The sequence below is a fragment of the Bordetella genomosp. 4 genome (assembly GCF_002261185.1).
Classification (GTDB): domain Bacteria; phylum Pseudomonadota; class Gammaproteobacteria; order Burkholderiales; family Burkholderiaceae_B; genus Bordetella_A.
Genome location: NZ_NEVQ01000020.1, coordinates 113,421 through 164,657, shown reverse-complemented (window position 1 = coordinate 164,657; position 51,237 = coordinate 113,421). Strand labels below are relative to the sequence as shown.

Sequence of the window (51,237 nt, the reverse complement as noted above, 5' to 3'; positions counted from 1 at the left end):
ACCAGCGGATAGGCAAAGCCTCCGTCATCTTCGCCAGCTTGAGCGAACGGCCATCCCATCTAAAGGCACTGGCGGTGTACTCCGCCGATTGCGGGCCATCCTTGCGTTTGAAGCGAGGATATCCCGTGCGTTTGGCAAAGAACCCGGCAAACGCCGTTTGCAGATGGCGCAGTGTCTGCTGCAACGGAACACTGCTGACCTCGTTCAACCACGCGTAGTCCGGCAGCTTTTTCAACGCCGTCAGGGCTACAGAGGTGGCGTGATACCCCAGGCGCTCTTGCCGCTCAGCCCAGGCTGTCGAACGAAGACTAAGCATGTGGTTGTAGACCACACGAACACAACCAAACGTGCGAGCAAGCGTGATCGCTTGCTCGGGCGCTGGATAGAACCGGAATCGGTAGGCACGTTTGGTTTGCATGCCCCAGATACTATCCACGCCAGACCGAAAAACTGGGTATTTATCCAGTCATTAACTCAAATCAGACCAATCTTGCAGCTTTACGGCTGCGCCCCTTACCTCCTCGGCGTGAATGCCGAGGGTTCTCGGAGCAACGGATGAACGAGGCTGTCATTGTTTCTACGGCTCGCACCGCCCTGGCCAAATCATGGCGCGGCGCGTTCAACATGACGTATGGCGCGACGCTGGGCGCCCACGCGGTTCATCATGCCGTTGCCCGAGCCGGTGTTGATCCCGCCGAAGTCGAGGACTGCATCATGGGCGGCACTTATCTGGAAGGCACAACCGGAGGAAACATCGCTCGTGCCATCGCCTTGCGCGCAGGTCTGCCGGTAACGACGGCTGGTATGAGTATCAATCGGTTTTGCTCCACAGGTCTGCAAAGCATCGCATTGGCCGCGCAACGTGTGATGGTCGAGGGTGCGCCGATGATTGTTGCCGGGGGGGTGGAAAGCATTTCGTGCACGCAGAACGAAGCCAACATGCACATGCGTCGCGACCCTTGGCTGCTCGAGCACAAGCCGGCCCTCTATCTGAGCATGCTGCAGACCGCAGAAAACGTTGCCCGCCGATATAACATCAGCAAAGAGGCGCAGGATGCTTATGGCGTGCGCAGCCAGCAACGCGCCGCCGCTGCGCGTGACGCCGGCCTGTTCGACGCCGAGATCGTGCCCATGACGACCATCATGGCGGTGCAGGACAAAGCCACCGGTAGAGTTTCGCGCCGCGAGGTGACCATCTCATCGGATGAGGGGATACGTGCAGATACTACGCTTGAGAGCATCGCGGGCGTCCGTTCTGCACTGCCCGGCGGCGTGATAACGGCGGCCAACGCGAGCCAGTTCTCTGACGGCGCATCGGCTTGCCTGGTCATGGATGCAAAGCTGGCCGAGCGCCGAGGTATTCAACCACTGGGCATATTCCGCGGTTTCGCCGTCGCGGGCTGCGAACCCGACGAGATGGGCATTGGCCCTATCTTTGCCGTACCCCGTCTGCTCAAACGGGCCGGGCTCAAGGTATCTGACATTGACCTATGGGAACTGAACGAGGCCTTTGCCTGCCAGGTGATCTACTGCCGCGACCAGCTCGGCATACCCGACGATCGCCTCAATGTGAATGGCGGCGCCATTGCCGTAGGACATCCGTATGGTGTGTCGGGATCCCGGCTGACTGCCCACGCCTTGATCGAGGGCAAGCGCCGTGGCGCGCGGTACGTCGTCGTGACGATGTGCGTGGGCGGTGGGCAGGGCGCCGCTGGTCTTTTCGAAGTGGCTTGATCGGCGCGGCCCGGAAGGAGAAATCGATGAGCGTAAAGTCGCTGTTTCAGTTGGAAGGAAAAGTCGCTCTCATTACGGGCGGCTCTCGCGGCCTGGGACTGCAAATAGCAGAGGCCTTGGGCGAGATGGGCTGCAAGTTGGCCATCACCGCCCGCAAGGAAGCGGAGCTGGAGGCTGCCGCGCAGCACCTGCAATCTCAAGGGATTGAAGTGCTCACTGTGCCGGGTAACCTCTCGCAGTTCGACACCATACCTGGTCTGGTGGACCGGGTGCTGGATCGCTTTGGCGTGATCGATGTGCTGGTCAACAACGCGGGCGCGACCTGGGGGGCTCCTGCCGAAGACTACCCCGATGAAGCGTGGCATAAGGTCATGGATCTGAACATCAACGCCGTGTTTTATCTTTCCAGGGAAGTCGGGCGCCGAACGATGATTCCACGCCGCGCCGGCAAGATCATCACCGTTGCCTCCGCCGCGGGAATGCGTGGTACGGCAAAGGGTGTATCGACGATCGCGTACAACACGTCGAAGGCAGCGGCCGTCAACTTCACACGCACGCTGGCCTGCGAGTGGGGGCGCTACAACATCAACGTCAATGCCATATGCCCCGGTTATTTCTCGTCGCGTATGGCGGACGTGCAGATTCAGCGCATGGGACAGTCGCTGTTGGACCGCATACCACTGGAGCGCGTCGGCGGTGAAGAAGACCTGAAAGGCATTGCAGTCTTGCTGGCCAGTGAGGCCTCTCGTCATATCACCGGGCAGGCGATTCTGGTGGACGGCGGCGCCAGTGTCAGCGCCTGATACAGGCGAGCGCGACGAAACTTACTAATGCGGAACTGAGATGATCGACAAGTTCAAGGACAACGTACACGAGGCAGTAGCCGATATCCCCGACGGGGCGACCGTTCTGGTCGGCGGGTTTGGCGGCGCAGGGCATCCGACGGAACTCCTGCACGCATTGTTAGAGCAGGGCGCACGCGACCTGACGATGGTCAGCAACAATGCAGGCAATCACGAAGTCGGTTTGGCGGCGCTGATAAAGGCCGAGCGAGTTCGCAAGATGATCTGTTCTTTTCCGAGGGCCAGTCATTCTTACGTGTTCAACCGGTTCTACGCCGAAGGGCGCATCGAATTGGAATGTGTTCCACAGGGCACGATTGCCGAACGCTTGCATGCGGCGGGCGCTGGACTCGGCGGCTTTTATACGCGTACGGGCTACGGCACCGAGCTGGCAGCGGGCAAGGAGGTCCGGGAGATCGACGGTCATGGCTACGTGTTTGAACGCCCATTGCACGCGGACTACGCATTGGTGCTTGCCGAAAAAGGCGACAGGTGGGGCAATCTCACCTACAACAAGACGGCGCGCAATTTCGGTCCGGTGATGTGCCAAGCCGCCAAAACAACCATCGTACAGGTCAAACAGAAGGTGGCGCTGGGCGAACTCGATCCCGAGGTTATCGTGACTCCCGGCATATTCGTGCAGCGAGTGGTGGTCGTCAGCAATCCCCAATTCTCAAGTTGAAAACGCGATGCAAAAACTCACCCGCATTCAGATGGCCGCCCGGCTCGCAAAGGATATTCCTGCCGGCAGCTACGTCAATATCGGCATCGGTCTGCCCGAGCTGGTGGCCAACCACCTCGATCCCGCCGATGAAATCCTGCTGCATAGCGAGAATGGCATGCTGGGCATGGGACCGGCAGCCGAGCCCGGCGAAGAGAACCACGAGCTCATCAACGCCGGCAAGCGCCCCGTGACGTTGCTCACCGGAGGCGCCTTTTTTGGACATGTGGATTCGTTTGCCATGATGCGCGGCGGCCACCTGGACTTGTGCATCATGGGCGGCATGCAGGTGTCGCAGAGAGGTGACCTGGCCAACTGGTCCCTGGGCCGCAAAGGCGAGCCGCCTGCCGTAGGCGGTGCGATGGATCTGTCCGTCGGCGCGCGCAAAGTATTCATCCTGATGGAACACAACGCCAAGGACGGCACGCCCAAGCTGGTCGAGAGCTGCGCTCTGCCGTTGACAGGCCTCGGTGTGGTGCATCGCGTTTACACCGACCTGGCGATTGTCGATATCACGCCGAAAGGGTTTCTTCTGAGAGAGAAGCTTGTCGATATCAGTGATGAGGAACTGCGAGCGTGTACCGGAGCGCCATTGCACTTTGCGGATGACCGTTGAGACTCTGGGTGGGGATTTCGTTACAGCACACTCGCGCTGAATCCGGACGGCTAGGCCTTCATGTCAACCGAGGTTGACGGGATTCCCAATCGGCTTCCTTCTCTGCGAGCCACGTCACGCCTGCATTTTTGAATTTCCGCACGTATGGCCGCAGCAAGGCGATCAATTCACTGTGTAGCGCCTTTACCGTATGTGGATTACGCGTGAGCATGGGGCTGCAGGAAACGATCGTTCTGCCTAACGACGGACTGACTATTGGCGCGCCTACGAGTCGCCGGGCCTCCAGCATCGGCGTAATGGGCATGACCGGCAGAATGGTGTAGCCCACACCCCGTTCAACCAAGTCCAGGATGACGGCAGTACTGTCCGATTCTGCGACTGGATTCAGGTTGACGCCAATGATGGTGCACGCACGGTCGATGGCGTTGCGCAGACTCTTTGCCTCAGGCACCACCATAGGCAGTTTTACGACCTCGGCGAGGTTGACTGGCTGTGATCGCGAGAGCCCGGAACCCGGCAGGCCGACCACGTAAATCGGCTCGCGATATACGGGTGAGGTCTGCAGCATCTCCGATTGCAGGTAGTCACCCATGAGACAGATATCCAGCTTGCCGTCCTCGAGACCATCCTGCAAAAAATCAGAGAATCCCGCGGCGATCCGTACTTTCAGGTCCGGGTATTGGCGACGCAGCGACGTCACCAATGGCCCCGCCACTACGGCGGCCAGGCCGGGCAACATCCCGATGGCCACTGAACCCATCAGGTTTTTGGTCGCTGCGCCAATGTCTGCCTTGGCCTGATTCAGTCCTTTCAGAGACACACGTACCTGATCGACAAAGCGGCGGCCCGGCACAGTCAGCACCATCCCCAGGTGGTTTCGGTGGAACAAGGGCGCGCCCAGCTCGTCTTCCAACTGTTTCAGCTGCCGGGATAGCGCGGGTTGAACGATATGCAGCAATTCCGACGCTCTGGTGAGACTGCCCGTCTCCGCAATGGCCAGAATGGTTCGCAGTTGTCTTAAGTCCATCGTTGGCTCACTCCACTGATTGATCTATGCCGAACCGCTATAGCCGCCAGAGAAAGATGTGAATTGTCTCGTAGTTGCCCGGCAAATACCATGGGTTGGATTGCCTTGCCGGCAATAGAACCATGAGACAAGAGATCGAGAACCATGAAAAGAATTCTGGTTGCCAACCGTGGCGAAATTGCCGTTCGGGTTTTTCGCGCCATCCGTGACCTCGGTATGCAAAGCGTGGCTGTGTATTCCCGAGATGATTCGAACTCACGGCATCGAATTTTGGCGGATACGGCGGTTGCGCTGAATGGATCTGGTCCGGCAGCCTATATCGATATCGACGCCATTATTGCCGCAGCAAAAAGTGGGGACTGCGATGCCATTCATCCAGGTTATGGGTTTCTGAGCGAGCGATCAGATTTCGGACAAGCTTGTGCCGATGCGGGGATCACGTTCATTGGCCCAGAGATCGAGCAGTTAGCTTTGTTTGGCGACAAGGGGAGTGCGCTGAAACTCGCCCGAGAATGCGATGTTCCGGTAATGCCGGCGACGCCCGGTGGCGCTACGCTCGAAGAGATCATGCAGTTCTTCGACCAACAGGGCGGCGTCGGCATCGTCATCAAAGCGGTAGGCGGTGGTGGGGGGCGCGGCATGCGTGTCGTACAGGATAAATCCGACATTCCCGAACGCTATGCACGCTGTCGATCCGAGGCGATGTCTGCGTTTGGTGTGGATGCGCTCTATGCCGAACGCCTGGTCAATCGTGCGCGCCACATCGAAGTGCAAATCGTCGGCGATGGCGCCAACGTCATTGCTCTGGGTGAGCGCGATTGCACGCTGCAGCGGCGTTTTCAGAAGGTCGTCGAAATAGCGCCCAGTCCGGTTCTCGACGCCTCGTTGCGCACAGGTATTCTCGCGGCAGCAAAAAAGCTCGCCTCGAAAGTGAATTATCGCGGCCTGGGCACATTTGAATTCCTCGTCGAAGAAGACGATCGTGGCATGCAGAAGAACTTCGTTTTTATCGAAGCCAATCCTCGACTGCAAGTCGAACACACCATCACAGAGCAGGTCACCGGTGTAGATCTGGTGGCAGTGCAAATTGGCATCGCGCAGGGGAAAAGCCTCGAAATCCTGGGTTTGGACCCCGAGCGTCCTCCGCAGCCGAGAGGGTATGCCATTCAGGCACGGATCACGACGGAAACGACCGATGTTACCGGCATGGCTCGCCCTGCACACGGGCGGCTTGAGCGGTTTGATCCGCCCACCGGTCCTGACGTGCGAGTCGATACGCACGCCTATAGCGGCTACTCGCCTGCGCCGGCTTTTGATACGCTGTTGGCCAAGTTGATCGTATCGAGTGCCAGCGAGGATTTCTCCAGCGTCGTCAGGCGTCTGCGCCGCAGCCTGGCCGAATTCCGTGTCGTTGGGGTGGCAACGAATATTGAGCTGCTCAGGGCGCTAGTCGAGCGTGATGATTTTCTGCGGCAGCAGAACCATACGCGCCATATAGAGGCGATTCTGCCGGAACTGCTGACTATCGCTACCAAGCTAGAACGGGAGCAGCACGCGAAGGATCAGCTTATCGACGACGCCGCGCATACGCCTGCTGCGTCATCTGTCTCGAAAGCAATTGACATTGAGCAGCTCGACGACCATTTGGCCGCCTGTCGCGCGCCGTTGAGCGGTCGTATTGTCGAACTGTCGGTCCGCGTCGATGACGTGGTACAGAAAGGCCAACTCATCGCGGTCATCGAAGCGATGAAAATGGAGTATTCCGTCGTCGCCGAAGGCAATGGCCGAGTCGTGGACGTTCGTGCCATTCAGGGAAATCAAGCAGCCGAAGACGAAATCCTGGTGGTGATCGAGCAGGAGCAGGGCGGTGTCGACTTTGATGCCGACGTACAGACCGTCGACTTGAACTCGGTTCGCCCGGATCTGCAGGCCGTATTCGATCGTCATGCGATTCTGTATGATGACGCCCGTCCTGACGCGGTAGCAAAGCGGCACTCTCGAGGCCAGCGGACCGCCCGTGAAAATATCGCCGATCTGTGCGACGAAGGCTCCTTTGTCGAGTATGGCGCATTAGTCATTGCCGCGCAGGCCAGCCGACGCACAAAGGAAGACCTGATCGCCAATACGCCCGCCGATGGCATCGTCACGGGTGTTGCCAACATCAATGGCGCTGAATTCGGCTATGAGGCCTCGCTCAGCGCCGTGCTGGCATACGACGCAACGGTCCTGGCGGGCACTCAGGGCAAACGCAATCACATCAAAACAGACAGGCTGGTCGAACGCGCACATCGGGATGAGATGCCATTAGTGTTGTTCGCAGAAGGCGGCGGCGGTCGTCCGGGAGACGTGGACTTTCCATTCGTGTCCGGGCTGTATCAACCGACCTTTGCTTCCTTGGCGGAACTGAGCGGCGAGGTGCCACTGCTGGGCATTGTGTCGGGTCGGTGCTTTGCTGGAAACGCTGCTTTTCTAGGTGTATGTGACGTCATCATTGCGGACAAGCGTTCGAATATCGGCATGGCGGGGCCGGCCATGATCGAGGGTGGGGGACTGGGCATTTTCAAGCCCGAGGAGGTTGGACCTGCGCCTGTGCAGTTTGCCAACGGCGTGATCGACATCCTCGTGGAAAATGAAGCCGAAGCTGTCGCGGCGGCAAAGCACTATCTCTCGATGTTTCAGGGGCGTACGAAAACCTGGTCGGCGCCCAATCCGCTCGAACTGCGGCATATGGTTCCAGAGAATCGCCTGCGCGTCTACGATAGCCGCAAGGTCATCGAAGGCATCGCCGACGTCGGCAGCGTATTGATGTTGCGGTCGGGATTCGGGCATGGGCTGCACACCGCGCTGGCGCGGGTCGAGGGTCAACCCGTGGGCATCATCGCCAATAACCCCCACCATTTGGGCGGCGCGATCGATGCGGATGCGGCGGACAAAGCGGCCCGCTTCATGACACTGTGTGACGTCCATGGGTTGCCGATCATTTCCCTCATCGATACCCCGGGATTCATGGTCGGCCCCGATGAGGAGGCCAAGGCGCAGGTTCGCCACGTGTCCCGGATGTTTGTGGTGGCTGCCAAATTGCGCGTCGCGCTGTTGGCGATTGCGCTGCGCAAAGGCTATGGCCTGGGCGCCATGGCAATGGCGGGCGGGAGCTTTCGCTCTGCAAGTTGTGCGGTGTCGTGGCCCACAGGAGAGTTCGGCCCGATGGGGCTGGAGGGCTCGATCAGGTTGGGCTTCAAAAAGGAACTCGAGAACGTTCCGCCAGGGCCGGAGCGCCAAGCGCTTTACGACCAATTGGTAGCGCGCGCATACGAGCGTGGCCATGCCATCAACGTGGCTTCTACGACCGAAATCGACGCAGTCATCGATCCGGCCGAAACCCGCACCTGGATTCGTCAGGGAATCGCATCCGCAGCGTTGCGTGCTGGCCGAGCACGTCGCTCCTTTGTCGATACGTGGTGAGTAGAAAATTACTGAGGAACCGACCGTGATGAAGCACGACTCTACGGAGCAGCTTGCCCTTGCTGGACTTCGCGTCCTCGAAATAGGTACCGGAGCGGCTCTGGCTTATGCGGGCAAGCTCTTCGCAGACTTTGGCGCTGAAGTCATCAAACTTGAGGAACCCGCTGCGGAAGAGCTGCGACTTGTTCCGCCTTTGTTGAGTACTCCTGACTCAGCGCCGCAAAGCGCGCTGAACGCCTGGCTCAACACAAATAAACGCAGCGTTACCTTGAACAATAGCCGCTTTGAAGAACACGCATGGCTATCGCGTCTGGCGAGAACCTGTGACGTGATTCTGGATGCCAGAGCGTTGAGCGCAGGCGTGGACGTGCTGAGCCGGCCGGTCTGCGGCACCGGGGAGGCTGCCGATGAGTCGAACGCTCCCATTGAGGTGTGTTTGACCTGGTTTGGGGAAAACGGGCCCTATCGCAATTTCGTGGGAACGACGGCTGTCTGCCGTGCCTTGAGCGGCGCCGTCTACACCAGCGGGGCGGTGGAAGGTCCGCCGCATCTGCCACACGACATTCAAACCGGCATTGTCGCCGGCCTGGCCGCGTTTTCGAGTGCGATATCAGCACTGATCGGAGCGTCCGACGGGACTCGCCGGTATGTGCTCAGTATTCATGAGCTGGCGTTCTCGGTGGTGGAAATGGAGGCGGGCATGGTGCAAGACGGCCGCCACCCCAAAGCCCGTCTGGGCGTGAACCGATTCTGCACGACGCACCCGGGGGGAATCTACCAGACCAAGCAGGGCTGGATCGGCATTTTCGCGCATACGGCTCCTCAATGGGCGGCACTATGCTCGGCGATCGGCCATCCGGAACACGCCAATGACGCGCGTTTCGTCAATGGCCCGACGCGTATTCAACATGCCGACGAGATCGACGCGTTTCTGATTCCGGCGCTGCTGACCAAGACCGCACAGGAATGGTTTGAACAATTGGCACGCGATAAATTTCCGGCTGTACTGGTGCCTACCATGGACGAATTACTTGAGCAGCGGGTCCATCGAGAACGTGGCGCGTTTGTCCCAGTTGAATTCGGATCGAACCAATTCGAGGGTGTGGTCGTTCCGCTGCCGCTTGGTGATGCGGGGCCATTACCAGGCGGAACTGCGCCGGCATTGGGAGCAGATAATGCCTTTTACCGCACTGAGCAGGCATTGCGCCCCAGATCACGCCGCCCACGCTCGGCGGTGGCCGTGCCACCGCTGCGGCAGATTCGCGTGATTGACCTGACGATGGGTTGGGCAGGTCCGTTGGCAGCGCGCACGCTTGCCGACTTTGGTGCCGAAGTCATCAAGGTCGAGGCAACGCAGTATCCAGATTGGTGGAGAGGAACCCACTATACCGAGGAGTTTTATCGCGATCGGCTGTACGAAAAGAACTCAAACTTCGCGTTGATGAACCGCAACAAGATCGGTATTACGCTTGATTTGACGCGGCCAGAGGGGCGCTCGGTGTTACTCGAGCTGGTGAAAACCGCTGACATGGTCATCGAGAACTATTCGACCGAAGTGCTTCCTAAATTGGGCTTGGACTACGCAGCCTTGTCCCGGGTGAACAACCGGCTGGTGATGATTTCCATGCCGGCATTCGGCGGCGGCAATGAGTGGAGCACCACCAGAGCTTATGGCGGCACGCTCGAGCAGGCCAGCGGCTTGCCTCATCACACCGGATTCCCTCAAAATCCGCCGTCACTGACATCCTATGCGTATGGCGACCCCGTCGGGGGATGGAATGGCGGCGCCGCTGCGCTGTTATCGCTGCTTGTACAGGCGCGCACGGGGAGAGGGCGGCACGTCAATCTTTCGCAAGTCGAATGCATGCTCTCGATGGTCGCACCGTTCCTCATAGAGCAGTCTGTATGCGGCCGTACCTCCGCTCGCAGCGGGAACGCGCATCCTGTTTTCGCGCCGCATGGCATTTATCAATGCGCCGGCGAGGACGATTGGTTGGTTGTGAGTGTGGCCAACGATACGCAATGGCGGACCCTGACCGGCGTCTTGGAGGCGCCGCAATTGGCGCAGGAACCCTCTTTGAATCATGTGTCCGGCCGTCGCACCCAGCGGCAAATGATAGACGATCAGATCGGCAAATGGACTAAACAACGATCCGCAGAAAAGGCCATGTACATACTGCAAGCGGCCGGTATCAGTGCCGGCATCGTAAAGCCTGTCTGGAAAATTCTGGATGATCCTCATCTCAGTGAGCGGGGGTTCTTCACAAAGATTCCGCGCGCGTATCTGGGGCAATACCTGACCACCACTCCCTGGTTCAGAGAAACAGTAGCGCCAACGGCAGTCGTCCGTGCGGCACCCACCCTGGGGGAGCACAGCCGAGAGGTTTTCGCGCGAGTGCTCGGACTGACTCAAGCGCAGCAGCAGGCACTTGAGGCGTGCGGCATAACAGGAACCGCCGCAACGAAGAAAGCAGCTTAGAAAGCAAGACCGGTATTTTCGGCTTGGAAGTTGTCAAACTATTCGGAGACAAAAAAATGACTATATTCAAATCGCGTAGAGACTTTCTCATAGCATGCGGCAGTATCGCAGGTGCTGCCGGGCTTGGGCTGGGCCCGAGCGCGGTGTTTGCGCAGGACTCCAAGTGGCCTGCCAAGCCTATTCGAATCGTCGTACCGTTTCCGGCGGGATCCATTACCGATGCGATGGCTCGCCTGTTGGCGGACGACCTTTCGAAGACATTGGGACAGCCCGTGATAGTAGAGAACAAAGGTGGTGCCAATGGTTCAATCGGAGCCGCCGAGGTCGCGCGTTCAGCACCGGATGGATACACCTTGTTGGCTACCAACAGCAGCAGTATTACCGTCAATCCATTGGTCTACAAAAATTCGCCCTATAAGTCCACGGATTTTTCCCCCATCGCGCTGGTACTGGACGCTCCATTCATCGTGAACGTCAATGCCGATTGGGCAAAGAAGCACTCGATCAACTCACTCAAAGATTTGACAGCCTTTGCCAAGAGTCATCCTTCTGAGCTAACTTACGGCTCGGGAGGAATGGGCAATCTGGCGCATTTGGCGTATGCGATGTTGAGTAATGAAGTGGGGTTCAAGGCTACGCACGTCCCCTACAAGGCCGGATCACAGGCCAGCACAGCAGCGATGTCCGGCGAAGTCAACACCTTATTTGACACGCTGACGAGTATCCCGCAGGTTAAAGCAGGAAAGCTCAAGGCGCTGGCAGTGACGTCACCGCAACCGCTCGCTCAGTTGCCTGACGTTCCTACCATCGCCGAAGCGGGATTTCCGAATATCGCTGTGACGTTCTGGTTGGGATTGTTGGCACCCGCAAAAACCTCTCCGGAAATTATTGAAAAATTGTACGAGCAGGCCAAGCACGCGATGTCGGTGCCGGCAGCGAACAAGGCGTTGAGCGCACAGGGAACCATTGCCATGGTCGGCCCGAGCGATTTTGCCAAACGTATTGCGAACGAGACCAAGCAACTGGCTGAAGTCGTCAAACGAGAGAACATTACTCTCGACTGACTTACTGAGTTCGTGATCTCGCGCTAGATGGCTTATTGCATGGAGGATTTAGCAATCAAGCCATCGTACACTGCAGGGGCGTCCGTAAACCCCTGCTGTTGGAGCTTTTTGATATAGGTGTCGGACACGGGCTGCAGGCCCGACTTCCAACGCTGCAACGTCGCAGCATCCGGCCGCACTATCTCCTGTCCAGGTCCGTGCGCGCCGTCGTAGTAGGGTTTATCCCATTTATCCCATAGCGGGCCGAACTGGGCGACGAGTGTATCGCCAGATAAGCGATCTATGGCTGTGCGAACATCCGCAGGCAAAGATTCGTACCTTGCTTTGTTCATCACGATAAAAAATGCCGATGCATAAAATGGCACAGCGGTGTGTTGCTTCATTTCATCATTGAAGCCGGGAATGGGCGTGCCCCAATTGGTGATAATGCCGTCGAGCTGGTTCGCTCTCAATGCAGGGATGATCTCGTCGGGCTGCAGTAGTTTCGGCTGTGCACCGACATACTCGAGCGTGGTCGCAACTGTGGCGTTTGGCACCCGCAAACGCAAGTCCTTTAAGTCGCTTAGTTCGACGACTCGCGTCTGTTTTGTGTGTACCAGGCCGGGGTTTTGCACGAACAACGCCAACACCTTGAACTCTTTGTATTCATCAGCGATTACGTTGTTTTTATAAAGCGCCCATAACGCCTCAGAGCCGCGCTTTGCGTCAGAAACCACGAACGGCAACTCGATAATCGAGCTTCGCATAAAACGCTCGCCTTCAGCGCCGCGCAGCCCAAGCGCGATATCGACTGTGCCCGCTTTGACCTGGCTCGCCTGATTTCGCACATTTCCTAATGGCGAACTTGAATTGAGCACTTCGACTACTACTTTGCCACCCGTCTGCCGTTCGAGTTCGCGCGCCCAAGGTTCGACTAAATCGACTTGAAAAAAGCTTTTCGGGCCTAGAAAGTGCGACATCTTTAGATGTATGACCGCTGGCTCTTGGGTTTCCGTCTTCTGAGCGTGTGCTAGCAAAGGTTGGCAGGCCAATATTGCAATAGCGACGAGCTTTACGAGCAGATGTCTACGACGCATAGCGTCCTCCCGGATATGCCGATGTGGCCTGGGCGATGAGATGTTTGCGAATCTTAGTTTAAGTCTGAACTAATATTTATCATCGCTTACCCGTACTTGAGAAAAATCTGCAAGATGCCGCCCGGGGCCGGGGCCATCAACCCTGGGCTGGTGGAGGCCGCGACGGCGAGGCAGGAGGTGGCTGTCCCCAAGCTAATAGCGGGCCGGTGCCTATCACTCACTCGACCATCTGGCCCAACTGGCCGTCCAGCAGCTGTTGATAATGCACCGACGGCAGTTCAATCAACGGTTTGCGATACTGACTCCATAACCGTCGGTCTTCGGCGGTGTGGAAAATCTGTTTTTCCGGCATGGCGGGCCACGAGGGGACCTCGAACCACAGCCGCAGCAAGTGCCGACGATCGGCCAGGTCTTTGGCGTCCTGGTAGTCGGTGCGGCCGTGAACCATCATGCGATTGTTCAGGAATTGGATGTCGCCTTCTTTAAATCCCATGTCCAGATACAGCTCGGGTGACGCCGATACTTTGCGTACGCGGTACAAGGCCTCGGATTCCTCGGGCGTATAGTTGCATTGTCCGCTCTTTTCGGCCAGACGGGCATATCCTGTGGGCAGGTAGCAGGTGACTTCGCCATTTTCTTCGTAGAAAAATGGCACGCGATCCGGACTGTACGTGCGGGTGGCACGGCGGCCGTCTTCATCGGTGCGTTTCAGGTACAAGCCGCGCGCCAGGATTTCCAGCAGTTGTGGATATTCCCGAGCCATGGTGTTGTGCACCGCCAGGGCGCTGCTGATGCGGCTTTCGCCGCCCGATATGGCTGACTTCAGGCACATCAGGCCGATAATGTCGCAAGAGTCAGTGTGCATGAGTTGGCCACCACCTTTGCGGTACCCACGCGATTTGGGCTCATAGTCACTGACGTCCATGACGTGGCCCAGTATGTCACCCAGATACGATTGCGTCATCGGTTTGCCCAGATACGACCCAAGGCCAAAATAGATGCGCGTCATGTCGTCATCGGAATAGGTTTGACGATTCAGCCCGCGCAGCATCAGGAACCCACGGCCATGGCGCAGACGTTCGGGCAAAGCACGCATCAGGTCGCCCACCTTGTCCAACGGGAACGTTTCTGGCGTGATGTCCGGAAAATCGAGGTTTCCCTGAGCCAGCAGGTGTTTAAGCGCCAGGTCGATCTCGCGTTGTTCGTTATCGCTCAGGATATGCAGGCCTTCTTTCATCCAGTCAATATCCGGGCCTTTCCAGGCGCCCAGCGTGTCGATCTGTGTTCCGATTTTGCTCATGATTGGGTCTCCTTCGATGTCAGTATGCGGTGCAGGTAGGTGCGGTCAGGCTGTCTGGGGCAGGGCCGATACGGATGGTACGGATGCTTCGGTTTTATTGGCGGTTGATGTTTCACCAAAGATCACGCCCTGGTCGAACAGCGGCTGCAAGTCTGTGTCGTCCAGCAACTCTGTCAAACATTCTGCGGTGTGCTGGCCCTTGCGAGGTGCGGGTCTGCGCAACGTGCCTGGGGTGGTGGACAGCCGCGGCACGACGTTGTGCATGGGCATGTAATCCAGGTCGGCGTCTTCTACATCGATCAGGCTTTCACGTGCGATCACGTAGTCGTCGTGTAGCAAATGCGACGCGTCATAGATGGGGCCGACGGTGACTTCGGCGGCTTCGAAGATCTGCAGGTTCTCTGCCAGTGTGCGTTGGCCTACGAACTCGGACACGACAGCATCTACCTCCTGCACGTGTTCCAGCCGTGCCACGTTCGTGCTGTAGCGCGGATCTGCATTCATGTCGGCACGCCCAATGGCGCAGAACAGGCGGGCCGCCATGGTCTGCGTCGACGTGGATACGCATACCCATTGGCCGTCTGCCGTCTTGTAGGTGTTGCGCGGCGCCGTGGTGCTGGACCGGCTGCCGGTGCGAGCCTTTACCTTGCCGGTAATGCGGTAGCTTGCGGCCTGCGGCCCCAGTATGGAAATCATGGGTTCGAACAACGACAAATCGATGTCCTGTCCCTGTCCGCCGTTGATACGGACCTCCCATAATGCGGTCATGGTGGCGCTGGCGCCATACAGTCCCGCAGTCATGTCACCCAAAAACATGGGCGGCAGTACGGGCTCGCGATCCTGGAATCCGTTCATCGCGGCAAAACCCGAATACCCCTCCACCAACGTACCAAAACCCGGACGGCGATTGTATGGACCCGATTGGCCCCAGCCAGAAATGCGCACGACCACCAGTTTCGGATTGGTTCGGCGCAGCATATCCGGCGCCAAACCCATTTGCTCCAACACGCCGGGGCGAAAGCTTTCTACCAGTACATCGGCGCGGTCGATCATTTTTCGCAGCAGTCCGATGGCACGCTCGTGCCGGAAATCCAGGCACACACTGCGCTTGTTGCGGCAGTAGACCTTCCAGAACGTTTCGACGTCACGCGTCTTGAATGCGCGCAAGGTATCGCCATTGCGTGGTTCCACCTTGATGACATCGGCGCCGAAATCGGCCAGTTGCAATGTCAACATATTGCCCGCCACTAGCCGCGACAGGTCGATGACGCGTAGACCGCGCAATGGACCGTGAGAATTCGCGGAGTACGACGTGCGTTTCAAGCGATTGGCAGCAGATGTTTTCTTGTCCATGATTTTCAGTTTATCAACAAAATAGACATTATGTCTATTTTCGAAAATATATAATTTGAGGCGTTTTTGCTGATCAGCGAACCTTAGAAATTCAGGAGTCCTTTATGCCGAAAGCCGCCGACTCGGGCGTGGCGTCAGTCAATCGAGCCTTGTCCATCCTGATGGCCTTTCAGGAGAGCGTCGAAGGCATGACTCTGACTGATTTGATGAATGCCACGGGCATGTACCACAGCACCATCCTGCGGCTGTGCGAATCGCTGGAGCAATTCGGCTTTATCAAACGCCTGGAGGACGGCCGCTACATGCTCGGACCCACACCGTTCTATCTGGGCATGCTGTATCAGGAGTCCTTCCGTTTGTGGGATTACGCCGCGCCGGTATTGCGCGAACTGATCCGCCAAACCAAGGAAACCGCAGCCATCTATATCCGCGAAGGCGACGAGCGCATCTGCTTGCATCGCATGGTTCAGCCGCGCTCAGTGCGCATGCACGTCCGCGAGGGCGATCGTGTCGACCTGGATAAAGGCGCCGCGGGTAAAGTGCTATTGGCATTTGACGGTAAAAAAGGCGCTGTCTATGACAGCATCCGTAAAGCCGGGTATGCGATTTCGCTGGCAGAACGCGAAACGGAAAGCGCGGCGATTTCATGTCCCATTTTTGGGCCGGGGCAACGGTTGGTTTGTGCTCTGTCCTTGGGTATGCCTCTGTACCGCTTCAACAAATCCGTGTTCGAGAACTATCTGCCTATCGTCATGGAAGCCGGCGCGAAACTGACGCGTGATTTAGGAGGCAATACGGCGTTATACGCGCCGCCCTATGCCAAGCTGGAAGGCGTAAAACTACCGACGTAAGAGCAGGTCCGGTCAGTCGGCATACGTTGGTCGGCCTCGGCACAACGGCGGCCTACACCATTCCACTATTTGCTCGCAACGATGTGCCGTTCAGATGCCAGCGTTTGCCATTTCGACAATTCAGCCTGCACATATTTTGCCGCGTCGGCGCTGTTCATGTCTGACGGTTCGGTGGCCTCGCGAGCAAACAGCTCACGCATATCCGGTTCGGCGCTGACTTTGCGTATGGCAGCATTCACACGGTTCACATAATCAGCCGGTGTGCCGACGGGCGCATATACCCCCCACCATACATCGACGGAATAGCCCGGCACGGTTTCCGCGATAGTCGGTACGTCAGGAAAGAATTTCGAACGTGTGGTCGACGTTGTTGCCAACACGCGTATGTCTTTGGCCTGCAAGGGACCGCTGACCGACGCCGGCGTGGTGATCATGGATTCCAGCCGGCCACCTATCATGTCCGTGACGGCGTTCGATATGCCTTTATAGGGTACGTGGACCATGTCTGTGCCTGTTTGTTGGCTCAGCAATTCCGAGCTCATTTGCCCGATGGATCCGATGCCGGCCGAGCCATAGTTCAGTTTGCCTTGATGGGATTTGGCATCATCGATCAATTGCGCCACGCTGGTATACGACGTGGACTTGCTCACCACGAGCACCATGGCGCCGCGTGCCACTACGGCTATAGGCGTGAATGACTTTATCGCGTCGTACGGCAGCTTTTCCTGCGTGGCCGCATTTGTCACGAATGACACTGAACTGAACAACAGGGTGCTGCCGTCCGGTTTTGCCCGCGCGACTTCGGACGCGCCAATCACGCCGCCGGCCCCAGGTTTGTTCTCGACGATAACGTTCGTGCCTAGCTCCTTCGATAGCTTGGCGCCCAGGGCGCGGCCGAACACATCGTTGCTGGCGCCGGGCGAAAACGGCACGATCAGCTTGATCAGATCGGGTAGGGGGGCTTCGGCGCGTGACGGCGCCGAGAGCAGACAGAGTGCGCTGGTCACCAGCGCACCGGCCAGGCGGGGAAGGGCATTCATCGTTGTCTCCATTTTTAGACATAATGTCTATTATTGAAAAAGTATAGGCATATGTCGCGGGCATGTCGAGCACTGGGATGCGGCGTTGAGTGACGCACAGCCGTGTTCGGACCCGCGTTTTCTCTATGAAGACGCGATGTTTTCTAGGGGTTTTCCTGTGGTGGGTGGGTGTAGGTATCGCGAATGTCTACCCAACCGACTTGCGCCATTGTCCGGGTGATTGCCCCGTGTGTGCTTTAAAGGCGCGTGATAAGGCGACCTCGCTGCCGTAGCCGACGTCGGCGGCGATGAGCTTGAGCGGCTGGCCTTGGCGTAATGCGCGTTGAGCCAGGCCGATGCGCCAGCTCTGTAGATACTGACCCGCCGTGATGCCCACCACCTCACGAAACGCCGTGGCGAACGCACTGCGTGACATGCCGGCGGTGCTGGCCAGATCCTCTAGCGACCATTCCCTGGACGGATGCTCATGCATGGCTACGATCGGGATGCGCAGGCGGGCATGTGCCAGTCCAGCCAACATGCCGCTTTGCATCTGATGGCTCTCCATCAGTTGCCGCAGGATTTGGATAATCACTACCTCGAATAGCCGGTTCACCACGGCATGCCTGCCGCATCGTTGTTCGAATGCTTCGTCGAACAATACTCGCAGCACGTCGGTCGCGCCGGCAATCGAATCCAGTGGCAGACAGATGAAAGGCGGAAGGGCCGCACTGATGGGATTGTGCAAACCCCCCTCGAAGCGCAGGTTGGCGCACACCATGTCCGCGCCATCTACAGCGTCCGTTATGAATCGATGCGCCATCGGCCGTGGATACAGTAGAAGGCTGGGTGTTTCGACGGTCAGCGAGATATCGTCGTGGATCACCTCGACCGGGCCACGCCGTATGAGGTGCAATTGGCCCAAGCCATCTTGTGCTTCCAACAGGTTGTGGCCGCATAGGGTACCGGCGTGAAACACCTGCGCGTTAATGGCGAAGCGCTGCAACAGTTCCGCGAGTCGATCTGTCATTTTGTACTTTAAGTTAATTTTCTTGGATTTTATATCATCAATCGTCTTGATTGGTCGCGCAGAATGTCGTTAAGCCACTCCGGCTCCTAACCGAATGACTACGACGAGGTTAATCATGAACACTCTATCCAAATCTGTTGCAACGACTATACTGGCCGCTGCTGTGCAGGCCGGCGCCCCGGCTCAAGCTGCTCCGACGGAAGAGGCGGCACGCGTGACCAATGTCACCAAGAACGGCAACTACATCACGACGCGCGATGGCGTACAGATTTACTTCAAGGACTGGGGCCCCAAAGACGGCCCTGTAGTGACCTTCAGCCACGGTTGGCCACTGAGTTCGGACAGCTGGGAATCGCAAATGATTTTCCTGGCATCTCAAGGTTATCGCGTGGTGGCGCATGATCGCCGCGGTCATGGCCGCTCCAGCCAACCCTGGGACGGCAACGATATGGATCACTATGCCGACGATCTGGCTGCGGTGATTCAAGCCCTGGATCTGAAAGACGTCACGTTAGTGGGCTTTTCCACAGGGGGCGGTGAAGTGGCCCGCTATATCGGCCGCCACGGAACCAATCGCGTCAAGAAAGCTGTCCTCGTCAGCGCGGTGCCCCCGCTGATGCTCAAGACTGCCGACAATCCCGGCGGTCTGCCTATCGAGGTTTTCGACGGCCTGCGCAAGGCATCGCTGGAGAACCGCTCGCAGCTATATCTGGATATCGCTTCGGGCCCGTTCTTCGGCTTCAATCGTCCGGGCGTCAAGCCTAACCAAGGCCTGATTCAAGCCTTCTGGGTGCAAGGTATGCAGGGCGGCCACAAGAACACGTATGACTCTATCGCTGCGTTCTCGGCGACTGACTTCCGTTCGGATCTGCAGAAGTTTGACGTACCTACGCTGGTGATCCATGGCGACGACGACCAGATCGTCCCGATTGATGCCGCGGGCAAGGCCTCCGCCGCGCAGGTCAAGGGTGCCAAGTTGATCGTCTATCCTGGCGCGCCTCACGGCCTGACAGATACGCACAAGGATCGTTTGAACCAGGATTTGCTCAACTTCTTGCGTGACTGACGAGGGTGCCGTCGAGTGCGCGGATTTGGCTGGACCGTGTGCCGACCATCTCCACCGATCCGCGCTCGTTTCCAAAACATCACGTTCGCAATGGCCATAATAAAAAGGCATCGCGCCGAAGCGCGATGCCCAAGAACTGCATTAAGAAGCTGACGCCAAGCTTAGAAGTCCATGGCCTCGGCAGGAGCTGCTTGCGGTTTGGTGTCTTCAGGCGCCTGTGCAACGGTAGCGTCGGTCGTGAGGATGAGCCCTGCAATTGACGCCGCGTTTTGCAATGCGGTCCGCGTCACCTTCGTCGGATCAACGACACCGATCTCGACCAAGTCACCGTACTCGCCGGTGGCTGCGTTGTAGCCATAGTTACCTTTGCCGTCAATGACCTTCGCGACGACTACCGACGGTTCTTCGCCAGCATTGGCCACGATGGCACGCAGCGGCGCTTCCAGGGCCCGCAGGACGATGCGGATGCCGGCATCCTGATCGGCGTTGTTGCCTTTCAGATCCTGAATCGCCGCTCGGGCGCGCAGCAATGCGACACCGCCTCCGGGTACGATGCCTTCCTCGACGGCCGCGCGCGTGGCGTGCAGCGCGTCGTCGACGCGGTCCTTCTTCTCCTTCATTTCGACTTCGGTTGCGGCGCCCACCTTGATCACTGCCACCCCGCCAGCCAGTTTGGCTACGCGCTCCTGCAGTTTTTCGCGGTCATAGTCGCTGGTCGCATCCTCGATCTGTTTGCGAATCGATTTGACGCGCGCGTCGATCGCCTCTTGTTTGCCCGCACCGTCGATGATGATGGTGTCTTCCTTGCGCACTTCGACCCGCTTGGCGCTTCCGAGATCTTGCAGCGTGGCTTTATCAAGCTGCTTGCCCGTTTCTTCGGAAATCACGGTGGCGCCGGTCAGGATGGCAATGTCTTCCAACATGGCCTTGCGGCGATCGCCGAAGCCCGGTGCTTTCACCGCAGTGACTTTGAGTACGCCGCGCATGGAGTTGACGACCAAGGTGGCCAATGCTTCTCCGTCTACATCTTCAGCGACGATCAGCAGAGGCTTGCCTGCCTTGGCGGCACTTTCCAGTACGGGCAACAGCTCGCGCACGTTGGAGATTTTCTTGTCGTACAGCAGAATCAGGGGATCGTCGAGCTGAGCGACTTGTTTCTCCGGGTCAGTGATGAAGTAGGGGCTGAGGTAGCCGCGATCGAACTGCATACCCTCTACGATATCCAGTTCATTGTCCAGCGACTTGCCGTCCTCTACTGTAATCACGCCCTCGCGTCCGACCTTGTCCATGGCATCGGCAATGATCTTGCCGATGGCTTCGTCGGCATTTGCCGACAGGGCAGCCACCTGTGCCGTCTCCTTGCTGGTAGAGATCGGTTTTGACATGTTGCGCAGGGCGTCTACGACGCCGGATACGGCCAGGTCGATACCACGCTTGAGATCCATGGGGTTCATGCCGGAGGCGACGTACTTCATGCCTTCCTGGACAATGGACTGTGCCAGCACGGTGGCCGTAGTCGTACCGTCGCCAGCCACGTCGGCGGTTTTCGATGCGACCTGCTTTACGATCTGGGCGCCCATATTTTCGAACTTGTCTTTAAGTTCGATTTCCTTGGCTACTGAGACGCCGTCCTTGGTAATGACCGGGGCGCCGAAGCTGCGTTCAAGCAGAACATTACGGCCCTTGGGCCCGAGCGTGACTTTTACGGCATCGGCCAGGATGTTGACGCCCTTGACGACACGGCTGCGGGCGCTATCGTGAAATTTAACGTCTTTCGCACTCATTTTTTGCTCCTCAATTTTTACGGTCGTCGCATCAGGCCGCTTTTTTCAATTGAGTATCCTGGGGGGTGAGCACGGCGAAGACATCTTCTTCGCGCATGACGAGCAGCTCTTCACCATCGACTTTCACGGTTTGGCCGGCATACTTCCCAAAAAGTACGTGATCGCCAGCTTTGAGTTCGAGCGCCCGTATCGAGCCATCGGCGTTACGCTTGCCTTGCCCCACAGCGACGACTTCGCCTTGCTCTGGCTTCTCAGCTGCCGAGTCTGGGATGACTATGCCGGAAGCCGTTTTGCGTTCCTGTTCGATTCGCTTAACGATAATCCGGTCGTAAAGGGGACGGATCTTCATGACTCTATCTCCTGAAGTCTTGATCATCAAAAAGTGAAAGCCGGCGCTGCGGATGGACCCGCGTGGCCGTACATCCAGGCGGATGCGCAAAAAATTTATGGGCGCCAGAAAGGCGCTTCAAGAGGAAATTTCGATTCAAAATGAAACTTAATGAATCAAAAAATCACTGCCTTTTCCGAGTCGATAAATCACCTTCCGGCGCAGTTCGCGGCCCTCTTTTTGCAATGAGACCGGGCATGGGGCCGAGCGGCCCCCATCGCCGTCCAGGGTGCAGTCATCCCCATCCAGTTGACTCCACAAGCCTCCTTTGCGAGGTCTGAACAGCCAACGGACGTAGCCTCGGCGCGAGGCGAGCTCGAGCAGTGCTTGCTGATCCGGTGCCTCGACGATTACCGCATCGTCCGAGCCCGGCAGATCCGAATAATCCGCGAAGGCCCTGCGGCATGCCAGCGCTTCTGACACTGGCGCATTCAGGCGATACCAGGCGGGTCTGACCACGCGTTCGACATCCCAGGCCCCGAGTTCCCAGCCCGCATTCAACACGGCGCGATCAATCACGGCATAGTCGTGCCAGCGCTGGTTGATTTGGACTGCGGAACCCGCAACAGACTGCAGCGAGCCAATTGATGCACGGTCGCGGTGGAACCCGTGCCAATGCAAGGTAAGAATGATTGGGGTATCCGCCTTTTGTATGGCGGTCGCCGTTACGGCGTAAAGCGGCAATTGCAGCGCAGCGGTGTGCGAAGTGATGGTTTCGATGATATCCATTCGCGTGCTCCAACGATTTTGCAGCCTTCCTGCGCAGACTGCGTCAATGACGTCGTTACACCGAATTTATCGCTATGGACGCAGATCCTCAAGCGCTCTCGGCCGGTGTTGCACCGCGGCATGAGGAATGCTGTCAGCAGTTGAAAAAAATCGGCCAATCACAAGGGATTGGCCGATTCGTTCGAACTCACCTCTACGTTTCACTTCAGCTTGATCGCACTCACATCCCCAGTCAGATACCCCACATAGGCACCGTTCTTGTCCTTGAAGTTCTTGTCGATAGCTTCATCGATCTGGGCCATGAGCGCGGCCGGCAAGCCACCGGTGGTGATCGATGATCCTGCCTCGTCGGCCTTGTTCATATAGCGCGCCCACTCGTCGCCCGCGTGCTGGAAGTTGCTGGCGATGTAGGTCCAACCGTTGATCTCATCTACGGCGTGCAGGCCGGTGGATTCGGCGCCAGCGGGGCATGACAATAGACGTTCGAGCGACTTGGTATCGACGTTGTACGCCCACAGGAAGTTGTTCAAGTGGTTGCCGCTGTCTTCGCCAATGAACAAAGTACGCAGTTGTTCCGAGAACTTCAGGTTGTCGGGGCTGGCGATCAGATCCGGATTGCTTGTGTTGCCCAAACCGTCGGCTGTGCCGGAGGGCAGGTCTTCGCCGGTGATAAGCACGGCAGTGCTTTGCGGAGCCCATTCGCTGTTGATTGCATTGCCGTCCGAGTCCACCATGCCGCCGCCCAGGAAATGCTGCAGTACGCAACCGGCGTTGACTTTCTTGGGAAAGTGCACATTGTGCTCGGCCACGTAACCGGACAGGCCGACGACCATGGAGTCGGTGATGTTGGCGATGGCCGAATAGGCGATCTTGTCTTTCGCGTTCACCGTTGTGCCTTCCATTTTGGTGAAGGCCATGCTGCCGCCTCTGAGCGCAGCATAGCGGTGGGTTTCCAGGAACGCAGCGGCTTTGTGCGTCCTGTCGCTGTCGTCGGCCAGCTTGACCCAACGCTGCGTTTTGTTGAGCGTTACGGAAGTATAGGTGTTGTCCGGCGCGGTGGTCGCGTTGACCACATCCATGATGTCTGTGGGCTGGATATTGTCGGTATTAACCAGTGCCGAGATTTCGTCACTCGTTGCATGGCCGAGCTTGATCCATTGGATTCTGCCGGCGGTTGCCTGGTCGACCGACCGGTCGCTCAGGACCGAGGTGTATTTCGCCACGTACAAGGTGCCGGCGGACAGATCGGCTTCCTTGTCGGCCACAAACATGAACAGGCCGCCGTTGGTGTAGTCGTCACCCATCAGCACGGTGCGCTGGTCGGGCATGACTTGGACCAGCTCGTGCGAGATACGGCCGAGGCAATAATGTTTCTTGGCCGTACCGGTGCCGTCGGGGTTGACGACGATCTCGGGCAAATGGCAATAGTTGTACGGGTTGGCGCTGGTCTCGTTGCCGTAGGTGAATTTGCTGTAGGCCTTGAGCGTGGACAGCGACTGGCCCCCCTGGTTCATATCGAACGCGTCCGGTTCGTATTCCTCGCTGGACAGGTGCGTACCCCAGGGCGACAGGCTCGCGCCGCAGGTGATCCACAGTCCGTGGACTTTCGACGTGTCGACGTTGTGATACTTGACCAGTGTGAGCTTGCCGGTTGCGGGGTCCTGATCCAGTGTCAGCACCGCAATTGGGGACGGCAGTGCACCGTAGGTGCTGGAGCCGTCTTTGGCTTTGCTCTTGTATTCGAACTGCACTACCGCAAATACGGTATTGCCCTTGACGCCGTCGACTTTTGCGCCCTCGACCGTCAGGAACGAGGTGCCATCGGGACAGTCCGAGTAGAACTGGCTGATATCTCCGGGCACCGAGGTGTCCATCAATGGCTGGTTATTGATGTCGTAGTAACCGCCAGCAAGGATCTCGCCGCCATTGCCGTCCGGCACCATGTCGCCGGTCATGAAGAACGGCTGATAGGCCAGCTTGTAATTGACGGTGCTGCCGTCAGTCAGCTCTAACACCAGTTCCGATTTCACGGAGGTGGTGGCTAATTCGGCTGGGCTGCTGGCAGCAGGGGCCGGCATGCCGACGAACCTCGCGGATTTGACTTGCGGAGTTGGGACCGGGGTCGACTCATCGTCGTCATCATCGTCACTGCCACTGCCGCAGGCCGCGAGCATCGCGGTCGTGGCTGCGCCCAGCGGCAGAAATGCCGGGGTACCGGCAATGAATTTCAGCAATTGACGGCGGTGGAGGTTTTTCAGTGAGTCAGGCATGTTGGTTAATTCCGGTTTGGGATATGCGGGCATTGAGGACACAGAGCTGGTGACATAGCCGTCGTTACATCCGTCGTCCCTGGCGCTCGCGTGAGAGGGGCATGCTAGGGAAAAGGGGTGACACCTTCATGAAGCTGTCCTAACTGTCAGCTGAACGACTGCAAAATGACCGTCTTTTTTGTGTACTTTCAGAGGACGAGGTGATTCAGCGACCCATAGCCCGTATCGACGGGGAGGATGACCGAATGGACACGACACATCGAGCATCGGCACAATTGCTGCAACCGTTAGTGGGCAATGGACAGATCCTCGCGAGCCAGCCTGACGGACAGGCGTTGCAAAAGCATTCGTTGTACGGCGGCCAGATCACTATCGACCGCCGCCGCTGGACTTGCCGTGAGGCGGAGTTTCGTTGGACGGCGCCACAGCACGTCATCATCCTGACCGAGCGTGGCGCTACTGCGCGCACTCATATTCGTGACGGCGCCAAACATATCTATGATGGCCGCGACCGTTCAGGAGTGATCAGTTTCGTGCCTGCCGGAGTAGAGCGTAATGGCTATTTCCGCGATGCTGATCTTGTCTACACCGCGTTGTGGGTCGATCCGCATCTGGATCTGCCGGGCTGTTCAAAATTGTCCACTGTTCCGCTGCGCGTCAATACCAGCGACTCCGTTATCCGCGCGCTCATGGCGTCGCTCGCTGCCGAAATGGCTGCAGGCCAACTGCCAGAGGCGGCGTACCTGGAACACGTGCTGGCGGTGATATCGCTGCGGCTAGGTGGCAACGTTGGCAGGCAATCTGCCGACGCAGCCGCTAAATTGCCTCGCCTGGGCCGTGGCGTACTCAAGCGCCTGGACGACTACATCGAGTCGCACATCGAAGCCGGGATATCGCTAAGCGAACTGGCGCGGCTGGCTGGAATGCCCATCGATACGTTTGCGCGGCGCTTCAAGGCCGAGACTGGCATGGCGCCCTATGCGTATGTAATCGAGCGCAGAGTGAGGCGAGCCAAAACGCTGCTGCGTACCCTCAATCTTCCGATCAGCGAGATTGCTTTCGGACTGGGTTTTTCCAGCCAAAGCCATTTCACGTCGACTTTCCGGCGCGTGATCGGCATCACGCCCTATGCCTACCGGCAGCGCGCGGGTTTCCAGGATTCTGATATCGCGTCCTGATTCCTGAAAGAGCGGCTCGGCGATCTTATCCATACTGAGTGCCTGCCCCTTCTTTCAGGAGAAACTCATGGATGACAATGCGCCGACGCGTCCTTCTCGACGCGCCATTCTGCAGGCTGGCGCCGCTACTGGCTTGTTGTTCGCAAGTGTGGCGCCGGCCGCGGTGCGCGAGTCGCGCGCGGCACAGGCTGTGCCAGGCGCTGCCACGCCGCTGGCGACTCGTCCCGTGACCTTGCGCGTCAATGCCGAGGTCTACACGCTGTCGCTGGACCCGCGCACCACGGTGCTGGATGCCTTGCGCCACGAGATAGGCCTGACGGGCTCCAAGAAAGGGTGTGATCACGGCCAGTGCGGCGCGTGCACCGTACTGATCAACGGCCGCCGCATCAATTCGTGCCTGGCCTTGGCGGTCATGCATGAGGACGATGACATCACCACCATCGAGGGCCTTGCCAATGATGAAAAACTGCATCCCATGCAGGCTGCTTTTGTCGCGCGTGACGGCTTTCAATGCGGCTATTGCACGCCCGGTCAGATCTGTTCGGCAGTGGGCATGCTGCAAGAGGTACGCGCCGGTTGGCCCAGCCATGCCAGCCAGGATGTGGCTGCGCCCATGACGACTCTGACCGATGCCGAGATACGCGAACGCATGAGCGGCAATATTTGCCGCTGCGCCGCGTATCCCAACATCGTTGCCGCTATTCACTACGCGGCCAAGGAGGCCTGATTTCATGATGCCTTTTACGTATGAGCGAGCTGCGAGCCCCCTTCAGGCCTCGGAAGCGGTCGCGGCAAATCCACGGGCGCGCTTTATCGGCGGCGGTACAAACCTGCTGGACCTGATGAAACTGGAAATTGAAAAACCCGATCATCTCGTCGATATCAGCCGCCTGCCCATGGCCATCATAGAAGACACTGCCGAGGGAGGTCTGCGCATCGGCGCTCAGGTAATCAATAGCGACCTGGCCGCCGATAGCCGCGTGCGCAGCCGGTATCCCGTGCTGTCGCAGGCGCTGCTGGCGGGGGCGTCGGGCCAAATTCGCAACAAGGCGACGACCGGCGGCAACCTGCTGCAGCGCACACGCTGCCCCTATTTCTACGACCCCAATACGCCCTGCAACAAGCGCGAACCGGGTACAGGGTGTTCAGCCATGCGTGGTCATAACCGCATGAATGCGGTAATCGGCGCCAGCGACCAATGCATTTCGGTACACCCCTCGGATATGGCCGTGGCGCTGACGGCGTTGGACGCTACAGTGCAGACCATCATGCCGGACGGCCAAACGCGTAGTCTGCCCGTCACCGAGCTGTACCGCTTGCCCGGCACGACGCCGCATATTGAAACCCAGCTGGCGCACGGCGAACTGATTGTTGCCGTCACGCTGCCTCCCGCGCCGCGCGGCCATCAGCTCTATCGCAAAGTGCGCGATCGTGCATCGTATGCGTTCGCTCTGGTCTCGGTAGCGGTGGTGCTCGATGCCTCAGGCGGCCAGGTGCGCACTGCCCGCATCGCATTAGGAGGTATTGCGCCCAAACCGTGGCGTGCCGTGGCTGCAGAACAGAGCGTGACGGGACAGCAGGCCGCCGTCGGGACCTATGTGGCGGCCGCCGAGGCTGCCCTGGCCACGGCACAGGGACATGGCGGTAACGATTTCAAGATTCCGCTGGCCAAGCGGACCCTGCAACAGGCGTTGGCGACAGCCGCCCACATCTCGCGAGCCTGACCATGACCACATCCACGCAAACTGAGAGCCTCATCGGCCAGCCTGTCGACCGCATTGATGGCCGATTGAAAGTAACGGGCCGGGCTACCTATGCTTACGAACACACCGAAGCCGGGCAAGCTGCCCATGGATACATCCTGGGCGCGTCCATCGCCAAGGGGCGCATCAGGGACATCGATGACAGCGCCGCGCGCCGCGCGCCAGGCGTCTTGTATGTGATGACCCATCGCAACGCGCCCGCGCAGCCGGAATTCGGCCCCGCTGTGCCGCCCAAGGTGCCGGATGTCTTCACGCGTGCCCGCCCCGCTCTGGTCAACGACCGCGTGCGCTATTACGACGAACCGGTGGCGCTCGTTGTGGCCGAAACTTTCGAGGCTGCGCGCGCGGCAGCCCGTCTGATACGTGTGCGCTACGACGAGGAAAAGGCCGATTTCGAACTGACGTCGCGCTTGGGGCAGGCCTATACGCCGCCGCGTGTCAATGCGGGTATGGCCCCCGACAGCGCGGTAGGTGACTTCGAGGGCGCGTTCAAGCAGGCAGCGGTCGCCTTGGATCTGACCTACGCGACACCGTATCAAAGCCATAATCCCATGGAGCCGCAGGCTACCATCGCGGTATGGCGGGGCGATGATCTGACGGTATACGCGTCAGCGCAGACTCTGAATAATTTTCGCGCCACGCTGGCCAACACGCTGCGCATTGCGCCTGAGCGTATCCGCATCATCAGCCCCTACGTGGGTGGAGGCTTTGGCGCCAAGCTGATTCCTCATGCCGATGCCATCCTGGCGGCGCTGGCCGCCAGAGTATTGCAGCGTCCCGTCAAGATCGCCTTGACGCGTCAACAGATGTATGCCAACGCTGGCTATCGTGCAGCTATGGTGCATCAGTTGCGCCTGGGCGCGCAGCCGGATGGCAAGTTGACGGCGATGGGCTACGACGTTTATTCGGCTACCTCTCGCTTCGAGGAGTTTTGCGAACAGACCGCAGTATTCGCCCGCCACTTGTATGCAGCCCCCAATCGTCTGACCCGTCATCGCCTGGTGCCCGTGGATCTGAATCGTGGCGAATGGATGCGTTCACCGGGGGAGGCACCTGGAATGTTGGCCTATGAATGCGGTATGGATGAACTAGCCGAGCGCCTGGCGCTGGATCCGATCGAGCTGCGTGTGCGTAATGAGCCCGCTCAAGACCCCGAGCGTGGCGTGCCGTTTTCCGCCCGCAATCTGGTGGAATGCATGCGCACCGGCGCCGAGCGTTTCGGGTGGAAACATCGCAATCCCAAGCCCGCCAGCGTGCGCGAGGGGCGCAAACTGATCGGCATGGGTATGGCGGCTGCCATCCGGCCCAATTACATCGGCGCCTCCACCGCACGTGTGGCTATCGATGCGATGGGCCGGATTACTGTCAGCATGGATATGACCGACATCGGTACAGGCACTTACACGATCATCACTCAGGTTGCCGCTGAGAGCCTGGGGGTGCCCATGTCGGCGGTACGAGTGCAGCTGGGTGATAGTCGTCATCCTCGCACCGCCGGCTCGGGCGGTTCGTGGGGAGCCGCGAGCACGAGCAATGCGGTGTTAGCGGCCTGCCAGGCTATCAAGCGCCAGATTGCTGACGCCGCCGGATCACCGTACCGCGAGGCCGACGCAGACGCGCTACGCTTTGCCGGCGGCAAGATCATCGCAGGCAGCCATTCAGAATCCCTGGCTGCGCTGATGCAGCGCGCAGCGCCACGTGGCTTGCAAGCCGAGGGCAGCGTGGGACCTATGGGCGAATCGTACAAAGCGTACTCGCAGCATTCGTACGGCGCGCACTTTGTCGAAGTCGAGATTGATATCGATACTGGTGAAATCCGCATGCGCCGCATGCTGTCGGTCATCAGTGCCGGGCGCATTCTCAATGCCAAGACGGCGCGCTCGCAGATCCTGGGAGGAATGACGTGGGGCATCGGCGCAGCATTGATGGAACAGACTCTGTTGGATACGCGCCATGGGCATTTCGTTAATCACGATCTGGCCGAATACCTGGTGCCGGTCAATGGCGACATCGCGCAGATGGAGGTCGTGTTTCTCGAGGAGCCCGACGAACACGCCAATGCGCTGGGCGTCAAGGGTCTGGGTGAGTTGGGCGTGTGCGGCGCGGGCGCGGCAGTGGCCAATGCTGTCTACAACGCAACGGGCGTTCGCGTGCGGGAGTTCCCGGTTACGTTGGATAAAGTGATGGCAGGCTTGGGCGACGCGGTTATCCAGGGGTGAGGGAATTCCCTAGGCTCTCCGAACTTCTTTTGGCCGCAAAACCAACAACCTTAAGGCTTTGCCGAAGCCTTCCAATAAAAGCAACGTTGTTTTAGAAATATTGATATGGATTGAATGTTCCCCTCTATCTAGAATCCGGCGCAAGTCGTTCTGCGTAGTTTCGCAGGGCAATCCGGGGGTAGCCGTTGGACGATTCTTTAGCCGCGGCTTGACTAGATAAAGGGAAACAATGCTTTCGTACACATTGCGACGGCTGTTCATGACCTTACCCGTCATGCTGTTCGTTGCGCTATTCGTGTTCGGCTTGCTTGACCTGGCGCCGGGTGACCCCGCCGCCTTGTTGGCGGGGGAAGACGCGACGCCCGATGACATTCTGCGCATTCGGGCGGCGTTGGGGCTGGACCAACCGTTTCTGCAACGCTTCGGTGTTTGGAGCTGGAATGTGTTGCACGGTGATCTGGGCATGTCGCTATTCACCGGTCAGCCGGTGAGCCATATGATCAGCCAGCGGCTTGCCCCGACGTTCTCGCTGATGCTGATGACTTTGATCGTCTCGGTCATCATCGCCATTCCGATCGGAGCATTGGCCGCATGGAAGCATAACCGTCTGCAGGATCGCACCATCATGGTCCTGGCGGTATTCAGTTTCTCTGTGCCTTCGTTTGCCGTAGGCTATTTGCTGGCCTGGTTCTTTGGCCTGCAACTACGGTGGTTTCCGGTGCAGGGGTACGTTCCCCTGTCGACCGGGTTCTGGGCCTCGGTACATACCTTGGTATTACCGGCGTTGGCATTGGGCAGTGTCTACGTAGCGCTGATCACTCGCATCACACGCGCAACACTGCTGGAAACCTTGAGTCAGGATTATGTGCGTACTGCGCGTGCCAAGGGCGTAAACAATCGTGGCCTGCTGTTTCGCCATGCATTAAAGAATGCCGCCGTACCCATCATCACTGTGATCGGCAGTGGCGTCGCGTTGCTGATCAGCGGCACGGTCGTAACTGAGACCGTCTTCTCTATTCCCGGGCTGGGCCGCCTGGTGGTCGATGCCATTCTGCGGCGCGACTACCCGATCATTCAGGGCGTCATTCTGCTCTTCAGCTTTATGTACGTGCTGGTCAACCTGTTGGTCGATCTGCTGTATCGCGCCTTCGATCCGAGGATCAAGTACTGATGAATACTTTTATCGGCTTTCTTAAGCGGCATCCGACGACAGCCGTCGGTGGCCTGCTGCTGTTGTTGCTGTTCCTGATCGCGATTTTTGCGCCATTTTTAGGGACGGTGGACCCGACCGCGCTATCTCCTATTCATCGTACGCGTGCACCCAGTGCGCAGTTCTGGTTCGGCACGGATCTGCTTGGCCGTGATGTGTACTCTCGCGTGATCTATGGCGCGCGCATCTCGTTGATTGTCGGGTTTTCGGTAGCGGCGTTGTCTACCGTGATCGGGGTCGCGATCGGCTTGGCTGCGGGTTTCGTCCGGTGGGTCGATGCGGTGGTGATGCGCATTATGGATGGCTTCATGTCCATTCCTACGATTCTGCTGGCGATTGCATTGATCGCACTGACGCGCGCGTCGTTGCAGAATGTGATCATTGCCATCACGATCGCCGAGGTGCCGCGGGTAGTGCGTTTGGTGCGTGGATTGGTGCTGTCGTTGCGTGAGCAACCTTATGTAGAGGCCGCTGTAGCCGCTGGGGCAAGCCGGCTTCGCATCGTGTTGCGCCATATCTTTCCGAATACCTTGGCAGCGTTGATGGTACAGGCCACCTATATATGCGGTGTAGCCATCCTGGCTGAAGCCAGCCTGTCCTTTATCGGCGCAGGCGTTCCGCCTTCGGTGCCGTCGTGGGGCAACATCATGGCCGAAGGCCGTGCACTGTGGCAGATCAAGCCTCACCTGATCGCTTTCCCGGCACTGTTCCTGTCTATCACGATCCTGGCCATCAACATGCTGGGCGATGGGCTGCGTGACGCGGTTGACCCGCGCATGGCCAAGAGGATTTGAAGATGAATACACATACCTCAAAGAACCGTCGCGTGCTCGAGGTCGAGGAACTGTCGATCGCCTTTGGCCGGGGCGACAAAACTTTCCGCGCGGTCAACTCGCTGAGCCTGCACGTTGATCGTGGCGAAACGCTGGCTATCGTGGGCGAATCCGGCTCGGGTAAATCGGTAACGTCGTTAGCGGTGATGCGTCTGGTGGAGTTTGGCGGCGGCCGTATCGAAAGCGGGCGCATGACGCTTCATCGTGCTACGGGCCAAGCCGTGGATCTGGTCGCTGCGTCCGAAGACAGTATGCGGGCGATGCGAGGCAACGACCTGGGCATGATTTTCCAAGAACCCATGACGTCGTTGAACCCGGTGTTCACGGTAGGAGCTCAGATCGTCGAGGCCATTCGCCTGCATCAGCCCGGCGATACTGCGACGGCACGTGCTGCGGCCATTCGTATTCTGGATCAGGTTCGTATACCCGGTGCTAGCGCTATCATGGGGCGCTATCCGCATGAACTGTCCGGTGGCATGCGCCAGCGCGTGATGATCGCCATGGCATTGTCATGCAAACCGACGCTGCTGATCGCTGATGAACCCACCACCGCACTGGATGTCACCATCCAGGCACAGATCCTGCAGCTCATCCGCGAACTGCAGCGCGAGATGGACATGGGAGTCATCTTCATTACGCACGACATGGGCGTGGTGGCCGAGGTGGCCGATCGCGTGATGGTGATGCGTAAAGGTGATGTGGTTGAGAACAACGATGTTTATGGGCTGTTCGAGGCGCCCAGCCATCCCTATACGAAAGCCCTGATGGCGGCGGTGCCGCGTCTGGGGGCGATGCGAGGCACGAGCTTGCCGGCGCGATTCCCTCTGCTGTCGGAAGCCGATCAGGCGGAGCCGCCGCCCGCCGTGGCGGCCAAGCCGGACGTGGTGCTGGGCGTGCGCGATCTGGTGACACGGTTCGACGTGCGCGGTGGCATGTTTGCTCGCGTCAAGAAACGTGTTCATGCCGTGGAGCAGGTCAATTTCGACTTGCATGCGGGCGAGACGCTGGCATTGGTGGGGGAATCCGGGTGCGGAAAAACGTCGACTGGCCGATCATTGCTGCGTCTGGCCAAAACCACACGCGGCACGATTACCTTTGAGGGGCGGACGATCGACCAGGACGACGCTGCAGGGCTGCGTCTGCTCCGTCGCAATATGCAGTTCGTATTCCAGGACCCATTTGCCTCCTTAAATCCCCGCATGCGCGTGGGCGATTGCGTCAAAGAGCCGATGCTGATCCATGGTCTCTACGACGGCGCTCAGGCAGACCACCGCGCGGCGGAACTATTTGAACGCGTGGGGCTGGATGCATCGATGTTGAGACGATGGCCACACGAGTTTTCAGGTGGCCAACGGCAACGTATCTGCATCGCTCGCGCGTTATCGGTCGACCCCAAGGTATTGATCGCCGACGAGTCCGTGTCTGCGCTGGACGTATCCATACAGGCGCAAATCGTGAATTTGCTGATTGATCTGCAGCGCGACTTGGGCGTGAGCCTATTGTTCATTTCCCACGATATGGCCGTAGTGGAACGGATCAGTCATCGCGTTGCGGTGATGTATCTGGGCCAGATCGTCGAGATCGGCCCGCGCCAGGCGATTTTCGAGAATCCCCAGCATGCTTATACCCGCAAGTTGATGCAGGCGGTGCCTATCGCGGATCCGACCGCTCGTCGCGGCGGCATGTTGGAACTGAGCGAGTTGCCCAGTCCTGTAAGGGCCGTGGGCGATGAACCCGATGTGAAGCCGCTGGTTCAAGTCGGCGACGGCCACTTTGTTGCGCGGCACCGTATTGGCGGTGCGTACTGAACGTTTTTCCTTTTTTATCCTGGAGATCAAAATGGATCGTAGAAGTTTTCTGTTGGCCTCATCCGCATCGGCCGCCGCCTGGGCGTTGCCGGGTATGTCTTTTGCACAATCCGGAAAACTGGCGTTTCGCTGGGTGCCGCAAGCCGACCTGACGTTGTTGGATCCGGTGTTCACGACTGCTGCCGTAACGCAGGTGCACGGACAATTGGTATTCGACACGTTGTATGGTCTGGATAACGACTATCAACCCAGCCCGCAAATGGTGGCCAACCACGTCAGCGAAAACGACGGCCTATTGTGGAAGATCACGCTGCGTGACGGCCTGGTGTTTCATGATGGATCGCCGGTACGCGCGCAGGATGCGGTAGCGAGCATCTTGCGTTGGTCCAAGAAAGACCTGATGGGTAAATCGCTGATGCAGTCGACGGAATCGCTGACCGCCTTGGACGACAAAACCATTCAATTCAAGCTGAAAAAACCGTTTCCACTGATTCTGAATGCGTTGGGGCGGCAATCGGGCAATATGGCATGCATCATGCCGGAGCGCCTGGCTCAGACGCCAGAAACCGAAGTCGTCAAAGAAATGGTGGGCAGCGGTCCGTTCAAATTTGTCGCTGAAAAATGGATGTCCGGCTCACGCGTGGTGTATGAGAAATTCGCCGGCTATGTGCCGCGCGCGGATGACCACAAGCCCGAGTTCACAGCGGGGCCGAAGCTCGCACACGTAGACGAGGTGCGTTGGCACATCATCCCCGACCGCGCTACCGCTATTGCTGCGCTGCAAGCGGGTGAGGTCGACGGTGTGGAGATGGTGGACAACGATTTCTTGCCCGTTTTGACTTCGGATCCCAGCATTCACCTGGTCAAGCGTAGCCTGCCGACCATCGGCGTGATGCGCTTCAATCATCTGCATGCGCCGTTCAATAATCCTGCCATTCGTCGTGCCGTACTCAGCGCGGTGAATCAGACGGAATACATGACCGCCATGAATGGCGCGGATTTCCCGGAGTACTGGAGTGATAAGTGCGGCGTGTTCGTGCCCGGTTCGCCGATGGACAGCGACGCCGGCATGGAAAAGCTGACGGGTAAGCGTGACATCGATGCCGCCCGCGAGGCTATCAAGGCGGCTGGATACAACGGCGAAAAGGTCGTGCTGTTGGATCCGGTGGATTTTCCCACTTGGCATGCTGCGGCGCTGGTTACCGCCGATCTGTTCAAACGCCTGGGGTTCAATGTGGACGTGCAGACCATGGATTGGGGTACAGCCGTGCAGCGCCGCAACAATCAGGACGCACCGGCCGCAGGGGGCTGGAGCGTTGCTTTCACGGGCAACACGGGCCCGAACAACCTGGATCCTGCTGGTCACTTGGCATTGCGCGGCAATGGTAAACAAGCCTGGTTCGGATGGCCGACCAGCGAGCGCATCGAAAAGCTGCGTCTGGATTGGTTCAACGCGCCAGACTTGGAAACACAAAAGAAAATATGCCGCGAAATCCAACTGCAGGTATTTGAGGATGTCCCGTACATTCCGCTGGGCGCGACCTATCCCGTCAGCGCCTTGCGCAAGGAATGGAAGGACTTCCAGCCGCAAATGTCCTTGTTCTACACCGTACGTAAGGACTAAGGCTAAAGGGAGATCCATATGAGTAGCAAAACACCGAAAGTCGCTGTTCTGGGCTTTCATCTGGAGGCCAATGCCTTTTCTCCGCTGTCGGTCGAACAAGATTTCCGAGCCCAATGCTGGGAAGAGGGCGAAACTATCACCGAGCTGGCTCGTAGCGTTAGCCGCCTGCCTAGCGAAGTGACGGGATTCTATGCGCGGATGGACGAGCTAGGACCTTGGACGCCGGCGCCATTGATTGTGGTCGGGGCGCCTCCGGGCGGTCCTGCCAGCGCGTCGGTATGGGCGACTTTTGTGGCCGAGGTGGAGCGTCGCCTGGTGGCCGCCATGCCGGTGGACGCGGTGTACGTGGCGAACCATGGCGCTTCGTCGGCAGAGGGCGAGGATGACACAGAGGGCGTGCTAGCGCTGCGTCTACGCAACATCGTGGGGCCGGACGTACCCATCATCGCCACGCACGATCTGCACTGCAATGTGTCTGAGGAAACCGTGGACGCGCTGGACGCATTAATCGCATACCGTACCAATCCACACGTCGACCAGCGAGAGCGTGCGGCTGATGCGGCCGATATGATTCATGAGATGCTGGACGGAACGCGCATGGAAACGGCATACATCCGTTTACCATTGACACCACCGTCCGTCACGCTATTGACGTCCAGCGGGCCTTACGCGGATATGGTGGCGATGGGCACGCGTTTGACGCAAAAACGTGGCGAAGGTCCCATCGCCCACGTTTCCGTTTGCGCTGGTTTTGTGTTTTCCGATCTGCCTAAATGCGGTGTCACCATCACCGTGACGTCACGTGGCGATCTGCAAGCCGCGCGTCGTACGGCGTTGCAAGTGGCCCGTGCGGGGTGGGCAGATCGGGCGCGCTACGTGGCTAACACCATCTCTGTCGAGCGCGCAGTCGAGTTGGCGCGAGACGCCAACAAACCTCTGCTATTTGCCGATGTTGCGGATAACCCCGGAGGCGGCGGTCGAGGCAATACGTCATGGCTGTTGAAGGCTTTCGACGAGGCGCATATCCCGAACGTCGTGCTCGGTATGTTCGTGGACCCGGCGTTGGTAGCCGAGGCCGGGCAGCTCGGTGTCGGTGCGGAGTTCGATGCCGTATTCAATCGCGAGGAAAGCCTGTATTCGCGGCGCTATACCTCGCGCGCTCGAGTGCTGAAACTGACCGATGGCGAGGGTATGGGGCGGCGCGGCATCATGCGGGGACGCAAGTTCTCGTTAGGGCCGACTTGTCTATTGGAGTTGTTGGAGTCGGGAATGCTGGTGGTGGTGGGCAGTCTGCGTCGTCAGCTGGCCGAGCCGGCGATCCTGGAAATGCATGACATCGACATCGCGCATGCGGGTCATGTCATTGTCAAAAGCCGAGGCCACTATCGGGCGGGCTTTGACGAGTTCTTCCCTGACGAACGTATACACGACGTTGATAGTCCCGGGCTGACCACGCCGAACCTGAAACAAGTCGATTTCAAGCGTTTGCCGAGGCCGGTATGGCCGTTGGACAATGACGCTGTCTGGCATGAACCGGCCTGGGCATCAGAAGTGACAGACTAGCGTGGTGCATCGGTCTCGATGGCGGCCATCATCCATGCTGGATGGTCATAGGCCGCCTCGATATGTTCGCGCAACATGTCCACAAAGCGCAGTACGCTGCTGGGCAGGTGGCGGTCAGCCATGGTCTGAATGTGACAGTTGCGCTGGTGCAAACTGCTGTTCGATAGCGGGACGGCGACCAGCTCGCCGCGTTCGGTCAACCCTCTGACCGTCAGGTCGCTGGAAAAGCCGATGGCGCCCCAGTCCATGCAGCTGGTGTGAATGCCCTCTTGGTTGTTGCAGGTGAGGGCCACGTTGAGCTTGATATTTTCGTGCATGCAGCAGAGATCGACCATGAAGCGTATCGTGCTGCCTGCTCCCATGAGTGCCACGGGGTGGTCTTTCAAGTCGCGTAGCGACAGTACTTTGTGTTTCGCCAGCGGATGAGCAGGCGACATGATCGCAAATACGGGCATTTTCCTGGCGTATTGAACGTCTACCCCTTGTGGCGGAGACAGGTTATAGCTCACGCCGATATCGTCTTCGCCCTCGCGCACGCGGCGATTGATCTCCAACGACTGCAGGGTAGTCAATTCAAAACGCAGGGTGGGTTCTATGGCCAGGGCCTTGCCAATGACGCGGGGCAATAATTCGCGGCCAAACGCCTGGTTGGCGGAAATTCGAATGAGTTTCTGACCAATTTGGCTCAATTCACGGATTTCTGCCCGGGCACGTTCGGATTCCAGCGCGGCGCGGCGTGCATAGGCTTTGAGCAGTTGTCCCGCCTCGGTCAACACCATGCCTCGGGCATGACGGTCGAACAATAGTGTCTGGTGTTCTTCTTCCAGTTTGCGGATCATTCGGCTCACTGCTGACGGGGCGACATGCAGTTTTTGTGCGGCGCCAGTCAACGACCCCGTATCTACGACTCCCAAGAAATACTGCAAAGCGGTGTTTAGCATGACATGAGGGCCGAGGCCAGGTCGAAATGGACAGGGTTCTTATACTAACTGAGAGCGTGGCGGCCACGCCGCAGGCGTCGGCGGCGGCTATGTTTCCGCGCATGGCGGAATTCCCGAATGAATCGGAAATTTTTGCTGATGTTCTTGGCGGTGTATCTACGGCCGGACTCGGGAACGAGAGATGCTCAATGACGGCAGGTCATTGCCGCCAGGGAGACGGCGCATGGCAGACCTCGACTAGTCTCAACGGCTTAGCCGTAAGCCGCACATTTACACCGCAGGGTCCATGCTCACGGCATTTTGCCGAGCCGCGCGCCCCTGCCTCACGGAGATCCTTATGTTCGCTCACAATAAACGCTTGCAATACACCGTCCGGGTGGCAGAAACGAACCCTGGCCTTGCGAATCTGCTGTTGGAACAGTTTGGCGGTCCGCAGGGTGAGTTGGCAGCGGCCTGTCGTTACTTTACACAGGCGCTCGCCGAAGACGATCCGGGCCGCAAAGACATGCTCTACGATATCGCCACCGAAGAGCTCAGCCATCTCGAAATCATCGGCACGCTCGTGGCGATGCTGAACAAGGGCGCCAAGGGAGCTTTGGCCGAGGCGACCGAATCCGAGGCCGATATGTATCGCCGCCTAAATGGGCCGGGCAATGATTCGCATGTGACCCAGGTGCTCTATGGGGGCGGGCCAGCGCTGGTGAACTCAGGCGGCCAGTTGTGGAGCGCGGGTTACATTGACACCATCGGTGACCCAGCGGCCGATCTGCGTTCCAACATCGCTGCAGAGGCTCGTGCGAAGATCATCTACGAGCGTTTGATCAACGCGACCGAGGATCCGGGGGTGAGAGAGGCATTGGGCTTTCTCATGACGCGCGAGGTCTCGCATCAACGTTCGTTCGAAAAGGCGCTTTATTCCATGGAGCCCAACTTTCCGCCAGGAAAGCTGCCTGGCGATCCGCGGTTTACCAGTGTCTATTTCAATATGTCCCAAGGGGAAGGTGATACACGGGGCCCCTGGAATAGCGACGAAAACTTCACCTACGAATCTGATCGCGATAAGCAATGTGCCATTGATGGCGATGGGCAGGCATCCGTCAATTTGAAGGAAGATGAACTCACCGCGATGCAAGCCCTGGTTTCGAGGACGGCGTCAGATCCGAACTCGAACCCGACCACGGGGACGGAACTGGGCGGCGGCCCTGAGACGTTGCGAGATAAACCCTGACGATTCGCCCCGCCTTTGCCAAGGCGCGCCGCCGGCCCGATGAAAGGAACAGCAGACCAGATCGGGCCGGTATCTGTTTTCGAGCGTGGGGCTCAAGCGTTTATGGAGCCGGATCGAGCTTGGCGGCTGCCCTTTACCAACACCTGGGTAAGCATGTCCAGGGAGTAGGGTTTTTGCATGACGGGGAACTCGACGGCTTCCGGGCCTGTTATGACGTCGCTGTATCCGCTGGCCAGCACAATGTGTATGCCGGGCCACAGCACGCGGATCCTTTTGGCCAGGTCAACGCCGTTCATGCCTGGCAATACGACGTCCAAGAGAGCGATGTCGAATCGTCCGTTATTGTCCTCGAGTGCGCGCAAGGCAGAGGGGGCGTCTTTCAGCCAAATCGGCCGCTGGCCGAGATCTTTCAGCATGGCGAAAACGACCTCGCCGACCATGAGATTGTCCTCGACCAGCAGAATGTCGTTTCGCACGCCGATGTTACGGATCAGGTCTGAATCGAGGGAGGTGCTGGCTATGGGCTGTGGAGCCTTTGCGGCGGGCAGATACAGCGTGAACTCCGTCCCTTGTCCTGGGGTACTCTGCACCCGCACGTCGCCGCCGGACTGCCGTACAAAACCTTGGACTTGGCTCAGTCCGAGTCCGGAGTTCTCGTGAGCGTCTTTTGTCGAGAAAAATGGGTCAAAGACATGGGCCAGAATATCAGGCTCGATGCCTACTCCCGTGTCTCGCACTGACAGGGCGACATGGCCTTCTGGTCGATTGGAGGCCGCAGTAGAGGCGGGAATATTTTCGATATGGTGAACGGCAATCGTCAGCGTACCTCCCGTGGGCATGGCATCCCGTGCGTTGATCACCAGGTTGAGCAAGGCCGATTCGAGTTGGCCGGGGTCGGCGAATATTGTGCAATTACCCGGACCCAGTTCATAGGTCAGCGCGATTGACGATCCGACCGAAGCCTCAAAGAGTTGCCTGAGAGAAGACAGATTCTCCCGTACATCGAAGACGTGCGGCTGAAGCGGTTGCTTTCTGGCATAAGCCAGCAGCTGCCGGGTCAATTGCGCGGCGCGTTCGGTGGTATCCGAAATGACGTCGACATAGTGCCTCATCGATTCCGGCAGGTCCTTCGACCTTTTCAGGAATTCGGCCGAGAATCTGATCGCGGTCAGGAAATTATTGAAATCGTGGGCCACCCCGCCAGTCAAGCGGCCTATAGCTTCCATTCTTTGTGCATGGTGCATGGAATCGCGGGCTGCCTGCAGCTGCTCCCGATGAGATTTCTGCTCCGTAATGTCCCTGGTAATTTTTGCAAACCCGATAAGTTGCTTCTTATCATCGTAGACAGGATCAATTACGACGCTGCACCAAAATCTGGTTCCGTTCTTGCGAACTCTCCACCCTTCGGCCTCGAACCGGCCGTCTTTTTTCGCGGTGGCCAAGGCTGATTGCGGCATACCGGCGGCTCGCTCCTCTTCAGTATAGAAAACCGAAAAATGCTGGCCGATAATCTCGTCCGCGGAGTAACCCTTAAAGCGCTCGGCGCCTGTGTTCCAACTGATGATCTGTCCGTTGATGTCCAAGAGATAGATCGCATAGTCCATGACCGCGTCGACCAATAGTCGATATAGGTCTTCCGTCGGAAGTTCTGCAGAAGAATCCATTTTCCCCCTCACCCTGAATAGCCCGGCCTGGCAGCAAGAATCGTGCCGCAGTCTTGCCGCGAAGCATTCCCGTCCATTTACCTGGAATGCGCCACTCAGGCAAGTATTTTATTCGGGTCCCCGCAATTCCCAGCATAATCAGCCTCACGCTGGCTATGAGCTCGGCGGTATACCCCTGGGCCGTAAGGGGGATAGCCTGGCCACTCCCGCTCCTGTTGTGTCCTGCGTCAGCGCGCAGGTCTGCGCCAGCCGCGCATGGCGCTCGGATTCCTGCCATCCCGCGCTTGCCAATGCGCTATCCGCAATGGCAAACAACGCAGTCTCGCTTAAAGGGCATTCCGGATCGCCTAGCGTGTCGTGCACTGCATGACTCAAGCATTGTCCGTTGTGCCAGTACACCGTCACCCGGGCACCGAAATGGAGCGGGTAGCGTTGGCAGAATTCGGCATCGGCGGCCAGGCAGGTCGTCTTGCGCAACGTGGAAATCTGCGGGTTCGCGATGGCGGGTGCATCGAACGATGCCGGTGAGGGGGCACCTTCACAGAGCGCGACGGCCACGCCGTGCTGCAAACTGAACCGTGCCTGAGCGGCATCGATCGGATCGGGGCGATCACAAAACGCAATCGCATCGTTGTAGGTACGGATCTCTATGTGCCGCACTTGCGTCCAAGGCAGCGGGTCGGCCTGGGAGGACCATGCATCGCGCAGGCCGAGTGCGGCATGGATGGCCGGATGAGCATGGCGGCAGGCTGACCAGGGCTTGAAGCTGGTTGCGTGGATCTGCCAGTCGCCGCCCAGCGCTGCGGTCAACATCTCCGGCCGCGCGTCGGGACAGGCCGCAGCGAAGAATCCCTTTTCTCCCTCAAAGGCAAGAGCGGGGCCGCGCAAGCCTGCCTGGGCCAAATAGGCGGCTTGTACTCCCGTTTGTGCAGTACGTGACAGGTGCCAGGGTTTTGCATCGCATGGGTCGAGCCGCGTTTGCCATAGTCCGGATGTCTGTACCAGCGCAAGACGGATAGCGTGTGCCGTTTGCTCGGCACTCAGGCATAGCAGGTACGCCGCGGTAACGGCGGCGCCCACCGCTCCGCATGTGGACGTGTTGTGCCAGTAACGGTAGTGTGTGGGCCCGACACTCATGCCCAAGCGAATCATCGCTTCGTAACCACGCACCATTGCGTCGAGAGTCGCCTGTCCACTGGCCCTGTTCTGGCGGGCAACGGCCAGCGCGGTAGGGGCAATGACGGGGGCTGGATGCACCAGCGCCTGACGATGCGTGTCATCCATTTCGAAAAGACTGCCCAGGCTGGCCTCGAACAATAGCGTATGCCACGGGTCGTCAGCCGATGACAAGGCCTTCAAGCCCTGCCAGAACGGCAGGGCAGACGGCGCTGACGCCGCCAATGCGGCGGCGCCGGTCCACGCCACCAGGTGCAAACTGGCACGTTCGCGATCGCCTGCGCAAATCGGGCGAGCGCAGTGTTGGGCCAGCCGGTCGGCGAGCGTCATGTTGTTTGCCGCGCTGCGTCTGTACGAGCGTAGATCGCGAGGTGTATATCGCGGTTATGAGTCACAGGCATGTTTTACCTCTCTTGGCCAATGAACCAATCAGCTATGGCGCTGCCAGTCATGAAGACCACCTGCGGATGCTGCATTAATAGATCCAGCATTTCTTCGAAATAGCCAAAGCGGTGCGGTACTCCCATCAAATGGGGGTGAAGGCCGAGCGCCAACACTCTGGGCTGCCTTTCGATCTCGCGCTCGAAAAGCGCGAGCGCGCGCTGCAGGCGCAGCAGGAACTCGGGCGATGAATGTTTTTCAACCGCGTAAATGACCGAGTCGTTCAGTTCGAGGTTGTAGGGCATCTGAATGAGACGGCCTTCTTTGACCTTCATCCAATGGGGCAGGTCGTCGATGACCCAGTCGCAAACATAATCGACTCCATTGGCGGCCAGAATGTCGGCAGTATCGTATGTTTCGCGCAATCCCGGGCTGAGCCAACCGCGCGTGCGTTGGCCGGTGAACGATTTGATTTTCTCCAGGCATGACTGGATTGTTTCGAGTTCGGAGCCGCCATGGTTGATCGATTTCTGGTGCATGCCGTGACCGATGAATTCCCAGCCGGCGTGCAGCATGGCTTGTGCGGCGCGTGGATAGGCGTCGATCACACTGGCGTTGCAACTCGTTGACGCAGGCAGGCCGCGGGACGTGATGGCCTCCAGTATGCGCGGCAAGCCAGCTCGCATGCCATAGTCTGCCCAGCTGAAGTTCGGCACGTCCGGTACTGTTTCCTTCCCATGCGGCGGAGTGATGATGGTTCGCGGCATGGGCTGATCGAGGCTCCAGTTTTCGACATTGACCACCAGGTGCACGAGAATCTTGCCTGCCGCCGGAGGTGTCAACGGGGGGCGATCATTTGAAAACGCATAGGGAACTCTAGGATTTGCCATGATGGTGGTCCAGGTCAGTGACGCATCTGTTGCATGATGTCGCGCTTTAGGCCGTTGAATACCTCGCTGGTGATGAGATCGAGGCTGCGCGGACGTTCGATCGGAACGGTGATTCGAGTGGCGATGCGCCCTGGACGGGCGGACATGACATAAATCGTATCGGCCAGCAGGATGGCTTCATCGATGTCGTGGGTCACAAAGACCACGGTTGTTCGCAGCTTTTGCCAAACCGACAGCAGCAGTTCCTGCATGGTCAAGCGAGTCTGCGCATCGAGGGCGCCGAATGGTTCGTCCATCAATAGCACCTTCGATCCCAGCGTCAGCACACGGGCGATGCCTACGCGTTGGCGCATGCCTCCGGACAATTGCACTGGCAGGTGTTTTTTAAATGCGGACAGCCCCGTGATGTTCAACATGTCTTCGGCCCGTTCGACATATTCCTTCTTGGGCTTTCCTGCAATCTTTGGACCGAATACGACGTTTTCCCAGACATTCAACCAAGGGAATAGCGCCGCTTCCTGAAAGACTACGCCGCGGGCAGGCCCTGGGGATGCGACGGGTTCGCCGCCGACTTTCAAAGTGCCGGACGACGGTGTTTCGAAACCGGCGATGAGGTTCAATAGCGTGGATTTTCCACAGCCGGATGGGCCCAGCAGCGCGACAAACTCACCTGCCTCGACCGTCAAATCAATGTTGTCCAGCGCCTGGACTGGGGAGGCGCCGCCGTAGGTCTTGCTGAGGTCATTTACAAAAATATCAGACATGGGTTTCTCAATGATTTTGCAGCATGCGCCATACCAGGACCTTGCGTTCCACCGCGACGATCAATCGGTCGCTGATGAAGCCCATCAATCCAATGGACGCCATATCCGCCAGCACGATGTCCATGCGGCCGACGTAATACGCGTCCCACAATACGTAGCCCAGCCCCGATTTCACGGCCACCATCTCCGAGACGATGACCGCGGTCCACGAAATGCCCAACCCGATACGCAGGCCCGTGAAGATCGAGGGCATGGCCGCGGGCAGCACGACTCGGCGCAGCAACTGGCTCGATGAGGCTCCCATCATCGAGGCCGCACGAACCAGATTTCGATCAATGTCGCGCGCGCCTTGCGTGGTGTTTACGACGATGGCGTAAAAACCCCCGAGGAAAATGAGAAAGATTGAGCCCATATCGCGAATACCGAATACGGCAATCGAAAACGGCAGCCATGCCGTGATCGGGATGGGCCGCAGGCCTTGTACCATCGGGTCCAGTGTCAGGGATGCGATACGGCTCCAGCCGATCGCCAACCCTAGCGGTATACCCAGCAGCATCGCCAAGGCAAAGCCCTGGATCACGCGCATGGTGGAGTACTGAACGTTGCTGAGCCAGGTTCCCAGATAGGGATTCAGTCCCATTCCCGCTTCGGCGAAGATCCAGTCATACCAAGCCGAGGCGACACGCGCGGGTGTGGGCACCGCACCGGCGAACTGGTCGGATTGGCCAATCACCTGCCATCCGATCAAGACAAGTACGGGCACCAATAGCGCCAGGGCGGTTCGCTTCACCGCGGCGTTATGGCGCCGATCGGCCCGCCCGGTCACGGCCGGGACGGGAATTTTTACACTTGATTCGCTCACACGCGACTCCTCTGCCCATGCTCGCTCCCTTTTGGCAACGAGCAGGGCGCAGTAATTACATGACTTCTTTCAGGAGGCTGGGATCCCAGACTTTGCTTATCTCGCCGCTGACATCTTTCGGGATGACGCCTAGTTCATTGAAGGTCTTGGCCTGGCGTTGCAATTGTTCGAGATCCAGCACGCCGCCCAGGTTGATGAGCTTGACGGATTCACGAGTGACCTCGACGGGCAGGCCGGTGTATTTCGAGTAGGTCTGTGCAAAGAGCTCTGGGTCCTTGGCCAGTTTTTCTTCCGCTGACTTGTAGGCCCACAGAAAGCACTTTACGGCTTCCCGTTTGTTGGTCACTGCATCGCGAGTCGCGGCGAGCAGGCCGAGTTCCGCGCCCACGGCTTTCGATTGGCTGTATTCGAGATTTTTGGAGAATGTCGCGGTGCCGTCGGCCACCAGCTGGGATTCGAAGGGTTCCCATAGCGCCACGGCATCGATGTCCCCACGCTTGAGCGCTTGTACGAATGCCGTACCGCCGCCCTGTATATTTACCGCCGTGAAACTATTGTATGGAACGCCTTTTTCAGCCAGTGTGGCTGCCCACTGGAACCACACCGCGGAACCCGGTGCTATGCCGATACGCTTGCCCGCGATATCCTTCCAGTCCTCGATCTTGACCCCTTTACGCGTGACGAGATATTTGGGCGACGCCGCGACGCCTGTCAGACCGACCAGTTTGTCGCTGCCCTGCGCTAGCGCAATGGCGAGATCGGCAGGGCCTATGCCCGAGATATCGACAGATCCCGACAACAATGCGGTACGCGCATCGGCATAGCGCACGAACTCAATGGGTTTGATTTCGACGTTGCACGCTTTTACGGCCTCAGGAACGTCAATAATGGGCGAGAGATGTCCCACTTTTACGAAGCCCACGGTCAGTACTTGTTTTTCCTTTGCTGGGGCAGGCTGTGGGCCTACCGCCTGGGCCAGACCGCAGTACATGCCGAGAGCGGCGGCCAACATCAACGCATTGCACTTTCTCATTTCACTTCCCCTGATCATTTATTAAGGACCGCAAGGTGTACCAACGAAGCTTCGGATGATGACTCGATATTGAACGCTATCGCCCTTTGAACTCTGGAGGGCGCTTGTCGCGAAAGGCTTGTTGCCCTTCTTGGTAATCCTGACTCAAAAAACAGGCGTCGGTGGCGGCGTCGACCTCGCTGCTCGACGGCGCGTGCTCGCCTCCCGCCAGATGACGTAATGCCAGCTTGGCTGCTCTTATCGTCAACGGCGCATTGCCAGACACTGCGGCAATACGCTCGGCTACGATTTGATCGAAATCCGTGCGAGCAAATACTTCATGCACCATTCCAATACGGGCGGCTTCGATACCGTCAAAGGTGCGGGCGGTCATAAAGAGCTCTGTGGTGCGGGCACTGCCCAGGACTTCGCGCATCCGTTGCACACCAGCGCGGGCATAACCTAATCCCAACTTGGCTGCCGGCATGCGAAAACGTGAATCATCCGTGCAATACCGCAGATCGCATGCCAACGACAGACCCATGCCTCCGCCCATGCAGATGCCGCGAATCACGGCAATAGTCGGATGCCGTGTCTCACTGAGCGCATTCTGGGCATTGTTCACCGCCAAACCATAACGCGCGATCTGCTCGGGATCATTGCGTAACGTGCCGAACTCGGAAATGTCTGCCCCCGACATAAATGCACGGTCACCTTCGCCGGTCAACACCAGCGCTCGGGTAGTTGTTGAGCGTTCCGCTTGTGCGACGATCCTAGCCATCTGTTCCCACATCGAGAGCGACATTGCATTAAATCGCGTCGTGTTGCAGATACGGATCGTGACAATGCCGTGTACCTCGTCGACTTTCAAATGCCCGGCCTGGGTATGCATTGAACTCATCTTGGTCACCTCCCGCTCAGACGGCGCCTGCGCCGCGCAGTGCCTCAATGTCCTGCTCGTCGTAGCCAATCTCGCGCAATACTTCATCGGTGTGCTCACCCCACCCAGGCGCCGTGCGGGCGATGTCGGCCGGCGTGCGTGCGAGCGTGACCGGCTGCGTAATCATGGTGCGCTGCCCTCCCTGCCAGGCGGCTACGGTCTTGGCTACCCCTAGATGCCGGACCTGTTCGTCCTCGAACATTTGCGGCACTGAATACACGGGGCCCGCAGGGACGCCTGCGGCGTTCAACCGTTGGACCCAGTCGGCCACCGTCGCCGTCATGAAAACGGCCTGGATCATTTGATTCAAGCGTTGACGATGCTTCACGCGCAGCTTTTCATTTTCGAATTCGGGATCGTCCATCCATTCGGTGTGTCCGATTGCCTCGCAAAAACGCTTCCAATTGCCTTCGCCCGATGCCCCCAAGTTGAATTGACCGTCTTTCGCGTGAAACAGGCCCATCGGACTGCTGGTCGGATGGTCGTTGCCTTCCTGGCGAGGGACGTCCCCGTCATTGAGATACCGCGCTCCTTGGAAATCCATCATCGCAATCTGTGCATGGAGCAAGGAGGTATGCAGCCATTGCCCTTGCCCGGACTGTTCGCGTTCGAGCAATGCCGTCAATATGCCGAGCGCCGCGTATAGACCGGCGCTGGAGTCAGCCACGGCCAAACCCGCGCGCACTGGGCCTTGTCCGGGAAGACCCGTAACCGACATCAGACCGCCCATACCTTGGATGATCTGATCGAACCCTGGCCGCTTGGCATACGGACCATCTTGGCCGAATCCGGAGATGCTGGCCAGAATGATGCGAGGATTGATCGATCGCAATGACTCATAATCCACACCCAGGCGTGCTTTGACATCGGGACGCCAGTTCTCCACCAGTACGTCGGCACCAGCGACCAGACGCTTGAGCACCTCCCGACCTTCGGCAGTCTTGAGATTCAAGGTCAACGATCGTTTGTTGCGGTTTAAATTTTGAAAGTCGCCGCTCCACCGGTCAGCTGCGAACATGGCCTCATTGGGGTCTATGCCCGCCGGCGGTTCGACTCGGATCACATCGGCCCCGAAGTCGGCCAGCATACGTACACAAGTCGGGCCTGCGCGCACACGCGATAAGTCCAGCACACGGAAACGCTGCAAGGCTTTTGATGCAGTTATTTGAGGCATGTCTGGTTTCTTTCTTTATTTGAAGTGGACAGAGATGAAAAGGCGTCTGGCCAACGTTGTTCTACCTGCTGTGCCCATGCGATCAGCAGCCCCTCCTTGCCCGGACGGGCGATCGCCTGGACCGAAATCGGCCGTCCGCCTATATCGCAAGCAATGGGCAGAACGATGGCGGGTAAACCCAGGTAATTCACAAAGGACATCCAACTGAACATCGCCACGAGCTCGCGTGGTTGAAAGTCGGCAGATGTCGTCGTGACAAGTCCGCTGTCTGGTACGCCGCGCGGCAGGGCAGGGGTGAGCAGGATGTCGGCATCGGCCAACGCAGTGCCCAGGAATTCCCGGCATCGGCTTGGCTGCTCGCGCCGGGCATTCAGGTACCAAATGACCGGTATGGTTGAGCCTGTCAGCGCCAGGTTGCGAACCAGGCCGGGCAGCTGTGTGTTGGCACGCAGGGCTGGTGCATGAACGCTGGCTGCTTCGGCATACAGTGATATTTCTGCCAAACGCTGCAATTCGCGCAAATCTTTTATCGAACGCTCTGCTGGAACGTTTAGTGCGCAGGCCAATGAGTCCAGCGCTTGCGCGACACCGGGCGCAAGGTCACCGGTCGGATTCGCATGTGTCCAGCTCACCGCGATGCGCAAACCGTCGCGTTGTGCCGCGTCATAGGTGGCATGCAGTTTGCGCGCTTGAACGGCGGTCAATGCACAGCTCAGGGTTACCATCAGATCCGGACCGCTGCGCGCCAGCAGTCCTACTGTGTCCAGTGAAGAGGCCAGTGGCGCCACGCCTTGCGTGGGAATCAGGCCATGGGTGGTTTTCAGCCCTACTATGCCGCAGGTCGCGGCCGGCATGCGTACCGAGCCTGCCGTATCGGTACCTAGAGAGGCGTAACACAATCCGGCCGCCACGGCGACGCCTGACCCGCTGGACGAGCCGCCCACGGCCGCAACGGGATCGATCGGATTGCGCATAGGCGGATACGCGCTGTTCTCGGCGGTTGCTCCGCTGGCGAATGGCGCCATGCCCAACATTGCCAACGGAGGGGCTCCTGCATTCGTCAGGCGTTGCACGACGGTTGCGTGCCGCCTTGCCGACCATCCTGATGGCGGACCATCCGCGCCGCAGCCGGGGAGCCGATCCGGCAGGACAAAGATATCTTTATGCGCTACGCCCACGCCGGCGAGAGGCAATGACGCATCCTGCCGTACTTTGGGCAAATCCGGTATGTGCGCGACACAATGCCAGCGATCTTCGCGCAACGCTTGCTGCTGGACGGCCAGTGCTTCGGATACGGTCAGTTCGCCGTCGCGCAACAAGGCCCGCAAGGCGCCAATGCTGGAGGGCAGTCCTGCTGGGGTTCGAAAAGCGGTCTGTGTCACGCCGATTTCCTCGGCGGTACATCACCGTCGCGCGGAGAGATCCGCCGCAAAGATCTGGCGATATTCGCGCACTCGGCCTCGCTGGCAACGATGTGCTGGAGAGAGAGGGTATGCTGCAACGCAGCAATTATGCCGTCCTCCAGGTACGGAGTCTGAGCCGACTTCACACCAGCGAGGGGGCGATTGGGTGATCTGTTCATGTATTTTCCGATATCATAAATATATTTATAAATCACTTTATAATTTTTCTATATCAGTGTTTGTATGTATTCATAAACGTGAAAATCAGCGAACAAATCCGCCTGGCTATCGAGGACGACATCCGGAACGGCGTTCTTTTGCCTGGCGACGCCATAGATGAAAATGAATTGGCAGCGCAGTTCAACGTGTCGCGCACACCGGTGCGCGAGGCGCTATTGCAGTTGAAAGTCCAAGGTATGCTGAACAGCTTGCCGCGCAACGGCATGACTGTCGCCAAAATGGACGTGCAAGAGCTGCTGGCCGTGTGGGAACTGCTGGGGGAAATGGAGGCCGTGGCCGCCCGCATGGCTTGTCAGCGGATGACGCCGCAAGAGCGTGCCGAGTTGGCACGAGTCCATGCCGAGGCGGCAGCGGTGATCGAAGCGGAAGACGCAGACGGCTGGCGTCAGGCGAATCACGACTTTCACGAGGTGCTGTACAAAGGATGCCGCAACCCGTATTTGCGCCAAGAACTGCTACGGTTGCGCGCGCGCACTGGCGCCTATTTAAAGCATGCCTTCACCGCGGTGGGTCGGTTGCGTGAGTCGTACGACCAGCACGAGGAGTTATTACAAGCGATTCTGGCGGGCGACGCGATGCTCGCTCAGGAGAAAATGTCGCATCACATCAGTCTGTCACAGAGCTCCAAAGGATTGGCGGATTTTTTGATCAATCTGCCTCGTTCCATGCTGACGCAGTCGGGGGATTGAGGGCGTGACGTCTATCACGATAGGCGAGGGGGGCGATACTGCGCCCGCTTTACTCGACTTTTAAGTTAACGCAATCCCTCCGTCAACATTCAGCGCAACTCCTGTAATGAAGCTCCCATCATTACTAGCCAGGAATAACGCAGCCCGCGCCAGCTCCTCCGGACGCCCCAAACGCCCCAGCGGAATCGCCTGCGCAACCCCCGCCTCAAACGCTGGCCGATCGGCTGAGGCAATGCCCAGCTTCGCGAGAATTGGCGTATCGACCGGTCCAGGACTAATGACGTTCACTCTGATGCCGCGGTCCTTGAATTCCAGCGCCCAACTGCGTGCAAAGGCTTCAATCGCAGCCTTTGTCCCGGCATAGACGGCGTGTCCCTCCAGGACCTTGCCGCTCGCTATCGAACTTGTCAGCAGGATCACGCCACCGTTACGCATCAGCGGCGCGATCTTCTGGACGCCGAAAAATACGGCTCGAGTGTTGGTATCGAACTGAGCGTCGTACTCTTGGATTCCGACTGCGCTCGAAGGCGTAATCGTGTTGACGCCCGCGTTTGCCATATAGATGTCAGCGCCGCCAAAGCGTTCGGCCACGAACTCTGCAACGCTGTCATGTGTGGCGAGGTCGGCTAGATCGCCAGTGACGCCCAGGGCTCTCGGCCCGAGTTCTGCGACAGTCTCATCGACCGCATCGCGCCGGCGTCCGACGATCACTACGTGTGCGCCTTCGTCGATGAAGAGCCGCGCGGTGGCAAGGCCGATACCGCTGTTGCCGCCAGTGATGATGGCGACTTTATCTGTCAGTTTGTTCACGTCAAATTTTCCTTTAGGCACGAGATGAGTGAAGCCAATGTAGTTTGGAAAAAT

General features: G+C 58.6%; 42 protein-coding genes. 20 read left to right on the top strand and 22 right to left on the bottom strand.

Going from position 1 to position 51,237, the window contains the following annotated elements; all coding sequences use genetic code 11:
- Window positions 1-418 (bottom strand): helix-turn-helix domain-containing protein (locus CAL20_RS20250; RefSeq protein WP_143277085.1); only part of this gene is annotated, 418 nt, incomplete at its 3' end.
- Window positions 419-555: 137 nt separating this feature from the next.
- Between CAL20_RS20250 and CAL20_RS20245 the strand changes: the two genes are divergently transcribed.
- From CAL20_RS20245 to CAL20_RS20230, 4 genes are read left to right on the top strand one after another with little or no spacing between them, the layout of a single operon-like run.
- Complete coding sequence (locus CAL20_RS20245; RefSeq protein WP_094838790.1) at window positions 556-1,734, top strand: acetyl-CoA C-acyltransferase; 1,179 nt, start codon at window positions 556-558, stop codon at window positions 1,732-1,734.
- A gap of 26 nt (window positions 1,735-1,760) precedes the next feature.
- Window positions 1,761-2,537 carry an SDR family oxidoreductase gene (locus CAL20_RS20240; protein ID WP_094838789.1) on the top strand — a complete coding sequence of 259 codons (777 nt, stop codon included), beginning with the start codon at window positions 1,761-1,763 and terminating at the stop codon, window positions 2,535-2,537.
- 40 nt (window positions 2,538-2,577) lie between these two features.
- Window positions 2,578-3,258, top strand: coding sequence for a 3-oxoacid CoA-transferase subunit A (locus CAL20_RS20235; RefSeq protein ID WP_094838788.1), 681 nt, complete (start codon window positions 2,578-2,580; stop codon window positions 3,256-3,258).
- Between the two features lie 7 nt (window positions 3,259-3,265).
- Entirely contained in the window at window positions 3,266-3,913 is a 648-nt protein-coding gene (locus CAL20_RS20230; protein WP_094838787.1) for a 3-oxoacid CoA-transferase subunit B, read from the top strand.
- 58 nt (window positions 3,914-3,971) lie between these two features.
- On the opposite strand, the gene CAL20_RS20225 is transcribed toward CAL20_RS20230, so the two are convergent.
- Window positions 3,972-4,940: a LysR family transcriptional regulator gene (locus CAL20_RS20225; RefSeq protein ID WP_094838786.1), complete on the bottom strand. Its 969-nt coding sequence runs from the start codon at window positions 4,938-4,940 to the stop codon at window positions 3,972-3,974.
- A gap of 144 nt (window positions 4,941-5,084) precedes the next feature.
- On the opposite strand from CAL20_RS20225, the gene CAL20_RS20220 reads away from it, so the two are divergent.
- From CAL20_RS20220 to CAL20_RS20210, 3 genes are read left to right on the top strand one after another with little or no spacing between them, the layout of a single operon-like run.
- Window positions 5,085-8,402, top strand: coding sequence for an acetyl-CoA carboxylase family protein (locus CAL20_RS20220; RefSeq protein WP_094838785.1), 3,318 nt, complete (start codon window positions 5,085-5,087; stop codon window positions 8,400-8,402).
- 28 nt (window positions 8,403-8,430) lie between these two features.
- Window positions 8,431-10,881 (top strand): CaiB/BaiF CoA-transferase family protein, encoded by a 2,451-nt coding sequence (locus CAL20_RS20215; protein ID WP_094838784.1) that lies wholly within the window; start codon window positions 8,431-8,433, stop codon window positions 10,879-10,881.
- 56 nt (window positions 10,882-10,937) lie between these two features.
- Complete coding sequence (locus tag CAL20_RS20210; protein WP_094838783.1) at window positions 10,938-11,945, top strand: Bug family tripartite tricarboxylate transporter substrate binding protein; 1,008 nt, start codon at window positions 10,938-10,940, stop codon at window positions 11,943-11,945.
- A gap of 32 nt (window positions 11,946-11,977) precedes the next feature.
- Here CAL20_RS20210 and CAL20_RS20205 read toward each other — a convergent pair whose 3' ends face one another.
- The 3 genes from CAL20_RS20205 to CAL20_RS20195 form a co-directional block, all read right to left on the bottom strand.
- The gene (locus tag CAL20_RS20205; RefSeq protein ID WP_094838782.1) at window positions 11,978-13,021 is read right to left on the bottom strand and encodes a TRAP transporter substrate-binding protein; all 1,044 of its coding nucleotides are present in this window, start codon (window positions 13,019-13,021) and stop codon (window positions 11,978-11,980) included.
- 217 nt (window positions 13,022-13,238) lie between these two features.
- Window positions 13,239-14,321 (bottom strand): TauD/TfdA family dioxygenase, encoded by a 1,083-nt coding sequence (locus tag CAL20_RS20200; RefSeq protein ID WP_094822862.1) that lies wholly within the window; start codon window positions 14,319-14,321, stop codon window positions 13,239-13,241.
- A gap of 45 nt (window positions 14,322-14,366) precedes the next feature.
- Window positions 14,367-15,674 carry a CaiB/BaiF CoA transferase family protein gene (locus CAL20_RS20195; protein WP_094838781.1) on the bottom strand — a complete coding sequence of 436 codons (1,308 nt, stop codon included), beginning with the start codon at window positions 15,672-15,674 and terminating at the stop codon, window positions 14,367-14,369.
- Between the two features lie 104 nt (window positions 15,675-15,778).
- Here CAL20_RS20195 and CAL20_RS20190 point away from each other — a divergent pair, with 104 nt between their 5' ends.
- The gene (locus tag CAL20_RS20190) at window positions 15,779-16,525 is read left to right on the top strand and encodes an IclR family transcriptional regulator (RefSeq protein ID WP_094822860.1); all 747 of its coding nucleotides are present in this window, start codon (window positions 15,779-15,781) and stop codon (window positions 16,523-16,525) included.
- Between the two features lie 65 nt (window positions 16,526-16,590).
- On the opposite strand, the gene CAL20_RS20185 is transcribed toward CAL20_RS20190, so the two are convergent.
- Both CAL20_RS20185 and CAL20_RS20180 read right to left on the bottom strand, forming a co-directional pair.
- Window positions 16,591-17,565, bottom strand: coding sequence for a Bug family tripartite tricarboxylate transporter substrate binding protein (locus CAL20_RS20185; protein WP_179266708.1), 975 nt, complete (start codon window positions 17,563-17,565; stop codon window positions 16,591-16,593).
- Window positions 17,566-17,752: 187 nt separating this feature from the next.
- Window positions 17,753-18,574 carry an AraC family transcriptional regulator gene (locus tag CAL20_RS20180; RefSeq protein WP_094838779.1) on the bottom strand — a complete coding sequence of 274 codons (822 nt, stop codon included), beginning with the start codon at window positions 18,572-18,574 and terminating at the stop codon, window positions 17,753-17,755.
- Between the two features lie 115 nt (window positions 18,575-18,689).
- Here CAL20_RS20180 and CAL20_RS20175 point away from each other — a divergent pair, with 115 nt between their 5' ends.
- Window positions 18,690-19,640 carry an alpha/beta fold hydrolase gene (locus CAL20_RS20175; RefSeq protein WP_094838778.1) on the top strand — a complete coding sequence of 317 codons (951 nt, stop codon included), beginning with the start codon at window positions 18,690-18,692 and terminating at the stop codon, window positions 19,638-19,640.
- 161 nt (window positions 19,641-19,801) lie between these two features.
- Here CAL20_RS20175 and groL read toward each other — a convergent pair whose 3' ends face one another.
- From groL to CAL20_RS20155, 4 genes are all read right to left on the bottom strand, one after another.
- Window positions 19,802-21,424 carry a chaperonin GroEL gene (gene groL, locus CAL20_RS20170; protein ID WP_094822847.1) on the bottom strand — a complete coding sequence of 541 codons (1,623 nt, stop codon included), beginning with the start codon at window positions 21,422-21,424 and terminating at the stop codon, window positions 19,802-19,804.
- A gap of 31 nt (window positions 21,425-21,455) precedes the next feature.
- A complete protein-coding gene (locus tag CAL20_RS20165) occupies window positions 21,456-21,773 on the bottom strand; it encodes a co-chaperone GroES (protein WP_094822846.1) in 318 nt (105 codons plus the stop codon).
- 147 nt (window positions 21,774-21,920) lie between these two features.
- A complete protein-coding gene (locus tag CAL20_RS20160) occupies window positions 21,921-22,541 on the bottom strand; it encodes a diguanylate cyclase (RefSeq protein ID WP_179266707.1) in 621 nt (206 codons plus the stop codon).
- A gap of 200 nt (window positions 22,542-22,741) precedes the next feature.
- Window positions 22,742-24,811, bottom strand: a complete 2,070-nt coding sequence (locus CAL20_RS20155) for a PhoX family protein (RefSeq protein WP_094838777.1) — start codon at window positions 24,809-24,811, stop codon at window positions 22,742-22,744.
- 245 nt (window positions 24,812-25,056) lie between these two features.
- Between CAL20_RS20155 and CAL20_RS20150 the strand changes: the two genes are divergently transcribed.
- The 9 genes from CAL20_RS20150 (at window position 25,057) to CAL20_RS20110 (ending at window position 37,009) form a co-directional block, all read left to right on the top strand.
- Window positions 25,057-25,989 (top strand): AraC family transcriptional regulator, encoded by a 933-nt coding sequence (locus CAL20_RS20150; RefSeq protein WP_094838776.1) that lies wholly within the window; start codon window positions 25,057-25,059, stop codon window positions 25,987-25,989.
- A 67-nt stretch (window positions 25,990-26,056) separates the two neighbouring features.
- Entirely contained in the window at window positions 26,057-26,716 is a 660-nt protein-coding gene (locus tag CAL20_RS20145; protein WP_094838775.1) for a 2Fe-2S iron-sulfur cluster-binding protein, read from the top strand.
- Between the two features lie 4 nt (window positions 26,717-26,720).
- Window positions 26,721-27,713: an FAD binding domain-containing protein gene (locus tag CAL20_RS20140; RefSeq protein ID WP_094838774.1), complete on the top strand. Its 993-nt coding sequence runs from the start codon at window positions 26,721-26,723 to the stop codon at window positions 27,711-27,713.
- A gap of 2 nt (window positions 27,714-27,715) precedes the next feature.
- Window positions 27,716-29,971 carry a xanthine dehydrogenase family protein molybdopterin-binding subunit gene (locus CAL20_RS20135; RefSeq protein WP_094838773.1) on the top strand — a complete coding sequence of 752 codons (2,256 nt, stop codon included), beginning with the start codon at window positions 27,716-27,718 and terminating at the stop codon, window positions 29,969-29,971.
- A gap of 229 nt (window positions 29,972-30,200) precedes the next feature.
- On the top strand, window positions 30,201-31,142 hold the full coding sequence (locus tag CAL20_RS20130) for an ABC transporter permease (RefSeq protein WP_094838772.1): 942 nt from the start codon (window positions 30,201-30,203) through the stop codon (window positions 31,140-31,142).
- Window positions 31,142-31,975 (top strand): ABC transporter permease, encoded by an 834-nt coding sequence (locus CAL20_RS20125; RefSeq protein ID WP_094822839.1) that lies wholly within the window; start codon window positions 31,142-31,144, stop codon window positions 31,973-31,975. The genes CAL20_RS20130 and CAL20_RS20125 overlap by 1 nt, the downstream gene beginning before the upstream one ends.
- A 2-nt stretch (window positions 31,976-31,977) precedes the next feature.
- Window positions 31,978-33,822: a dipeptide ABC transporter ATP-binding protein gene (locus CAL20_RS20120; protein WP_094822838.1), complete on the top strand. Its 1,845-nt coding sequence runs from the start codon at window positions 31,978-31,980 to the stop codon at window positions 33,820-33,822.
- A 31-nt stretch (window positions 33,823-33,853) separates the two neighbouring features.
- On the top strand, window positions 33,854-35,446 hold the full coding sequence (locus CAL20_RS20115; protein ID WP_094838796.1) for an ABC transporter substrate-binding protein: 1,593 nt from the start codon (window positions 33,854-33,856) through the stop codon (window positions 35,444-35,446).
- 18 nt (window positions 35,447-35,464) lie between these two features.
- Complete coding sequence (locus tag CAL20_RS20110; RefSeq protein WP_094838771.1) at window positions 35,465-37,009, top strand: M81 family metallopeptidase; 1,545 nt, start codon at window positions 35,465-35,467, stop codon at window positions 37,007-37,009.
- On the opposite strand, the gene CAL20_RS20105 is transcribed toward CAL20_RS20110, so the two are convergent.
- Window positions 37,006-37,950, bottom strand: coding sequence for a LysR family transcriptional regulator (locus CAL20_RS20105; RefSeq protein WP_094822836.1), 945 nt, complete (start codon window positions 37,948-37,950; stop codon window positions 37,006-37,008). The two genes, CAL20_RS20110 and CAL20_RS20105, sit on opposite strands and share 4 nt — an antisense overlap.
- 337 nt (window positions 37,951-38,287) lie before the next feature.
- On the opposite strand from CAL20_RS20105, the gene CAL20_RS20100 reads away from it, so the two are divergent.
- The gene (locus tag CAL20_RS20100; RefSeq protein WP_094822835.1) at window positions 38,288-39,178 is read left to right on the top strand and encodes a manganese catalase family protein; all 891 of its coding nucleotides are present in this window, start codon (window positions 38,288-38,290) and stop codon (window positions 39,176-39,178) included.
- 92 nt (window positions 39,179-39,270) lie between these two features.
- On the opposite strand, the gene CAL20_RS20095 is transcribed toward CAL20_RS20100, so the two are convergent.
- The 9 genes from CAL20_RS20095 to CAL20_RS20055 form a co-directional block, all read right to left on the bottom strand.
- Entirely contained in the window at window positions 39,271-40,842 is a 1,572-nt protein-coding gene (locus tag CAL20_RS20095; protein WP_094822834.1) for an ATP-binding protein, read from the bottom strand.
- 153 nt (window positions 40,843-40,995) lie between these two features.
- The gene (locus tag CAL20_RS20090; RefSeq protein WP_094822833.1) at window positions 40,996-42,348 is read right to left on the bottom strand and encodes an MmgE/PrpD family protein; all 1,353 of its coding nucleotides are present in this window, start codon (window positions 42,346-42,348) and stop codon (window positions 40,996-40,998) included.
- A 74-nt stretch (window positions 42,349-42,422) separates the two neighbouring features.
- Window positions 42,423-43,289 carry a polysaccharide deacetylase family protein gene (locus CAL20_RS20085; protein WP_094822832.1) on the bottom strand — a complete coding sequence of 289 codons (867 nt, stop codon included), beginning with the start codon at window positions 43,287-43,289 and terminating at the stop codon, window positions 42,423-42,425.
- A 14-nt stretch (window positions 43,290-43,303) separates the two neighbouring features.
- A complete protein-coding gene (locus CAL20_RS20080) occupies window positions 43,304-44,053 on the bottom strand; it encodes an ABC transporter ATP-binding protein (RefSeq protein ID WP_094822831.1) in 750 nt (249 codons plus the stop codon).
- A gap of 7 nt (window positions 44,054-44,060) precedes the next feature.
- Window positions 44,061-44,879 (bottom strand): ABC transporter permease, encoded by an 819-nt coding sequence (locus CAL20_RS20075; RefSeq protein ID WP_373558314.1) that lies wholly within the window; start codon window positions 44,877-44,879, stop codon window positions 44,061-44,063.
- A gap of 91 nt (window positions 44,880-44,970) precedes the next feature.
- Window positions 44,971-45,948 (bottom strand): ABC transporter substrate-binding protein, encoded by a 978-nt coding sequence (locus CAL20_RS20070; RefSeq protein WP_094822829.1) that lies wholly within the window; start codon window positions 45,946-45,948, stop codon window positions 44,971-44,973.
- A gap of 76 nt (window positions 45,949-46,024) precedes the next feature.
- Window positions 46,025-46,828: an enoyl-CoA hydratase gene (locus CAL20_RS20065; RefSeq protein ID WP_094822828.1), complete on the bottom strand. Its 804-nt coding sequence runs from the start codon at window positions 46,826-46,828 to the stop codon at window positions 46,025-46,027.
- Between the two features lie 16 nt (window positions 46,829-46,844).
- A complete protein-coding gene (locus CAL20_RS20060; protein ID WP_094822827.1) occupies window positions 46,845-48,041 on the bottom strand; it encodes a CaiB/BaiF CoA transferase family protein in 1,197 nt (398 codons plus the stop codon).
- Window positions 48,029-49,423 (bottom strand): amidase, encoded by a 1,395-nt coding sequence (locus tag CAL20_RS20055; RefSeq protein WP_094822826.1) that lies wholly within the window; start codon window positions 49,421-49,423, stop codon window positions 48,029-48,031. The genes CAL20_RS20060 and CAL20_RS20055 overlap by 13 nt, the downstream gene beginning before the upstream one ends.
- A 278-nt stretch (window positions 49,424-49,701) precedes the next feature.
- On the opposite strand from CAL20_RS20055, the gene CAL20_RS20045 reads away from it, so the two are divergent.
- Window positions 49,702-50,373 (top strand): GntR family transcriptional regulator, encoded by a 672-nt coding sequence (locus CAL20_RS20045; protein WP_094822881.1) that lies wholly within the window; start codon window positions 49,702-49,704, stop codon window positions 50,371-50,373.
- A 60-nt stretch (window positions 50,374-50,433) separates the two neighbouring features.
- On the opposite strand, the gene CAL20_RS20040 is transcribed toward CAL20_RS20045, so the two are convergent.
- Window positions 50,434-51,183: an SDR family NAD(P)-dependent oxidoreductase gene (locus tag CAL20_RS20040; RefSeq protein WP_094822824.1), complete on the bottom strand. Its 750-nt coding sequence runs from the start codon at window positions 51,181-51,183 to the stop codon at window positions 50,434-50,436.
- Between the last annotated feature and the right edge of the window lie 54 nt (window positions 51,184-51,237).

Coding starts and splice junctions, on each gene's coding strand:
- CAL20_RS20190 (WP_094822860.1), top strand. CDS start 15,779: ATGCCGAAAGCCGCCGACTCGGGCGTGGCGTCAGTCAATCGAGCCTTG.
- CAL20_RS20210 (WP_094838783.1), top strand. CDS start 10,938: ATGACTATATTCAAATCGCGTAGAGACTTTCTCATAGCATGCGGCAGT.
- CAL20_RS20225 (WP_094838786.1), bottom strand. CDS start 4,940: ATGGACTTAAGACAACTGCGAACCATTCTGGCCATTGCGGAGACGGGC.
- CAL20_RS20165 (WP_094822846.1), bottom strand. CDS start 21,773: ATGAAGATCCGTCCCCTTTACGACCGGATTATCGTTAAGCGAATCGAA.
- CAL20_RS20240 (WP_094838789.1), top strand. CDS start 1,761: ATGAGCGTAAAGTCGCTGTTTCAGTTGGAAGGAAAAGTCGCTCTCATT.
- CAL20_RS20175 (WP_094838778.1), top strand. CDS start 18,690: ATGAACACTCTATCCAAATCTGTTGCAACGACTATACTGGCCGCTGCT.
- CAL20_RS20215 (WP_094838784.1), top strand. CDS start 8,431: ATGAAGCACGACTCTACGGAGCAGCTTGCCCTTGCTGGACTTCGCGTC.
- CAL20_RS20230 (WP_094838787.1), top strand. CDS start 3,266: ATGCAAAAACTCACCCGCATTCAGATGGCCGCCCGGCTCGCAAAGGAT.
- CAL20_RS20180 (WP_094838779.1), bottom strand. CDS start 18,574: ATGACAGATCGACTCGCGGAACTGTTGCAGCGCTTCGCCATTAACGCG.
- CAL20_RS20185 (WP_179266708.1), bottom strand. CDS start 17,565: ATGAATGCCCTTCCCCGCCTGGCCGGTGCGCTGGTGACCAGCGCACTC.
- CAL20_RS20120 (WP_094822838.1), top strand. CDS start 31,978: ATGAATACACATACCTCAAAGAACCGTCGCGTGCTCGAGGTCGAGGAA.
- CAL20_RS20080 (WP_094822831.1), bottom strand. CDS start 44,053: ATGTCTGATATTTTTGTAAATGACCTCAGCAAGACCTACGGCGGCGCC.
- CAL20_RS20145 (WP_094838775.1), top strand. CDS start 26,057: ATGGATGACAATGCGCCGACGCGTCCTTCTCGACGCGCCATTCTGCAG.
- CAL20_RS20095 (WP_094822834.1), bottom strand. CDS start 40,842: ATGGATTCTTCTGCAGAACTTCCGACGGAAGACCTATATCGACTATTG.
- CAL20_RS20235 (WP_094838788.1), top strand. CDS start 2,578: ATGATCGACAAGTTCAAGGACAACGTACACGAGGCAGTAGCCGATATC.
- groL (WP_094822847.1), bottom strand. CDS start 21,424: ATGAGTGCGAAAGACGTTAAATTTCACGATAGCGCCCGCAGCCGTGTC.
- CAL20_RS20135 (WP_094838773.1), top strand. CDS start 27,716: ATGACCACATCCACGCAAACTGAGAGCCTCATCGGCCAGCCTGTCGAC.
- CAL20_RS20100 (WP_094822835.1), top strand. CDS start 38,288: ATGTTCGCTCACAATAAACGCTTGCAATACACCGTCCGGGTGGCAGAA.
- CAL20_RS20125 (WP_094822839.1), top strand. CDS start 31,142: ATGAATACTTTTATCGGCTTTCTTAAGCGGCATCCGACGACAGCCGTC.
- CAL20_RS20130 (WP_094838772.1), top strand. CDS start 30,201: ATGCTTTCGTACACATTGCGACGGCTGTTCATGACCTTACCCGTCATG.
- CAL20_RS20150 (WP_094838776.1), top strand. CDS start 25,057: ATGGACACGACACATCGAGCATCGGCACAATTGCTGCAACCGTTAGTG.
- CAL20_RS20105 (WP_094822836.1), bottom strand. CDS start 37,950: ATGCTAAACACCGCTTTGCAGTATTTCTTGGGAGTCGTAGATACGGGG.
- CAL20_RS20195 (WP_094838781.1), bottom strand. CDS start 15,674: ATGGACAAGAAAACATCTGCTGCCAATCGCTTGAAACGCACGTCGTAC.
- CAL20_RS20160 (WP_179266707.1), bottom strand. CDS start 22,541: ATGGATATCATCGAAACCATCACTTCGCACACCGCTGCGCTGCAATTG.
- CAL20_RS20070 (WP_094822829.1), bottom strand. CDS start 45,948: ATGAGAAAGTGCAATGCGTTGATGTTGGCCGCCGCTCTCGGCATGTAC.
- CAL20_RS20200 (WP_094822862.1), bottom strand. CDS start 14,321: ATGAGCAAAATCGGAACACAGATCGACACGCTGGGCGCCTGGAAAGGC.
- CAL20_RS20065 (WP_094822828.1), bottom strand. CDS start 46,828: ATGAGTTCAATGCATACCCAGGCCGGGCATTTGAAAGTCGACGAGGTA.
- CAL20_RS20110 (WP_094838771.1), top strand. CDS start 35,465: ATGAGTAGCAAAACACCGAAAGTCGCTGTTCTGGGCTTTCATCTGGAG.
- CAL20_RS20090 (WP_094822833.1), bottom strand. CDS start 42,348: ATGACGCTCGCCGACCGGCTGGCCCAACACTGCGCTCGCCCGATTTGC.
- CAL20_RS20155 (WP_094838777.1), bottom strand. CDS start 24,811: ATGCCTGACTCACTGAAAAACCTCCACCGCCGTCAATTGCTGAAATTC.
- CAL20_RS20245 (WP_094838790.1), top strand. CDS start 556: ATGAACGAGGCTGTCATTGTTTCTACGGCTCGCACCGCCCTGGCCAAA.
- CAL20_RS20060 (WP_094822827.1), bottom strand. CDS start 48,041: ATGCCTCAAATAACTGCATCAAAAGCCTTGCAGCGTTTCCGTGTGCTG.
- CAL20_RS20140 (WP_094838774.1), top strand. CDS start 26,721: ATGATGCCTTTTACGTATGAGCGAGCTGCGAGCCCCCTTCAGGCCTCG.
- CAL20_RS20085 (WP_094822832.1), bottom strand. CDS start 43,289: ATGGCAAATCCTAGAGTTCCCTATGCGTTTTCAAATGATCGCCCCCCG.
- CAL20_RS20205 (WP_094838782.1), bottom strand. CDS start 13,021: ATGCGTCGTAGACATCTGCTCGTAAAGCTCGTCGCTATTGCAATATTG.
- CAL20_RS20220 (WP_094838785.1), top strand. CDS start 5,085: ATGAAAAGAATTCTGGTTGCCAACCGTGGCGAAATTGCCGTTCGGGTT.
- CAL20_RS20115 (WP_094838796.1), top strand. CDS start 33,854: ATGGATCGTAGAAGTTTTCTGTTGGCCTCATCCGCATCGGCCGCCGCC.